This window comes from Burkholderia sp. AU18528 (genome assembly GCF_002223215.2).
GTDB classification, from domain to species: domain Bacteria; phylum Pseudomonadota; class Gammaproteobacteria; order Burkholderiales; family Burkholderiaceae; genus Burkholderia; species Burkholderia semiarida.
In genome coordinates this window covers 505,034-561,106 of sequence record NZ_NKFC02000005.1, presented here as the reverse complement: position 1 = coordinate 561,106, position 56,073 = coordinate 505,034, and the positions used below count along the sequence as shown (strand labels likewise).

Sequence of the window (56,073 nt, the reverse complement as noted above, 5' to 3'; positions counted from 1 at the left end):
AGCTGGCGGCGCTGCCGGCGGCATCGCTGCGTGTGACGAAGGCGCTGCTCAAGGAGACGGGCGGCGTGGCGACGCCCGCGCGGATGGCCGAGGAAGCGCGTCACTTCTCGGCGATGCTGCGCGCGCCGGAAGCGCGCGAGGCGATGACGGCGTTCTTCGAAAAGCGCAAGCCGGATTTCCGTCAGTTCGACTGACGGCGCAGGCCGCGCCGGCGGGGGATCGCCGGTGCGCGGCCGCGATCGCGATCAGGCCGTGCCGTAGTCGACGTGGCCCGTTTCGCGGCAGAAGCTGACGAGCCGCAAGCCGGCCGCCTTCGCGATCTCGATCGCGAGCGACGACGGCGCGGAGATGGTCGCGACCAGCGGGATGCCGACCCGCGCGGCCTTGCGTACCAGCTCGTAGCTCGCGCGGCTCGACAGGAACACGAAGCCGTCGGTGGTATCGGCGCGCGACAGCACGAGCGAGCCGATCAGCTTGTCGAGCGCATTGTGGCGGCCGACATCCTCGAATGCCGCACGGATCGCGCCTGTTGCGTCGCACCACGCGGCCGCGTGCAGGCCGCCGGTCAGTTTCGTGAGCGCCTGATGCGCCGGCAGCGCATGCGCGGCGCGCGCCAGCGCATCGGGCGCGAGGCGCGCGAGAAAGCCGGTATCGGGCACGCGTTCGGGCGCCAGATCGAGCAGGTCGATGCTTTCGATGCCGCACACGCCGCAGCCCGTGCGCCCGGCGAGCGCGCGGCGCCGGTCCTTCAGCGCGGCGAACGCCTGCTGGACGACTTCCAGGTGGACTTCCGCGTGCGGCAACGGCGCATCGGCATGCAGGATTACCTCGATGTCCTTGATGTCGCTGCCGCGCGCGACGATCCCCTCCGAGATCGCGAAGCCGACCGCGAACGCTTCGAGGTCGCATGGGGTACACATCATCACCGCGTGCGAGATGCCGTTGAAGACGAGTGCGACCGGCCATTCCTGGCCGACGAAGTCGTGCGCGGTTTCGACCGCGCCGCCGCGCGTGCGGCTCACGGGCAGCTCGATCGCGCCGCGCGCTTCATCGCGCAACGCGTCGCGCGGATCGTCTGATTGGGTCGGATTCACGAGCACTCCCGTTGATTCGACGCACGGCCGGCGACGATCGTGCCGCCGCCCGCGCGCAGAGGTTCTAAAATACCCCAGGCAAGCCGGCCGCGCCGGCATCCGCCACGTCAGGTAACGACCATGGGACTCAGCGACGCTCCGTTGCTCTTCAACTTCGAACACGATTCGTCGGAAAACTTCACGTACATCCCGATGATCGTGCGTTTCAATCTCGACCGCTTCGGGCTGCGGATTTCGCTCGAACAGTGGCAACTGCTGCCGCTCGAGGATCGCAAGCTGCTCGCGCGCTTCCCGGCCGACGACGACACCGCGATCGAGCCCAACTTCGATCATGCGCTGTTCGAAATGCTGCGCACGCACGCCGATCTGGAGCCGTCATGGTTTCAGCCGGACGAGCAGCCGGCCTGGCGCGACGTCGACACGGTGCCGGAGTCGCTCGTGCAGCAGAGCGCGCTGGCCGGGCTGCCGGCGCCCGCGCTCGCGCAGTGGCAGCGGCTCGCGCCGTTCCAGCGCTACGTGCTGGTGAAGCTGTCGCGCAAGCCGAAGCTGAATCACGATTTCCTGCCCGCGATGCGGGAGTTCGGGCTGACGGCCACGCATTGACGGCCGCCTGCCGCGCCGCTGCGCGTGCCCGCGTCAGAGCGGCGGCAGTTGCCGCGGCTTGCGGTCCGGGCCGGTCGCGACGTAGGTGAGCGTCGCTTCGGTGACCTTCACGACTTCGCCCATCAGGCGCATGCGCTGCGCGTACACCTCGACGTCGACCGTGATCGACGTGTTGCCGGTGCGCATGATCGTGGCGTAGAAGCTCAGCAGATCGCCGACGAATACCGGCTGCTTGAACACGAACGAGTTGACCGCGACCGTCGCGACGCGGCCGTTCGCGCGCTGGCTCGCGGGAATCGAGCCGGCGATGTCGACCTGCGACATGATCCAGCCGCCGAACACGTCGCCGTGAACGTTCGCGTCGTGCGGTTGCGGGACGACGCGCAGCGCGGGCTGCTTCTGCGGGAGTTCGAGGGTCGAATCGGTCATGGCGGGGGCTTTCATCCTGTAATAAATGGGCCGCCGCGCGCAGGCCGGCCGGCAAGGCCGCCGGCAGCGGCGCGAAGCGGCTTCTGCGACAATACAACGTTCGCAAATTGTACGAGAAAGCGCGCGAGCCGGCCGTCGATACGCGCGTCCGGCATCGCCGCAGGACCTTTTCCCCATGCGCCGATTTCCCGCTTCCGGCGAGCCCGCGCCGGCTTCGACCGGGCCTCGCAACGACTGGCAGACGATCCGGTCGCTGCTGCCGTACCTGACCACCTACAAATGGCGGGTCGCGCTCGCGCTCGGCTGCCTGATCGGCGCGAAGGTCGCGAACCTCGGCGTGCCGGTCGTGATGAAGCGTATCGTCGATCACCTGTCCGCCGTGCAGCAGCTCACCGCGCTCGGCCGTGCCGAGCAGTCGGCCGGGATCGTGCTCGCGGGCGGTGTCGGGCTGCTGGTCGTCGCGTATGCGCTCGTGCGGCTGTCGACGTCGCTCTTTACCGAGCTGCGCGAGATCCTGTTCTCGAAGGTCACGGAGAGCGCGGTGCGCCAGCTTGCGCTGCAGGTGTTCCGACACCTGCACGGGCTGTCGCTGCGGTTTCATCTCGAACGCCAGACGGGCGGCATGTCGCGCGACATCGAGCGCGGCACGCGCGGCATCCAGCAACTGATTTCGTACTCGCTGTACAGCATTCTGCCGACGCTCGTCGAGGTCGGGCTCGTGCTCGGCTTCTTCGTGGTCAAGTACGAGGCCTACTACGCGTACGTGACGTTCGCGGCGCTGGTCACGTACATCGTGTTCACCGTGAAGGTCACCAACTGGCGCACGCACTTCCGCCGCACGATGAACGAACTCGATTCGCGCGCGAACTCGCGGGCGATCGACTCGCTGATCAACTACGAGACGGTGAAGTACTTCGGCAACGAGGAGTGGGAGGCGCAGCGCTACGACGAGAACCTGAAGCGCTACCGGAAGGCCGCGATCCGCTCGCAGAACTCGCTGTCGGTGCTGAACTTCGGCCAGCAGGCGATCATCGGCACGGGGCTCGTGTTCATCCTGTGGCGCGCGACGCAGGGCGTGCTCGCGGGCAAGCTGACGCTCGGCGATCTCGTGCTGATCAACACGTTCATGCTGCAGCTGTACATCCCGCTGAATTTCCTGGGCGTCGTCTATCGCGAGCTGAAGCAGAGCCTCACCGACATGGATCGGATGTTCGGGCTGCTGTCGGCGCCGAAGGAAGTGGCCGACCGGCCGGATGCGCCGCCGCTCGCGGTGGCCGGCGCGCAGGTGCGCTTCGAGCACGTGAACTTCGCGTACGAGCCGTCGCGGCCGATCCTGCACGACGTGACCTTTACGATCGAGGCCGGCACGACGACCGCGGTGGTCGGCCACAGCGGTTCAGGGAAATCGACGCTGTCGCGGCTGCTGTTCCGCTTCTACGATCTCGACCGGCAGACGGGCGGCGCGATCCGGATCGACGGCCAGGACATTCGCGACGTCACGCAGGAATCGCTGCGCGCGTCGATCGGGATCGTGCCGCAGGACACCGTGCTGTTCAACGACTCGATCTACTACAACATCGCGTACGGCCGGCCGACGGCGAGCCGCGACGAGGTGGTCGCGGCCGCGCGCGCCGCGCACATCCACGATTTCATCGAGAGCTTGCCGAAGGGCTATGACACGCCGGTCGGCGAGCGCGGGCTGAAGCTGTCCGGCGGCGAGAAGCAGCGCGTCGCGATCGCGCGCACGCTGCTGAAGGATCCGCCGGTGCTGCTGTTCGACGAAGCGACGTCGGCGCTCGATTCGCGCTCGGAACGCGCGATCCAGCACGAACTCGACCAGATCGCGCGGCATCGCACGACGCTCGTGATCGCGCACCGGCTGTCGACGGTCGTGCACGCGCAGCAGATTCTCGTGATGGATCACGGGCGGATCGTCGAGCGCGGCACGCACGACGAACTCGTGCGCGCCGACGGGCTGTATGCGCAGATGTGGGCGCTGCAGCAGCAGCGCGCGGCAGCCGGCGGGGAAGAGGCCGAGGCCGCGTAACGGCTTGCGGGTGTGCTGCGTGCCGTGGCGCGCAGCGGGCGGCCGGCACGACGGTGCGCGGCCGTCCGTCGGCTCCGCTCAGCCCGCGGCGCGCAGCCGCGCGTCCAGCTCGCCGAGCTGCGCGGGCGTGCCGACGTTTTCCCAGATGCCTTCGTACAGTTCGCCGGTCGCGCGGCCGGCCTCGATCGCCGCGCGGTAGTACGGCGTCAGCGCGCGCCGCGTGCCGGGCGCGAGATCGCGGAACATCCGTGTGTCGTACAGGCCGATGTTGCCGAACGTGAAGCGCGCGGCGCCGTCGAGCGCGAGACGGCCGTCGTCGCCGAGCGCGAAGTCGCCGGCCGGGTGGAACGGCGGGTTCGGCACCATCACGAGGTGCATCGCCGGCGTGTCGAGTGCGGCCATCCGGGCGGCGCGCGGCGCGAGCGTCCGGTAGTCGAAGGCGCAGTACACGTCGCCGCTGACGGCCGCGAACACGGTCGGTTGGCCGTCGCGCTCGATGAGCGGCAGCGCCTGTGCGATGCCGCCGGCGGTTTCCAGCGCTTCGCCTTCGGCCGAATACGCGATCCGCACGCCCCAGCGCGAACCGTCGCCGAGCGCGGCCTCGATTCGTTCGCCGAGCCACGCATGGTTGATCACGATCGTGTCGATGCCCGCACGCGCGAGCGCCTCGATCTGCCACACGATCAGCGGCTTGCCGCCGGCTTCGAGCAGCGGCTTCGGGCAGGTGTCGGTCAGCGGACGCATCCGTTCGCCGCGTCCGGCGGCGAAGATCATCGCCGTGGTCAGGGTAGGGCTCATGTTCGACTGGGTGTAAGGGCGCTCAGAACGTATAGCCGACGTCGGCCGGCGCGTTGCCCTCGAGCTCGTCGAGCAGCTTCGCGAACGGCACAAGCGGGCGATAGCGCAGCGCGACCTTGCGCGCATACGCGAGGAAGCGCGGCAGGTCGTTCAGGTAGTGCGGCTTGCCGTCGCGGTAGTTGATGCGCGCGAACAGGCCGAGGATCTTGATGTGGCGCTGCAGGCCCATCCATTCGAGCTGGCGGTAGAACTCGCCGAAGTCGGGATCGACCGGCAGGCCGGCCTTTTTCGCCTTTTCCCAGTAGTACGCGAAGCAGTCGAGCTCGAATTCCTCGTCCCAGCTGATGAACGCGTCGCGCAGCAGCGACACGACGTCGTACGTCAGCGGCCCGTACACGGCGTCCTGGAAGTCGAGCACGCCCGGGTTCGGCTCGCAGACCATCAGGTTGCGCGGCATGAAGTCGCGCAGCATGAAGCCTTGCGGCTGCGCGTGCGCGCTCGCGACCAGCAGCGCGAACGTGCGGTCGAGCGTGCCGCGCATCGCGTCGGTGACGGGCTTGCCGAGGTGGCGGCCGACGAACCATTCGGGCATCAGCTCCATTTCGCGGCGCAGGAACGCTTCGTCGAACGGCGGCAGCACGTCGGGCTTCGACGTGAGCTGGAAGCGGATCAGCGCGTCGAGCGCCGCGCGCATCAGCGGTTTTGCGGCGGCCGGGTCGGCCGGATCGAGCACCGAGATGTACGACGTGCGGCCGAGATCCGTCACGAGCATGAAGCCCGCGTCGAAATCGTGGGCGAGCACGTCCGGCACGTGGTCGCCGGCCGCGGCGAGCAACTGCGCGACCTGGACAAATTCGCGGCACTTCTCGGGCGGCGGCGCGTCGACGGCGATCAGCGTGCCGCCGGGGCTCGCGGCGGACGCGACGCGGAAATAGCGGCGGAAACTGGCGTCCGACGACGCGGGCGCGAGGGTCGACAGATCGAGGGCGTAGCGCCCGGCGAGCGGGCGCAGCCACGCGGTGAGCGCGTCGAGGCGGGCGTCGGGCTGGGATGCGGCGGATGGGGGCGTCATGAAACTCGGCGGAGGGGGGAACGTCTTGCCATATAATACCCCACGACTTTTTTGACGCGCCCCGCGTCAGCTTCCGCCGTGCAGGCCCGCGCCTGTCGCGACGTCCGCCCGATCGCCTCCCCGGTTTGCGAAGAGCCGCAGTCGCGGCTCGACGGCGCGGTCCGCCGCGCGCGAAGGTGCCGTGCAGGCGCGGTTGACAAGGGGCGATTCGCCAAACGATAGATGCCGCCCAAACCGCTATTCCCGAATGTTTTCCCCGGTGACGGGGCGCCGCGCAAACGGCGGCTCGCGCTCGCGCTCCTGGCCGTGCCCGGCCTCGTGCCGGCCGTGTCGTACGCGCAGCTGTCGGGCGCCGCTGCGCAGCCGCAGCCGCTCGACTCGCCGTGGGATCTGCGTCTCGCACCCCAGCTCGAGGATCATCCGCTGAAGGACGGCGCGAAGCCGGCCGCGTTCGTGATCGCCGACCACACGAGCGGCACCGCCGAGCAGGATCTCGCCGCGAAGGGCGCCGCCGAGCTGCGGCGCGGCGATGCCGTCGTGAAGGCCGACGCGATCCACTACGATCAGGATACCGACATGGCCGATGCGTACGGCCAGGTCAAGGTGATCAACGGCGGCACGTCGTTCGCGGGCCCCGAGGCGCACCTGAAGGTCGAGGCGAACCAGGGCTTCATGACCGCGCCGAAGTATCACTTCAACGTGACGGGCGGGTCGGGCAGCGCGGAGCGCGTCGACATGGTCGACAACGAGCGCTCGGTGTTCGTCAACGGCACGTACACCGCATGCCAGTGCGCGACGAACCCCGCGTGGTACATCAAGGGCAGCCGCTTCGACTTCGATACGGGCGCCGACGAGGGCACCGCGCGCAACGGCGTGTTGTTCTTCCAGGGCGTGCCGATCTTCGCGAGCCCGTGGATGACGTTCCCGCTGTCGGGCGAGCGGCGCAGCGGCCTGCTGCCGCCGACGTTCTCGGTGAACTCGAGCAACGGCTTCGAGCTGTCGCTGCCGTACTACTTCAACATCGCGCCGAACCGCGACCTGACGCTCACGCCGCGCATCATCTCGCGGCGCGGCGTGATGGCCGAGGCGACGTTCCGCTATCTGTCGCCGTCGTATTCGGGCACGTTCACGGCCAATTACCTGCCGGACGACCGGCTCGCGCACCGCAACCGCTACGCGATCTACTGGCAGCACCAGCAGAACTTCGGCGGCGGCTTCGGCGGCTACGTCTATTACAACAAGGTCTCGGACAACACGTATCCGGAAGACCTCGGGTCGGCGAACCAGTTCATCAACGGGACGCAGACGCTGTACCAGCAGGAAGCCGGCCTTACGTACAACAACGGCCCGTGGTCGGTGCTCGCGCGCTACCAGCACTGGCAGACGCTGCCGCCGTCGATCGCGCCGTACAGCCGCGAGCCGCAGTTGAACGTGAAGTACACGAAGTACAACGTCGGCGGCTTCGACTTCGGCGCGGAAGCCGATTATTCGCGGTTCCGCATCACGACCGCCGACGCGACCGAAGGCGACCGCATCGTCTTCAATCCGTACATCTCGTACGGCGTGTACGGGCCCGGCTACTTCGTCGTGCCGAAGGTCCAGTACCACTTCGCGTCGTACGACCTGAACTACCTGTCGTCGACCACGCCGAACAGCCCGAAGCGCTTCACCGAGTCGATCCCGACCGTGAGCTTCGATTCGGGCCTGATCTTCGACCGTTCGGTGCGCCTGTTCGGCCAGGACTTCATCCAGACCCTCGAGCCGCGCCTGTACTACGTGTACACGCCGTATCGCGACCAGTCGAACGCGCCGCTGTTCGACACCGCGGAATCTGACTTCGGCCTCGCGGAGATCTACCAGCCGAACACGTTCGTCGGTAACGACCGGATCGCCGACGCGAACCGGATCACGGCCGGCCTCACGTCGCGCTTCATCGATCCGCGCACCGGCGACGAGCGCGCGCGCTTCGTGATCGCGCAGCAGTACTACTTCGCGGATCAGCGCGTCACGCTGACGCCCGGGCAGAGCGCCGTGCTGGCGCGCCACTCGGACCTGATCGTCGGCGCCGCGCTGAAGCTCGGCTCGGGCTTCATGTCGGAAACGGCGTTCCAGTACAACCAGAACAACAACCAGCTCGTGAAGTCGAGTATCGGTTTCGGCTACAGCCCGGGCGAGCGCCGCGTGATCAACGTCGGCTACCGCTATACGCGCACGAACACCACGCTCGACAACCAGCCGATCAACCAGTTCCTGGTGTCCGCGCAGTGGCCGCTCACGCGCCGCCTGTATGCGATCGGCCGCTTCAACTACGACTTCGCCGGAGATCGCGTGGTCGACGGTCTGGTCGGCTTACAATACGACGCGGATTGCTGGGCGCTCGGCGTCGGGGTGCAGCGGGCCGCGAACGGCATCAATTCGTCGGGACAGCAGAACTCGTCGACGCGATTCATGATGCAACTGACGCTCAAGGGCTTGTCGACGGTCGACAACGGCCTCGTGTCCGCATTCCGCGCCGGGGTGCCGGGCTACACGCCGTTGCCGCCGCCGCCGCCGCCGATGTCCCGCTTCAGCAACTACGAGTAACGCCGGCAATGTCTGCACCGGTCAGCACGATTTCAATGGAGTTTCAGTGGCAATGAAGAAAACCCTTCGTTTCGCGGCAGTCGTGTCCAGCCTCGCCGCGTCCGCCGCGCTGCTCGCCGCCGCGCCCGCTGCGGCGCAGGCGCTCGGTTCGCAAGGTGCGCAGCTCGCCGACGAAGTCGTCGCGGTCGTCAACAACGACGTGATCACCGGCCGCGAACTCGACCAGCGCGTCGGCCTGATCGCGCGCCGGCTGCAGCAGCAGAACGCGCCGGTGCCGCCGGCCGACCAGTTGCGCGCGCAGGTGCTGAACCAGATGGTGCTCGAGCGTATCCAGGTGCAAAAGGCCAAGGACGACGGGATCCGCATCGACGACGCGACCGTGCAGGCCACGCTGCAGCGTCTCGCGCAGGCGAACGGGATGACGCTCGACCAGTACCGCGCGCGTCTCGAGGCGCAAGGCGTGCCGTGGAGCATCTTCACGAACGATGCGCGTACCGAGCTGATGCTGTCGAAGCTGCGCGAGCGCGAAGTCGACGGCAAGATCACGGTATCGGACGCCGAGGTCGCGAACTACATCGCGAGCCAGCGCGGGCCGAACGCGGCGCAGCAGCAGGACCTGCGCTTCCAGCACATCTTCATCAAGGCGCCCACCAACGCGCCGCAGGCCGACATCGAAGCCGCGCAGAAGAAGGCCGAAGCGCTGCTGCAGCAGGCGAAGTCGGGCGCCGATTTCGAGCGCCTCGCGAAGAACAACTCCGAAGCGAACGACGCGAAGAAGGGCGGCGATCTCGGCTTCAAGGCGCCGAGCGCGCTGCCGGCCGACGTCGTCGACGCCGCGTCGAAGCTGCGCCCGGGCCAGGTCAACCCGACGCTGATCCGCGTGCCGGACGGCTTCGAGATCGTGCGTCTCGTCGACCGCCGCCAGAGCCAGGGCGCGAGCGCCGCGGCGCCGAAGATCGTGCAGACGCACGTGCGCCACATCCTGCTGCGCGTCGGCGAAGGCAAGTCGGAAGGCCAGGCGCGCCAGCAATTGAGCGACATCCGCAACCAGGTCGAGGCCGGCGGCGATTTCGCGAAGTTCGCGCGCACCTACTCGCAGGACGGCTCGGCGTCGCAGGGCGGCGATCTGGGCTGGATCAGCCCGGGCGAGACCGTGCCGGAATTCGAGCGCGCGATGAACAGCCTGCAGGACGGCCAGATCAGCCAGCCGATTCGCACCGAGTACGGCTACCACCTGATCCAGGTGCTGAGCCGCCGTGAAGCGGAAGGGTCGGTGCAGCAGCAGATGGACATCGCCCGTCAGGCGATCGGCCAGCGCAAGGCCGAACAGGCCTATGCCGACTGGCTGCGCGAGCTGCGCGATTCGTCGTACGTGCAGTACAAGATCGGCGGCGTCGGCCCGGCGAACTGAGCGAGCATCGGATGACCATGCCCGCGCTGCAGATCGCGATCACGACCGGCGAACCCGCGGGGGTCGGCCCGGAGCTGACCGTGCAGGCGCTGCGTGACGCCGCGCAGCGCTGGCCCGACGCGCATTTCACCGTGCTCGGCGATGCGGCGCTGCTCGATGCGCGGGCGGCGGCGGTCGGGGCCGACCCGGCCACGCTGGCCGGCGGCACGCAGGTGTCGGTCGCGCATCACGCGCTGGCCGCGCCCGCGCAGGCGGGCAAGCTGGACGCGGCGAACGGCCGGTACGTGCTCGGGTTGCTTGACGCGGCGACCGACGGCGCGCTGGCGGGCCGGTACGACGCGATCGTCACCGCGCCGCTGCAGAAAAGCACGATCAACGACGCGGGCGTGCCGTTCACCGGCCATACCGAATACCTGGCCGAACGCACGCATACGCCGCGCGTCGTGATGATGCTGGCCGGCACCGGCCACCGGCCGCTGCGCGTCGCGCTCGCGACCACGCACCTGCCGCTGAAGGACGTATCGGCCGCGCTGACGATCGATGGGCTCGTCGAGACGCTCGCGATCATCGATCGCGACCTGCGGCGCGATTTCGGTCTCGCCGCGCCACGCATCCTCGTGACGGGCCTGAACCCGCACGCGGGCGAGAACGGTTATCTCGGCCGCGAGGAGATCGACGTGATCGAACCGGCGCTGGCCCGCGCGAACGCGCAACGCATCGACGCGCGCGGCCCGTATCCGGCCGACACGCTGTTCCAGCCGCGCCATCTGGCCGATGCCGATTGCGTGCTCGCGATGTTCCATGACCAGGGCCTGCCCGTGCTGAAGTACGCGACGTTCGGCGAGGGCATCAACGTGACGCTCGGGCTGCCGATCATCCGCACGTCGGTCGATCACGGCACCGCGCTCGATCTGGCCGGCACGGGCCGCGCGGATCCGGGCAGCATGATCGCCGCGCTCGATACGGCCGTCACGATGGCGCGCCATCGCCGCGCAGCCTGACGCCGCCGGCTTACTCCTTTCGTCGTATTTTTCGTTTTACTGAGTCGATGTCGAACAGCAGACAGCACCAAGGCCATTTCGCGCGCAAGCGCTTCGGGCAGAACTTTCTCGTCGATCACGGCGTGATCGACTCGATCGTCGCGACGATCGGCCCTGCCCGCGGCCAGCGGATGGTCGAGATCGGCCCCGGGCTCGGCGCGCTGACCGAGCCGCTGATCGAGCGCCTCGCGACGCCCGAGTCGCCGCTGCACGCGGTCGAGCTCGACCGCGATCTGATCGGGCGCCTGCAGCAACGCTTCGGCGCGCTGCTGGAACTGCACGCGGGCGACGCGCTCGCGTTCGACTTCCGCTCACTCGCGGCGCCCGGCGACAAGCCGTCGCTGCGGATCGTCGGCAACCTGCCGTACAACATTTCCAGCCCGCTGCTGTTCCACCTGATGACGTTCGCCGATGCGGTCATCGACCAGCATTTCATGCTGCAGAACGAAGTCGTCGAGCGGATGGTCGCGGAGCCGGGCACGAAGGCGTTTTCCCGGCTGTCGGTGATGCTGCAGTACCGTTACGTGATGGAGAAGATGCTCGACGTGCCGCCGGAATCGTTCCAGCCGCCGCCGAAGGTCGATTCGGCGATCGTCCGGATGATTCCGTACGAGCCGCACGAACTGCCGGACGTCGATCCCGGGCTGCTCGGCGAAATCGTCACCGCCGCGTTCTCGCAGCGCCGCAAGATGCTGCGCAATACGCTCGGCGACTACCGCGAGACGATCGATTTCGATGCGCTCGGCTTCGATCTCGCGCGCCGCGCGGAGGACGTGAGCGTGGCCGAATACGTTGGCGTCGCGCAGGCGCTGGCGGCGGCGCGCAAGGCCGGATGATGCGTGGCGCGAGCCGCTCATCGGCTGTATCGACGAGGCTGCCCGACGGGCAGCTTTTTTATTGCCCGCGCGTCTTCTTGCGCCGGTCCGGTCGTCACGCCCGCCAGCGCGGCGGCGCGTTGACGAGCGCGATGCCGGTCAGCACGAGCGCGGCTGCGGACATGAAGCGCCAGCCGACGGATTCACCGAGCAGCAGCACGCCGAACGCGACGCCGAACAGCGGCGACAGGAACGTGAAGACGGACAGCCGGGACGCGCTGTAGCGCGTCAGCAGCCAGAACCACGACAGATAGCTGACGAACGCGACGATCACCGACTGGTAGGCGAGGCTCGCCACCGCAATCGGCGTCACGTGCGCGAACGACATCTGGCCGAACAGCGCGGCGAGCGCGACCAGCACGACCGCCGATACCGCGAGCTGATAGAACAGCGTCTTGCTCGCGCTGGCCCGCGCGAGCGCCGTCGAGCGTACGACGACCGTCGTCGCGGCCCACATCGCGCCGCCGAGGATCCCGAGCGCGTCGCCGGCGAGCCCGGCCAGCACGGACGCGCCGGGCGCGCGCGGCTTCAGGAAGCCGTCCGCGAACGCGAGCGCGATGCCGGCGAATGCGATGCCCACGCCGGCCCATTGCGTGCGCTGCAGCCGCTCGCCCGGTGCGAACAGGTGCAGGCCGAGCGCGGTGAAGCACGGCGCCGTGTACAGGAAGATCGCCATGTGTGACGCGCTCGTCAGCGTCAGCCCGAAGAACACGCAGACGAATTCGCCGGCGAACAGCGCACCGGCCGCGAGGCCCGCGCCGAACGTGCCGTCCGCCTGGAACAGCGGCGTGCCGCGCGTGCGGGCCCAGCCCCACAGCAGCAGCGTGGCGATCGCCGAGCGCAGCCCGGCCTGGAACATCGGCGCGATCGCGGCGTTCGTGCTCTTGATCGCGACCTGCTGGAAGCCCCATATCGCGCACAGCAGCAGCATCAGGCCGACGGCGTGCGTATCGAGTGCGCGGCGCACGGGGGCGGCGGCAAGCGGGCTCATCGACGTGCCTCGCGGGTCCGGTGCGGTGGCGGCGAGGTGAGGCGGGCGGCGCGTCCGGTGCGCTCGGATGGGCGGTTTCGCACGGCAGGGTGGCGGTACGGAAGAGTGGGTGGTCGCGGTCGGGCGGTGGCATGCGTGCCCGATTTTGGTGCGAAGTGGAAGGATGTTACCCGATCGACGCGGTGGCCGGGTGAGTCGGATCGTGCTGTTTCCCGCCGCGGCGCTCGCTCGTGCTCGTGCGGCTCAGCCGCTGCACCGCCCGGGCGCGCGCCGGCCAGCCGTCCCCGGCGCGATTCACCCGACTCCGGTAGAATTTCCGGTTCTGGAAAGTCCCCACAGGAGTACAACACATGCGTTTGCTGCATACGATGCTGCGAGTCGGCGATCTCGACCGCTCGATCAAGTTCTACACCGAATTGCTCGGCATGAAGCTGCTGCGTCGCGAGGACTATCCGGAAGGCAAGTTCACGCTCGCGTTCGTCGGCTACGAAGACGAGCGCACGGGCACCGTGATCGAGCTGACCCACAACTGGGACACGCCGTCCTACGATCTCGGCAATGGCTTCGGCCATCTGGCGGTGGCGGTCGACGATGCGTACGCGGCCTGCGAGAAGATCAAGGCGCAAGGCGGCAAGGTCACGCGCGAGGCGGGCCCGATGAAGCACGGCACGACCGTGATCGCGTTCGTCGAGGATCCGGACGGCTACAAGATCGAGTTCATCCAGAAGAAGTAAGCGCGGGATGAACCGGGCCGCGGGCGTGCGATGTGCGCCGCGCCAACGAAAAAGGGCGATGCGGGGTAATCCGCATCGCCCTTTTTCGTTGGCGGCGAAGCCGTGCGCGTCAGAGCGACGGCAGCAGCTCGGGCGGGTGATGCTTGAGCGTGTGCCGCGCTTCGCGGAACTCGGGGAAGATCGATTCGACGGTCTGCCAGAAGGCCGGGCTGTGGTTCATCTCGCGCAGGTGCGACAGCTCGTGCGCGACGACGTAGTCGATGATCGACATCGGGAAATGAATCAGCCGCCAGTTCAGGCGGATCTTGCCGTCGCTCGAGCAACTGCCCCAACGCGTCGCGGCCGACGACAGCGCATACATCGAATACGTGACGCCGAGCTTTTCCGCATAGACCGCGAGGCGTTCGCCGAAGATGCGTTTCGCTTCGCCCTGCAGCCAGCCCTGCACGCGATCCTTGATCTGCTGCATGTCGGCCTGCACGGGCAGCGGCAGCGACAGCCGCTGCGCATCGGCATCGAACGCGACGGCGCCCGCGCCGAGCGCGATCGTCACCGTCTTGCCCAGATACGGCAGTTGCGCGCCGTCACGCCAGTCGATCTGCGGCAGCGCGCGCTGCTCGGTGCGCGTCTTCCATTCCGCGAGCTTCGCGAAGATCCAGCGCTGCTTCTCGGCGATCGCCGCCTCGATGTCGGCGAGCGTGACCCAGCGCGGCGCGGTGATCGACAGCCCGCTGCCGTCGATCGTGAAGCCGATCGTGCGGCGCGCCGAGCGCTTGAGCCGGTATTCGAGCACGCGGCTGTCGAGCGCGAACGTGCGCACGCGCGAGCGATCGGGCGCCGGACCGGGATCGAGCGGCGCGGCAGGGGCGGAGATGTCGGGCGGCGCCGGCGGGGCGGCGGGCGCCGACGGCGGCGCGGCCGGCCCGTCGAAGAGCGGCAGGTCCATCTGGCGATGATCGAGGGCCACGACGGCAGGCCGTGGCCGCGGACGCTGTTTCATCAGTTCGCTTCTTTTTGTCGTACGCAACGGCTGCAATCCGGGGCGTCAGGCGCGCGCGGCATCGCGTGTGCCGGCGTTGCCCGCCTGACGATACGCATCGGGATCGATGCGGCGCATTTCCGCTTCGATCCAGGCTTCGACCTGCGAGTTCAATACGTCGGGCGTCTTGCCTTCGACCGGAATCGGCTTGCCGATCGACACGGTGACGACGCCCGGGAATTTCGTGAACGAGTTGCGCGGCCACACACGACCTGCATTGTGCGCGATCGGCACGACCGGCGTGCCGGTTTCGATCGCGAAGCGCGCGCCGCCCGTCTTGTACTTGCCCTGCTTGCCGACCGGCGTGCGCGTGCCTTCGGGGAACATGATCATCCATGCGCCTTCCGACAGGCGCTTCTTGCCCTGGCGGATCACCGAATTGAACGCGTTCTTGCCTTCCTTGCGGTTGATGTTGACCATGTGCAGCAGCCCGAGCGCCCAGCCGAAGAACGGCACGTACAGCAGCTCGCGCTTGAACACGTAGCAGAGCGGCTTGGGCATCAGCGCCGGAAACGCGAGCGTCTCCCACGCGGATTGGTGCTTCGACAGCAGCACGGCCGGGCCGTCGGGCAGGTTCTCCATCCCTTCGATCCGGTAGCGGATGCCGTTCAGCCAGCGCACGACCCACAGCGTCGACTTGCACCAGCCGGCCGCCATCCAGTAGCGTGCGTCGGGGCGCATGAACGGGAACGCGATGAAGCACGCGGTGGCGTACGGCACCGTGTACAGGATGAAGTAGATCAGCAGCAGCAGGGAGCGAACGAAGCGCATCGGCGTGAGTCTGGCGTTGGGGAGGATGCGCGCGGCAGCCGCATCACTCGTGTTCGTGTGAAAGAAAATCGAGCGCGAACGCGCGCAGGTCGTCGTGGACCTTCGTGCCGGGCGGCAGGTTGCCCGCGGCGAGCGTCTTCTTGCCCTTGCCGGTCAGCACGAGGTGCGGCTGGAAGCCGACCGCGACGCCGGCGAGCAGGTCGCGCAGCGAATCGCCGACGACCGGCGTGTGATCGGGATCGATCTCGAAGCGCTCGGCGATCATCTGCATCATGCCGGGCTTCGGCTTGCGGCAGTCGCAGTGATCCTCGGCCGTGTGCGGGCAGAAGAACACCGCGTCGATGCGTGCGCCGACGGCAGCCGCCGCGCGATGCATCTTCAGATGCATCTCGTTGAGCGCGGCCATGTCGAACAGCCCACGACCGATGCCGGACTGGTTGGTCGCGACGACCACGCGGTAGCCCGCGTGGTTGAGCCGGGCGATCGCCTCGAAGCTGCCGGGCAGCGCAATCCATTCGTCGGGCGTCTTGATGAACGCATCCGAATCGACATTGATCACGCCGTCCCGGTCGAGGACGACGAGCTTTCGGTTGGGGCTGATCGGCATCGTGCGGCCCTTATGCGGCGAGCTTCGAGATGTCGGCGACGCAGTTCATCTGCTGGTGCAGCGCGGACAGCAGCGCGAGACGGTTCGCGCGCAGCGCCGGATCGTCCGCGTTGACCATCACGTCGTTGAAGAACGTGTCGACCGGCGCGCGCAGCGCGGCGAGCGCCGACAGCGCGCCCGTGTACGCGCGCGCCTCGAGCTGCGACTGCACGTGCGGCGTGACGGCCGCGAGCTGTTCGTGCAGCGCCTTTTCCGCGGCCTCGACGAGCAGCGTCGGCTGCACCGCGCCGTTCGCGCCGCCTTCCGATTTCTTCAGGATGTTCGAGATCCGCTTGTTCGCGGCCGCGAGCGCTTCGGCTTCCGCGAGGCGCGTGAATTCGCGCACCGCGTCGAGGCGCGCGACGAGATCGTCGATGCGCGTCGGGTTCAGGCTCAGCACCGCGTCGATTTCGCCGGCCGAATAGCCGCGCTCGCGCAGCAGGCCGCGCAGGCGATCCATGAAGAACGCGAAGATCGCGTCCGTCGATTCGGCGACGCCCGGCACGCCGTCGAAGCGTGCATGGGCCGTGCGCAGCAGCGACACGAGATCGAGCGGCAACTGCTTCTCGAGCAGCAGGCGCAGCACGCCGAGCGCGTGGCGGCGCAGCGCGAACGGATCCTTCTCGCCGGTCGGCGCGAGGCCGATGCCCCAGATGCCGACGATCGTTTCGAGCTTGTCGGCGAGCGCGACGGCGGTCGATACCGGCGTGGTCGGCAGCGCGTCGCCGGAAAAGCGCGGCTGGTAGTGCTCGGCGCACGCGAGCGCGACGTCGTCGGCCTCGCCGTCGTGGCGCGCGTAGTACGTGCCCATCGTGCCCTGCAGTTCCGGGAACTCGCCGACCATGTCGGTCAGCAGGTCGGCCTTCGCGAGGCGCGCGGCGCGCTTCGCGTGCGCGGGATCGGCGCCGATCGCCGGGGCGATCTCGCCCGCCAGCGCCTCGAGGCGCTCGACGCGTGCGAGCGCCGAACCGAGCTTGTTGTGATAGACGACGTTCGCGAGCTGCGGCACGCGATCGGCGAGCGGCTTCTTCTTGTCCTGCTCGAAGAAGAACTTCGCGTCGGCCAGGCGCGGGCGCACGACGCGCTCGTTGCCTTCGACGATCTCGCCCGGCGTCTTCGTCTCGATGTTCGACACGATCAGGAAGCGCGAGCGCAGCTTGCCGGCGACGTCGGTCAGCGCGAAATACTTCTGGTTCGTCTGCATCGTGAGGATCAGGCATTCCTGCGGCACCTGCAGGAATTCGTCCTCGAAGCGGCACGGGTAGACGACCGGCCACTCGACCAGCGACGTCACTTCGTCGAGCAGCGATTCGGGCATCACGACCGTGTCGCCGTTCGCATGTTCGTTCAGTTGCGTGCGGATCGTTTCGCGACGATCGGCGAAGTGCGCGATCACGCGGCCCTTGTCGCGCAGCGTGTCGGCGTACGCGCGCGCATGCTGGATCGCGACGAGGCCGTCGGACAGGAAGCGGTGGCCGAGCGTGGTGTCGCCGGCATCGACGCCGAACGCGGTGACGGGCACCACGCGGTCGTCGTGCAGCACCGTCAGGCGATGCACCGGGCGCACGAACTTCACGTCCGTGCCGTCCGGGCGCTGGTACGTCATGAATTTCGGGATCGGCAGCTTCGCGAGCGCTTCGTCGAGCGCGGCCTGCAGGCCGTCGGCGAGCGTGGCGCCGGCCGCCGAGTAGTTGATGAAGAACGCTTCGGCCTTGCCGTCCTGCGCGCGCTCGAGATCGGCGATCGACAGATTCGGGTGGCCGAGCGCCGCGAGCTTCTTCGCGAGCGGAGCCGTCGGCTTGCCTTGCGCGTCGAGCGCGACCGACACGGGCAGGACCTTTTCGCGGACCTGTCTGTCGGGCGCGACGGCGCGTACGTTCTGCACGACGACGGCGAGCCGGCGCGGCGTCGCGTAGCGTTCGAACACGAGTTCGCCTTCGACGAGGTCGCGCGCGGCGAGGCGTTGTGCAATACCTTCGGCGAATGCGTCGCCGAGGCGCGCGAGGGCCTTCGGCGGCAGCTCTTCGGTCAGCAGTTCGACGAGCAGGGGGGCGGGATGATTGTGCGTCATGTCTGGAATAAATCTCGTCTCGTCAGTCCTGATCGATCTTGCGTTCGACCTTGAGCGGCGGCGCCCATGCCGGCTGCGCGGCATCCTGGGCGTCGGTGGTGAGGCCCGGCACGCCCGGCGGGTTGCCGAGCATCGGGAAGCCGAGCTTCTCGCGCGAGTCGTAGTAAGCCTGCGCGACGAGACGCGACAGCGCGCGGATGCGGCCGATGTACGCTGCCCGCTCGGTGACCGAGATCGCGCCGCGCGCGTCGAGCAGGTTGAACGTGTGGCCGGCTTTCAGCACGAGCTCGTACGCGGGCAACGCGAGCTGCGCGTCGATCATCTTCTTCGCTTCCGCTTCGTAGCTGTTGAAGAACGTGAACAGCAGGTCGACGTTCGCATGCTCGAAGTTGTAGGTCGACTGCTCGACCTCGTTCTGGTGGTACACGTCGCCATACGACAGGCGGCGCAGCTCGGGGCCGTTCGGGCCTTGCTCTTCCCACTCGGTCCACACGAGGTCGTACACGTTCTCGACCTTCTGCAGGTACATCGCCAGGCGCTCGAGGCCGTACGTGATCTCGCCGAGCACCGGCTTGCATTCGAGGCCGCCGACTTCCTGGAAATACGTGAACTGCGTGACTTCCATCCCGTTCAGCCACACTTCCCAGCCGAGGCCCCACGCGCCGAGCGTCGGGTTTTCCCAGTCGTCCTCGACGAAGCGCACGTCGTTCTGCTTCAGGTCGAAGCCGAGCGCTTCCAGCGAGCCGAGGTACAGGTCGAGGATGTTTTCCGGCGCTGGCTTGAGCACGACCTGGTACTGGTAGTAGTGCTGCAGGCGGTTCGGGTTTTCGCCGTAGCGGCCGTCCTTCGGGCGGCGCGACGGCTGCACGTACGCGGCGCGCCACGGCTCGGGGCCGACCGCGCGCAGGAACGTGTGGACGTGCGACGTACCCGCGCCGACTTCCATGTCGATGGGCTGGAGCAGGGCGCAACCCTGCTTGTCCCAGTAGGACTGCAGCGTCAGGATGATTTGCTGAAACGTAAGCATGAAGAGCCTTCGTGGCGCTGGCGCTCCGTTGCGGACGGCGCTCCGGGCGGGCCCGGAGGGTCGGCTCGCGCGGCGGCGCGGCTTGTTAGTGTGCAGAAACGCGTAATTTTACCGGATCGGCGAGCGGATGCGGCCGGAAGCCGGATGCGGGCATCGCCGCACCGTTCCGGCGGCCCGCGCACCGGTGCGCACGCGCGCGGGCCGCGGCGCCTCGCGCGAGCGTTAAGATGCGCGTATTGCGGCGCGTGCGATGCGCGCCGCGTCACCCGCTCGCCGATGCCGATTGCATGAACGAACCGACCGACATTCTGATTCCGCTGCTTCCGCCGTTCCTCGCGCTGCTCGGGCAGGCCGCCGACGCGCAGGCGCGCGGCGAGCGCCCCGCGCACGATCTTTGGCTGGCCGCCGCCGCCCATCTGCATGCGGTCGATGCCGACTCGCTGGTGCGGCTCACGACCGCGCTCGTTGCCCGGCAGCGCCCGGCCGACGCGCTCGCGCTCGCCGAATGCGCGGCGCGCGTGCAGCCGGGCGCGGCCACGCACTTCAACCACGGCTACGTGCTGCAGATGGCCGGCCATCACGCGCAGGCGGTCGCGCCGTACCGCGCGGCGCTCGCCATCGACGCCGGCTGGCCGTCGCTGCGCAACAACCTCGCGATCGCGCTGCGGCTGTCGGGCGGCGACCGCGCGGAAGAGATCGCGCTGCTCGACGCGGCCGTGAAGCACGATCCGCACGACGTGCAGGCATGGATCAACCTCGTCGTCGCGCGGATCGCGATGCACGACCTGGATGGTGCGCTCGCGAGCGCCGCGCGGCTCGCCGATCTCGCACCCGACAACGCGCTCGCGATGAACAACGTCGCGATGGCGATGAAGGAGGCGCAGCGCTGGGACGACGCCGAGCGCTACGCGGCGCGCGCGTGCGAGCTCGCGCCCGACGACGCGTCGTTCCGCTTCAATCTCGCGATCATCCAGCTCGTGCGCGGCAACTACGCGGCCGGCTGGCGCGGCCACGAGGCGCGCTGGGACGGCGCGGGCGAGCTGCGCGGCCGCCGGCCGGCGCTGCCGGGCCCGCGCTGGCAGGGCGAGCCGCTTGCCGGCAAGACGCTGCTGGTGTGGGGCGAGCAGGGGCTCGGCGACGTGCTGCAGTTCTGCCGCTTCGTCGTGCCGCTCGCCGAACGCGTGCATCGCGAGGGCGGCCGGCTCGCGTGGAATACGTTTCCGGCGCTCGGCGCGCTGATGCAGCGCAGCCTCGGCGCGCATGCGGACGTGTTCGGCGCGGGCGGCGGCGTCGACGCGCTGCCGGCGTTCGATTACGAAGTGCCGCTGATCGGCGTGCCGCTGATGCTCGGCATGGAGGCGTCGACGCTTGCGGCGTCGGTGCCGTACCTGCGGGCCGAGCCGGGCGCCCGCGACGCATGGCGCGCGCGGCTCGCGGGCGACGGCCGGCTCAAGGTCGGGCTCGTGTGGACGGGCAGCGCGGGCCACCAGCGCAATCCGTTCCGGCGCGTCGGGCTCGAACGCTACGCCGACGCGTTTCGCGGCATCGACGGCGTCACGTTTTATTCGCTACAGCCGGGGGCGGACGCGGACGTCGCCGCCGCGCGCGCGGCCGGTTTCGCGATCGAAGACTACACCGACGAATTGAAGAGCTTCGACGATACGGCCGCATTCATCGGCGCGCTGGATCTCGTGATCACTGTGTGCACGTCGGTCGCGCACCTGGCCGGCGCGCTCGGCGCGCGCACCTGGGTGCTGCTCGACGTGAATCCGCACTGGCCGTGGCTGCTCGATCGCCGGGACAGCCCGTGGTATCCGACCGCGACGTTGTACCGGCAGCCGACGTTCGGCGCGTGGGCGCCGGTGATGGAGGACGTGAGTCGCGACCTGCGGGGCCTCGCCGCGCAGCCGGCGCAATCGGATCGATCGTCCCGGCAGGCCTGAACGGCCGGCCGGTTCGCGGTCACGGGCCGCCGCCGTGCACGGCAGCGGCCCGTTGCATCATGCCGCTCCGTCGCCGCCGTGCTGCTGCCGGCCGTTGCGGCGGCGCAGCCCGGGCCCGAACGTGAAGCCGAACGCGAGCAGCACGAACGACACCGCGAGCACGATGTTGTTGCCGCTCGTCACGTACGGCGTGAAGCCGCTCGTGCCTTCGATCCGCACGTCGAGCGAGCCGATCGTGAACGGCTTCAACTGACCGAGCACGCGGCCGTGCGCGTCGATCGCGGCCGTCATCCCGGTGTTGGTCGAGCGCAGCATCGGCCGGCCCGTTTCGAGCGAACGCATCCGCGCGATCTGCAGATGCTGGTCGAGCGCGATCGTGTCGCCGAACCACGCGAGGTTCGTCACGTTGACGAGCACGCCGGGCGGCTGCGGATTGTCGCGGATCGTCGCGGCGATTTCCTCGCCGAACAAGTCCTCGTAGCAGATGTCGGCCATCACCGGCTGGTTGTGCACGAGGAACGGCTTCTGCACCGGCGCGCCGCGCGCGAAGTCGCCGAGCGGCATCTTCATCAGGTTGACGAACCACCGGAAGCCCCACGGAATGAACTCGCCGAAGGGCACGAGGTGATGCTTGTCGTAGTGATAGATGTCGCGCGAATTCGGCGTCACGCCGTACAGGCTGTTCGTGTAGTCGACGTAGTGGCCATCCTCGGTCACCGACGCGCCGACCGCGCCGAACAGCACGGCCGAACCGGTCGTGTCGCTGAACTTGCGGATCGCGGCGGCGAACGGCTCGGGCAGTTCCTGGATCATCACCGCGATCGCGGTCTCGGGCGTGACGATCAGGTCGGCCGGCTTCTCGACGATCATCTGCTGGTACATCTTGATCGCCGCGTCGATGCCTTCCTGCTCGAACTTGATGTCCTGCTTCACGTTGCCCTGCAGCAGCCGCACGGTGAGCGGCGCGTTCGCGGGCACGGTCCACGTGACCTGCGACAGCCCGAGCCCGGCCGCGACGAGCGCGAGCGCGATGCCGGCCGGCGCCGCGATGCGCACGCGGGCGTTGCCGCCCGATGCGCCGGCTGCGCCGTCACGCACCGGCGACGGGCGCGCGGCGGCGAGCGCCTGCACGACCAGCGCGGCGAACAGCGCGAGCACCCACGCGATCCCGTACACGCCGACCACCGGCGCGAAGCCCGCGAACGGGCCGTCGACCTGCGGATAGCCGCTGCCGAGCCACGGAAAGCCGGTGAACACGGTGCCGCGCAGCCATTCGCCGAGCGCCCACGCGCTGGCGAACGCAAACGCGCCGTGCCAGGTCGGCGAGAATGGTCGCGGGTCGGGCTCCCGGCGGTGCCACGCATGGCCCGCACAGAACGACCACAGCCCGGCCGAGAACGCCGGATACAGCGCCAGGTACAGCGAGAACAGCACGAGCGCGCCGCCGGCGAGCGGCGCGGCCATCTCGCCGTACACGTGCATGCTGATGTAGAGCCACCAGACGCCGGTGATGAAGTTGCCGAAGCCGAACGCGCCGCCGGTGAGCGCGGCGCCGCGCCAGCTCGACGTGCGGGTCAGTTGCGCGAAAAACCAGACGAATACGACGAGCTGCAGCCAGCCGCCATGCGGCGTGGGCGCGAAGCTGAGCGTATTGGCCGCGCCGGCGAGCAGCGCGGCCGGATAGTGCCAGCGCGGCAGCGCGCGGCCGGGGGCCGGCGCGAGAAGGCCGCCAGCCGGGCGGGACGGGATCGGATCGTCCATGTGAAGCGGAAGTGGGCGAGCGGTTGAAGGAAGCGCGGCTGGCGCGGAGCGGTCAGTCTTCGTGCGAGGTTTCGGCGCGACGGCTGGCGAGCGGGTTGCGGCGCACCAGCAGCACATGAACCTGGCGCGCATCGCCGCGCTGGATTTCGAACACGAGGTTGCCGAGCTGCAGCTTCTCGCCGCGGTGCGGCACGCGGCCGAAATGATGGGTGATCAGCCCGCCGATCGTGTCGACCTCGTCGTCGGGAAAATCGGTGCCGAACGTCTCGTTGAACTGTTCGATCTCGGTGAGCGCGCGCACGCGGTAGCGGCCGTCCGGCCCCGCGATGATGTTGCCGGCTTCCTCGTCGAAGTCGTATTCGTCCTCGATGTCGCCGACGATCTGTTCGAGCACGTCCTCGATCGTGATCAGGCCCGCGACGCCGCCGTATTCGTCGACGACGATCGCCAGGTGGTTGCGGTTCACGCGGAAGTCGTGCAGCAGCACGTTCAGGCGCTTCGATTCCGGAATGAACACGGCCGGGCGCAGCATCCCGCGCACGTCGAACTCCTCCTCGGCGTAGAAGCGCAGCAGATCCTTCGCGAGCAGCACGCCGATCACGTTGTCGCGGTTCTCCTCGTACACCGGGTAGCGCGAGTGCGCCTTTTCCAGGACGAACGGGATGAAATCCTCGGGCTTGTCGGCGATGTTGATCGCGTCCATCTGCGCGCGCGGCACCATGATGTCGCGCGCGCACAGATCGGACACCTGGAACACGCCTTCGATCATCGACAGCGAATCGGCGTCGATCAGGTTGCGTTCGTGGGCGTCCTGGAGGATTTCCAGCAGCTCGCCGCGGGATTCGGGCTCGGGCGAGATGAAGTCGGTCAGGCGCTCGAGCAGCGAGCGCTTTTCTTGCGGTTTGTCGGTTGGCTTACGACTGGGATACGAATCGTTCATGGTGGTGCGCCCGGGTCATGCCGGGGCGCGCGGTCACGGAGTAGGCAAGGATACACCAAGGGCACGACGCGACCGTGTCACCCCGGCCGCACGGCCAGGGCGGGCGGCTCGCCCGGGCCCCGCTCGCGGACGGCCGCGCCGGGCGCGACGTCGTCGTCGGGTCCATCCTATCGCAGAAAGGAGCGGCGGGGCGCGGCGGCCAAAAATCGGTGGCGGGACGGGCGGCGCGGCCGGACGGCGGCATTCTGCCGCAGGCGGGCGCCGCCGGCGCGCCGCTCAGAACCGCATGCCGGCCGAGCAGCCGCCGGCGGCCGCGCCGTTGGTCGCGGCGCCGCCGCAGCCGAGTATCCCGCAGCCGGACAGCGCGACGCTCGCGGCGACGAGCAGCACGGCGATCCTGCAACGCGACCAGTGTGACGGTTTCATTGGCGGTGTCCTCGTGCGGGTGCGCGGGCGGCGCGGTGTCGGATCACCGGCATCGCGCCAGCAACCCTTCCAGCGCGCGGTCGGGGATGCCGCTCGCGCGCAGCGCATCGACCGTGCGGCTCACGTAGTCGAGCGTCGTGCCGTAGCGGCCGGCCGCGCAGCCGAACACTTCCTTCACGACGGCGTCGGTCAGCTTGCCCGTATAGGTCGGTGCGTCGCGGCGCATCACGAACGCGAGCGCGTTCACGCGTTCGCCGGTCTCGAGCGAGCACGGCAGCCACGCGGGCCGGTACGAGCCCATCGGCATCTCGCGTTTCCACAATGTCTCGAGGTGCGGCTGCGCGGTCGGGCCGGAAAGCCGGAACGCGATGCCCGAGCACGAGCCGCCGCGATCGAGCGCAAGCACGAGGCCCGGCCGTTCGGGCGTGCCGCGGTTCACGCGCGACCACAGGTAGAGCCCGCGATGGTAGCCGTGCACCTTGCCGCGCACGGCGGCGACGGTCGGCAGCCCGGGGTTCCAGATCAGCGAGCCATAGCCGAACAGCCAGAGATCCTGCCGGCCGTCCCAGTCGCGCATCGTGTGTGCGAGCGATGCCGCGAGCTCGTCTTCGGTCAGCAGACGGCCTTCGCCGATCGACGGCGGGTAGGCGGGCGGCAGCATCGCGGCGTGACGCATCGTGCGGACGGCTTACCGGTACGGGTTCGGGAAACCCAGTTTCGCGAGGATGTCGACTTCGAGCGCTTCCATTTCGGCTGCGTCCTCGTCGCTCGTCTCGTGGTCGTAGCCCTGCGCATGCAGCGCGCCGTGCACCAGCAGGTGCGCGTAATGGGCCATGAGCGGCTTGCCTTGCTCGTGCGCTTCCTTCTCGACGACCGGGCAGCACAGCACGAGGTCGCCGATCACGGTGCCGTCGGGCGCCGGGTCGTACGCGAAGGTCAGCACGTTGGTCGGATAGTCCTTGTGGCGGTAGCCGGCGTTCAGCGTACGGCCTTCGTTTTCGCCGACGAAGCGCACGGTGAGCTGCGCGCTCGCGAACAGCGCCGGCTCGAGCCATTCGGCGATCAGCTTGCGCTTGGGCAGCGCCTTGCGCACGTCGCTCGTGATCTCGTCGCCGTACTGGACGGACAAGTCGAGTTCCAGCGCGCGCGGCTCGTCTTCGGGGTCGTCCTCGCGCGGCGCGAATTCGGCGCCGACGTGCAGCGTCACGCTGTCGTAGTGCTCGGGCTGCAGCGCGAGCTTCGCGCGCATCGCCGGGTCGTTGTGCTGCGCGACGATCGCGACAGCCGCGTCGCCCGAGCTGCCCGACAGGTCGAACATCAGGCTGCGGCCGTCCGGGAAGTCGATCCGCAGCCCTTGCGCGTTGACGGTCCGGGCCTTGCCCTTCGCGTCGAACAGCGAAAGGCGGGGGGATTCGGACGCGACGGACTGGGCGCGGCCGGACTTGCGGGAACGGGAGGATTTCATGACGCGTGAGGCGATTGGGACGCGTCGAGGATACACCAAATGGGCGATCGCGCCCGAATTCGGCCGGGCCGCGCACGGGCAAAAAAAGCCCGGCGCGCCGTCGGGCGGGCCGGGCCGGGAGGCCGGGGGGGCGGCACGCGGCCGCCGCCGCTCAGCCGTCCTGATGCTGCGCGTGGAATTCGTCGTACGCCTCGACGATGCGCGCGACGAGCGGGTGGCGCACCACGTCGGCGCTCGTGAAGCGCGTGAGCGCGATGCCGCGCACGCCGCCGAGCACCTGCTGCGCCTCGACGAGGCCGCTCTTGTGGCCGCGCGGCAGGTCGACCTGGCTCGTGTCGCCGGTCACGACCGCCTTGGAGCCGAAGCCGATCCGCGTGAGGAACATCTTCATCTGCTCGGGCGTCGTGTTCTGCGCCTCGTCGAGGATGATGAACGCGTGGTTCAGCGTGCGGCCGCGCATGTACGCGAGCGGCGCGATCTCGATCATCTGGCGCTCGAACATCTTGGCCGTCTTGTCGAAGCCGAGCAGGTCGTACAGCGCGTCGTACAGCGGCCGCAGGTACGGGTCGACCTTCTGCGCGAGATCGCCGGGCAGGAAGCCGAGCCGCTCGCCGGCCTCGACGGCCGGGCGCGTCAGCACGATCCGCTTGACCTGGTCGCGCTCGAGCGCGTCGACCGCGCATGCGACCGCGAGGTAGGTCTTGCCGGTGCCGGCCGGCCCGATGCCGAACGTCACGTCGTGCTGCAGGATCTGCTTCAGGTATTCGCGCTGGGCCGGCGTGCGGCCGCGCAGGTCGGCGCGCCGCGTGTAGAGCTTCGGCCCCGGCTCTTCGTCCGGCTCGCTGGCGTCGAGCTGCACGACCGGTTCGTCGAACGGATGGTCGGGATCGCCGCGAAAGCGCACGTCGAGCGTGTCCTGCCGGCCGTTGCCGGCCGTGTGCCGCACTTCGACCAGCGCGAGCTGGATGTCGTCGACCGACAGCGGATCGCGCGCGCGGTTGTAGAAGTTTTCGAGCGCGGCGAGCGCGAGCTTGGCGCCGCGCCCGCGAATCGTGATCCGGTGGCCGCGCCGCGCGAGCGTCACGTCGAGCGCCTGTTCGATCTGCCGCAGGTTTTCGTCGAGCGGGCCGCAGAGGTTGGCGAGGCGCGCGTTGTCGTCGCGCGGGGCGGTGAATTCCAGTGCTTGGACGGTCTTCAAAGTAGCGTCGGGCTCCTGTCGGGCGTCGGTCGGTCAGTGGGTGGCCGTGCTCGCGTCGTCGCTGACGAGCACGAGCTCGCCGCGCAGCGAGTGCGGGTACGCATGGTTGATCTTCACGTCGATCATCTGGCCGATCAGGCGCGGGTGCGACGCGAGCGGCGCCGGGAAATTCACGACCCGGTTGTTCTCGGTGCGGCCCGCGAGCTCGTTCGGGTCCTTGCGCGACGGGCCCTCGACGAGGATCCGCTCGACCTTCCCGACCATCGACTGGCTGATGCGCGCGACGTTTTCCTCGATCGTCGCCTGCAGATGTTGCAGGCGTTTGAGCTTGACCTCGCGCGGCGTGTCGTCGGCGAGGTTCGCGGCCGGCGTGCCGGGGCGCGGGCTGTAGATGAACGAGAAGCTCGTGTCGTAGCGCATGTCGTGCACGAGCGCCATCATCTTGTCGAAATCCTCCTCGGTCTCGCCGGGGAAGCCGACGATCATGTCGGTCGACAGCGACAGGTCGGGGCGGATCGCGCGCAGCTTGCGGATCACCGACTTGTATTCGAGCACCGTGTAGCCGCGCTTCATCGCCATCAGGATGCGGTCGGAACCGTGCTGGACCGGCAGGTGCAGGTGGCTCACGAGCTTCGGCACCTTCGCGTACGTGTCGATCAGGCGCTGCGTGAATTCCTTCGGATGCGACGTCGTGTAGCGGATCCGCTCGATGCCGGGGATGTCGGCGACGTATTCGATCAGCGTCGCGAAATCGGCGATTTCCGACGAACCGGCCGTCAGTGCGCCGCGGTAGGCGTTCACGTTCTGGCCGAGCAGCGTGACTTCGCGCACGCCCTGGTCGGCGAGGCCGGCCACTTCGGTCAGCACGTCGTCGAGCGGGCGCGACACTTCATCGCCGCGCGTGTACGGCACCACGCAGTAGCTGCAGTACTTCGAGCAGCCTTCCATGATCGACACGAACGCGCTCGGCCCCTCGACGCGCGCGGGCGGCAGGTGGTCGAACTTCTCGATTTCGGGGAACGTGATGTCGACCTGCGCGCGGCCGCTCTCGCGGCGCGCGTCGATCATCTGCGGCAGGCGGTGCAGGGTTTGCGGGCCGAAGACGAGGTCGACGTACGGCGCGCGCGACACGATCGACGCGCCTTCCTGGCTCGCGACGCAGCCGCCGACGCCGATCAGCAGGCCCGGCTTCGCTTCCTTCAGCTCGCGCACGCGGCCGAGATCGGAGAACACTTTTTCCTGCGCCTTCTCGCGCACCGAGCACGTGTTGAACAGGATGATGTCCGCGTCTTCCGGCGTGTCGGTCTTTTCGAGGCCTTCGGCCGCGTTGAGCACGTCCACCATCTTGTCCGAGTCGTACTCGTTCATCTGGCAGCCGAAGGTCTTTACGTAAACTTTCTTGGTCATGGGGATTCGCCGTTCGCAGTGGTTGACCTGGGGGCGTCGTCAAGGGTGAATCGGGACGGCGGTGCGCGGCGCGCGAATCGCGCGTAGCCGGGAGGAAAGGCCGTCGGGAAAGCCTTCCATTATAGCTTTTCACGCCGCGGCGGACGGCGGCCGGTTGCGGGCACGCGACGCCGGCTTCCGGGTTCCGACCCCTCGATAGCGGCGACGACGGCGGGCCGGCCGTCAACGGCACGCGTTCAGCAGGTCGTCGAGCGCGGCTTCCTCGCGCGCGAAGCGTTCGGCGAGAAAGTCGAGCAGCACGCGCACGCGCGGCGCCATGTAGCGCTTGCTGTGGTAGATCGCGTGCAGCGGCGCGTCCTGGTGCCGCCAGTCGGGCAGCAGCACGCGCAGCCGGCCCGCGCGGACGTCGTCGGCGATGTCCCACAGCGATTTCAGCGCGATGCCGTGGCCGCGCAGCGTCCATTCGCGCGTGAGCCCGCCGTCGTTGGTCTCGAACGCGGTCGACACGGGCACCGTGTGAACCTGCACTTCGTCGCCGCGCGTGAAGTGCCAGGTGTTCATCGGGCCGGACGCGATCGTGATCACGTTGCACGGAAAGCGGGCCAGATCGTGCGGATCGGCCGGGACGCCGTGGCGTTCGATGAACGACGGCGCCGCGCACAGCACCCGCCGGTTGGTCGCGAGCCGGCGGGCGATCAGCGCGCCGTCGGGCGGCGCGGCGAAGCGGATCGCGAGATCGATCTCGTCCTGCCACAGGTTCGACGACGAATCGGACGCCGTCAGCGAGAACGTGACGTCGGGATGTTGCGTCGTGAATTCGTCGAGCCAGTCGAGCAACTGATTGCGGCCGAAATCGGACGTCGACGACAGCCGCACCTTGCCGCTCACGACGTTGCGGCCTTCCTGCAGCATCGCGTCCGCGTCGTCGAGCGCCTGCAGCGCCTGACGGCAGCAGTTCAGGTACAGCTTGCCTTCGTCGGTGAGCCGCAATTGCCGCGTCGAGCGTTCGAACAGCCGCGTCGCGATCTTCGCCTCGAGCTTCGCGAGGCGCGCGCTCGCGGCGGCCGGCGTGAGGTTCAGCTTGCGCCCGGCGGCGGACAGGCTGCCCAGCTCCGCCGCCTCGACGAACAGCCGGATGTCGCCCAGTCGGTCCATGCGATTTTCCAGAAATATTTGAAAATGGTTCAAATGCCACGCCAATTATCAAATATAGGCGTCTTCGGGACAATGCGCGCACATCCCGCTTTCTTGTGCGGTGCGGCACCGAACCGGCGCCGCGGCCGCCGCCTTCCGGAGAACGTCATGCCCATTCCGCTCCTGGCGCTCGCGATCAGCGCCTTCGCCATCGGCACCACCGAATTCATCATCATGGGCCTGCTGCCCGAAGTCGCGCACGACCTCGCCGTGTCGCTGCCGTCGGCCGGCCTGCTCGTCACCGGCTACGCGCTCGGCGTCGCGGTCGGCGCGCCGCTGCTCGCGGTGCTGACGAGCCGCATGCCGCGCAAGGCCGCGCTGCAACTGCTGATGGCGATCTTCATCGTCGGCAACGTGCTGTGCGCGACGGCGTCCGGCTACGCGATGCTGATGGTCGCGCGCGTCGTCACGTCGTTCGCGCACGGGTCGTTCTTCGGCATCGGCGCGGTGGTCGCCGCGTCGCTCGTGCCGGCCGACAAGCGCGCGAGCGCGATCGCGCTGATGTTCACGGGGCTCACGCTGTCGAACGTGCTCGGCGTGCCGTTCGGCACGTTCGTCGGCCAGGTGCTCGGCTGGCGCGCGTCGTTCTGGATCGTCGCCGCGCTCGGCGTGCTCGCGCTCGGCGGCGTGGCCGCGCTGGTGCCGAACCGTCACGACAGCGGGCCGGTCGGCCTCGGCCATGAAGTGCGCGTGCTGAAGGAGCCGCAGGTGTGGCTCGCGCTGCTGATGACCGTGCTCGGCTTCGGCGGCGTGTTCGTCGTGTTCACGTACATCGCGCCGATCCTCGAGGCCGTGTCGGGCTACTCGCCGCGCGCGGTCGCGCTGATCCTCGTGCTGTTCGGCGCGGGGCTGACGATCGGCAACACGATCGGCGGCAAGCTCGCCGACCGCGCGCTGATGCCGTCGCTGATCGCGATCCTCGTCGCGCTGATGGCCGTGATGGCCGTGTTCGCGAAGACGAGCCACCTGCCGGTCGCGGCCGCCGTCACCGTGTTCGTCTGGGGGATCGCCGCGTTCGCGACGGTGCCGCCGCTGCAGGCGCGCGTGGTCGAAAAGGCCGCGAGCGCGCCGCATCTCGCGTCGACGCTGAACATCGGCGCGTTCAACGTCGGCAATGCGGGCGGCGCGTGGCTCGGCGGCCTCGCGCTGGAGCACGGCTTCGCGCTCGATGCGCTGCCGTGGGTCGCGGTCGCGGTGACGTTCGCGGCGCTGGTCGTCACGTGGCTCGCGATGCGGCTCGACGCGCGCGGCCCGGCGCGCGGCGCGGCGCCGGCGGCGCAGTGAACGCCGCCACGGCGCGCCGAGCGCGACGCCATAGCGGCAGGAAAAGGTTCGCGAGAAACGCATTCCTCCGCGATGCTGATAACGGTGTGAAGATAACTTCGTTTGCCCGTGCAAGGCCGGGTGATAGCGTTTCGATACGCGCCACGACCGGCGCAACCCGATTCCGATTCCGGCTTACCCCCTACGCAGGGCCGCGCGGCGGCCCGGAGGCAATGCTATGTCTTCATCCCTGGCGCTCGTGCGCGACGTGTCTTCCTTCGAGTCCGGCAATGGCGCCGACCTGCGCGCGTCCGCATCGCTCGACGCGCTCGAGCAGGTCGTCGGCGTGAACCTCGCGCGCTTGCGCGCCGAGCGGCAACTGTCGCTCGATGCGCTCGCGCGGCTGTCCGGCGTGTCGCGGGCGATGCTCGCGCAGATCGAATCGGCGCGCAGCGTGCCGTCGATCAAGGTGCTCTGCAAGATCGCCGCGGCGCTGAAGGTGTCGGTCGCCGCGTTCCTGCGGCGCCATGCGGTGAACGGGTTCGAGCACCTGGCGGCCGAGCGCGCGTCGCGCGTCGTCAGCTCGAACGGCCGCTTCTCGGCGCGTGCGCTGTATCCGGAAGGCGAGCCGGCCGCGGCCGAATTCCACGAGCTGCGGATCGCGCCGCTGCATACGGAACCCGGCGCGCGCCGCGCACCGGGCACGACGGTCAATCTCGTCGTCAGCGAAGGCACGCTCGAAGTCAGCGTGCATGATCGCCGCCAGTTGCTGGCGACCGGCGACGCGATCGTGTTCGACGCCGATCAGCCGTACAGCCTGCGCAACCCGGGCGACAGCGAAGCGCGTGCGTTCCGCGTGACGGTGAGCCCGGAGGTGCCGCCGCGCTGGCTCGTGCCCGACGCGGCGCACGCGGCCGCCAACTGATCGCGCGGGTCGCGCGGCGCGAGCGTTGCGGTTCCCGGCTTTCTCGGGAGGCGCCGCGTGCGCGCGTCGGCCGTTCGGACGATGCCGTTAGACGGGGTCGTCAGTAAGGTTTTACCGGTCATTCGCTGCGCGTCGTGTGCGGCTGTTGTATGCTTGGCCCGCCGGTCACGGGGCGTTCCCGTCCGGCAATCAGTGCGTCTTCAGGGCGGGGCGAAATTCCCCACCGGCGGTAGGCTGGCGTAAGCCGGCGAGCCCGCGAGCGCCCGCGCATTTCGCGCGGGGTCAGCAGATCTGGTCGAATGCCAGAGCCGACGGTCACAGTCCGGATGAGAGAAGATGTGCAGATAGTCATGTCCGTCAGGGCCGCTTCGCCGCGCGCGAAGCGGGTTGTCGTTCTGTCTGTTTGCAATGCCCTGAAACGTTTTTCGCCCAAATCGTCTTTGCGAGGAGCGTTTCACATGTCCTTGATGTCCGTTTCGTCGGCGCCTGCCGACGCCTTTGCCGATCTCCCGGTGCTGGATTCCGAACCGGTGCCGCCGCGCATCGCCGCCGCGCTCGACGCGATGCGCGCGGGCCGCGCTGTCGTGCTGCAGGACGACCACGACCGCGAGAACGAGGCCGACCTGATCGTCGCCGCCGAGCGCATCACGCCCGAGACGATGGCGCTGCTGATTCGCGAGTGCAGCGGCATCGTGTGCCTGTGCCTGACCGACGACACGGTGCGTGCGCTGGAGCTGCCGCCGATGGTGCAGACCAACGAAAGCCGCAACGGCACAGCGTTCACCGTGTCGATCGAGGCGCGCGAAGGCGTGCACACCGGCGTGTCGGCGGCCGACCGCGTGACGACGATCCGCGCGGCGATCGCCGACGGCGCGAAGCCGCACGACATCGTGCGCCCCGGTCACGTGTTTCCGTTGCGTGCGCAACCGGGCGGCGTGCTCGCGCGCCGCGGTCACACCGAAGGCACGGTCGACCTGTCGATCCTCGCGGGCCTGAAGCCGGCCGGCGTGCTGTGCGAGCTGATGAATCCGGACGGCACGATGACGCGCGGCGACGATGTCGAGCGCTTCGCGCAACGGCACGGGCTGCCGATGCTGACGATCGCGGAACTCGTCGCGTTCCGCGAAGCATTGGCCGCCGCGCGTGAACGCTGCTGCGAGCCGGCCTGAGCGGAAGGAAACGCGGGCGCGTTCGCGCGCCCGTGGCGCGGCCGGATCGACGCGAGCCGGCGCGAATGACGATCAGGACTGCACGTCGCCGAATTCACCGCGCATGCCGGCTTCGACGAGCGCCGGCAGTTCGTCCATCCTGCGCATGATTCGCGTGATGCCCATCGCGCGCAGCGCGTCCGCGTAATTGTCGGGGATGTGGCTCGCGCCGACGAATGCGATCGTCCTCATCCCGGCCGCCCGCGCGGCATTCAGCCCCGAGATGCTGTCCTCGACGACGACGCAGCGCGCCGGCGCGACGCCGAGCGTGTGCGCTGCGTGCAGGTACACGTCGGGGTAGGGCTTCGGCCGCGCGACCTGTTCGGCGCTGAACACGCGTTCGCCGAAGATCTCGGTGAGCGCGGCGCGCTTCAGCGAGCTGCGCACGCGCACGAGCCGGCTGTTCGACACGACGGCGGCCGGCAGCGTGATCTTCAGCAGCGCGTCGCGCACGCCGCTGATCGGCGCGAGCGATTGCGCGAGCGCGACTTCGATGTTGTGCTCGACGGTCTCGATGAAGTTGGCGGGCATCTCGACCCCGAAGCGGGCTTCGATGCCGGTGAGGAAGCGGGACGTCTGCTGGCCGAATGCCGACTTCGCGGCGGCTTCGAAATCGAGGTTCGGGAACGTGGCGGACAGCGTGTCGAGCAGCACGCGGTCGGCGATGACTTCGCTGTCGACGAGCACGCCGTCGCAGTCGCAGATGAGGTGATCGAGCATGGTGATGAAAACGCGGGAAATCGGCGACGCCGATCGATTCGCCATCATACGTGCTTTCCCGTGCATGCCGAGCGACGTGGCGGTAAATGTGCCCGATCCGGCCGGGCCGCTACGGCAGGTCGTGGCGGGGCGCCGCCCGTCGCACGGCAGCGGCGGCCCGCTTGCCCGGATCGCTGCCGCCGTTTGCGGCGTCACAGCTCGATCACCCGCCCCGTTTTCCACGACGTCATCGCGGCTTCGGCCAGCTCGAGCGCGGCGAGTCCGTCGTCGATCGTCGTCCTGACCGGCGTGCCGTCGCGCAACGCGTCGACGAAGTGCGCGATCTCGGCCGCGTACGCATGCCGGTAGCGTTCCAGGAAGAACGGCTCAGGCACGTCCGTCGCGATGCCGCCGGCAAGCCACGCGCTCACCTCGGTCGGCCGCACGTTGCCGGCCTGCAGCATCCCGCGGCTGCCGAGCAGTTCGAAGCGCTGGTCGTAGCCGTACGCTGCGCGGCGCGACGTGTTGATCTGGCACAGCAATCCGCGCCGCGTGCGGATCGTCACGGCGGTCGAATCGATGTCGCCGGCGTCGTGCACGGCCGGATCGGTCAGGCAACTGCCCGTCGCATGCAGCGTGTGCGCTTCGTCGCCGAGGATCCAGCGGAACACGTCGAAGTCGTGGATCAGCATGTCCTTGAAAATGCCGCCCGAGCTGCGGAGGTAGTCGGCCCGCGGCGCGCCCGGGTCGCGGCTCGTGACGACCAGCATTTCAGGCGCGCCGATCTCGCCGCGCTCGACGCGCGCCTTCAGCGCCGCGAAGGTCGGGTCGAAGCGGCGCTGGAAGCCGATCATGCAGGTCACGCCGGTGCGCCGCACGACGTCCGCGCATGCACGCGAGCGTTCGACGGCGAGGTCGACCGGCTTTTCGCAAAACACGGCCTTGCCCGCGTTCGCGGCCGCGACGATCAGGTCCGCGTGCGTATCGGTGCTCGATGCGATCACGACGGCCCGCACCGACGCGTCGCCCAGCGCGCGTTCGACGTCGGTTGCCTGCGCGCCGTGCGCGCGGGCGAGTGCGTCCGCCGACGGTGCGTGCCGGTCGATCACGTACTTCAGTGTCGCGCCCGGATGGCGCGCGAGATTCGCCGCGTGGATCTTGCCGATCCTGCCCGCGCCGAACAAAGCGAATTCGATCATTTCGTTCTCCCGTGGATTCACTTATCTTGCCGATGCGCGGCCGGCGTGGGCCGCACGCCGTCGCGACGGTCCGCTCAGCGATCCGCCAGCTCGCCGCGCACGTAATCGATGCTTGCCCGCAGCCGGTCCTCGATGTCGTCGGCTTCGGCGATCTCGTTCGCGAACGGCTCGAACGACAACGCACCGCGGTAGCCGCGCGCGAGCAGCTCGCGCAGTTGCCGGACGTTGCCGAGCCGGTCGGCGCCGCCGACCAGCACGCGGTGGCCGTCGCGCATCCGCTCGACCGGCAGGTCGGCTTCCTCGACGCCCGAGAGGTGCACGAGGCCCGTGAGGTTCGGGAAGAAGATGTCCTCGCCGGCGAGGTGATGGTGGAACGTGTCGTGCACCAGCCGGAACACCGGCTCGCCCGCTGCCGCGTAGATGCCCTTCACCGCGTCCGACTTGCGGCGCAGCGCGCATTCCTCGAAACCGAGCGGCTCGATGAAGCCGAGCAGGCCGTGGGCTTCGAGGATCGGCTTCAATGCCTTCAGCGCCGTGACGAGATCCGCGTGGCGGGCGTGCTCGTCGCGCGTGTCGGTGCGGCTGTTGGTCGGGCACAGCACCAGCGCCCGCGCGCCGCATTGCGCCGCGTAGTCGGCCAGCACGGTCGCCTCGTCGGCGCGCTCGGCATTCCACTGCTCGAAGCGCTGCAGTGCGTTGATCGTCAGGATCGTCACGCCGCCGGCTTCGACCGTCGCGCGGACGGCGGCGGCCGGCGTGCCGTCGGCGAGTTCGACGCCGTCGAGATCGTTGCGGATCTCGATCGTGTCGACGCCGAGGCGCCGGCACAGCGCGACGTAGCGGTCGAGCGGCAAGCGCGGCGCGCTCATCCGGTTCAGCGAAAAGTGCAAGGCTTGCGTCATCGTTCTGTCCTTGGGGCTTGAGTGGGGCGGGTTCGGATCAGGCGCCGGCGCGCGCGGCGAGTGCGTGCCACGTGTCGCGCAGCCAGTGCGCGCACGCGACGTTGTTGTCGAAGATCGAATAGCGTGCGCCGCCGCCGTAGTCGGGAAACGGGATGAATTCGCAACTGATCTGCTCGAGCGGTGTCGCTTGCGCATGGGCCTGCCCCCGCGCCTGCAGCAACTGACGCAGCGCGGCTTTCCATGGATCGAGCGACTCGGCACGCCATTCGCCGTGGTACGCGCCCGGCGGCGGCGCGACGAACGGGTACTGGATGCCGCGTCCGGGCCGGCCGTCCGCGCGGCGCATCCAGCGATTGTCCGGGTTGTTCGGCACGACGCTGCGCGCATGCGCATGCCGGACCCAGCCGCGCGCGATCCAGTCGGCGTAGATCGCGGCGGGCGATGCGGGGTCGAGCATCGCGCGGCCGCCGTCGGCCGATTCGTGCAGGCCCGATGCGTCGAGTTCGGCGCGATTGCCGATCTTGAACAGCAGGTGCGAATGATCGAGCGTGATACGGAACGGCGCGCCGGCCTGCTCGACATGCCGCGCGACGCGTGCAACCCGCGCGAAATCCTCGCTCCACATGTCGACGTGCACTTCGAGGCTCGGCAGGCAGCCGGACGGTTCGCCCCATGCATAGGCGCGCAGGTAGAAATCGGCGACTTCGCGATCCGACAGCGGATGGCCGTCCGCGTGATGCGCGAACAGCTGACAGTTGAGCACCGTGCTGCCGAACCGCGCGCCCGCCGCGACGATCTCGGCGACATGCGCTTCGTCGCGGCCCGCGCACCAGATGCCGCCGATCACGCGAATCGGCAGCGCGTGGCGCTCGACCAGCGCGAAATATGGCGACAGGTCCTCGCCGCGCACCGGGTTCTTTTCGACGTAGTCGAACACGCCGGCGGCGGCGACCATCCGGAAGCGCTCGGCGGGCGTGGGCGGCGGCAGCCCGTCGTGTTCGAGCACGCCGTCGAGATTCACGCCGATGAGGATCGGTTCAGCCATCGTCTCCTGTCCGTCGTTGTTCGTGGATGGCTGCCAATGTACGGACGCGCGGCGCGGGCTGCATGACAAACGTTGACGAAAAATCGCCAATGCGGCGATCGATTTTTTCGACGCATGCACGCGCCGGGCCGCACGCCGCATGCCGCATGCCGTGCGGCGGGTTCACGGCTGCAGGTACGCGCTCGTCCTCACGTTCGCCGGACAGAACACGCGGAATTCGACCGGATCGTGCGGCGGCGGCGCCTCGACGATGCCGCATGCATGCAGCACGTGCTGCAGCGCGGAAATCGCCTGCCCGTCCGGATCCTGGTCGATCGCGAGATCCATCGCGCCGGCTTCGATGAAGGTGCGGTGCAGATCGATCATTTCGTGGCCGATCCATACGACGCGCCCGACCGCGCCGGCCCGGCGCAGCGCCGCCTCGATCCCGGCCGACCCGGCGCCGCTGTTGTAGATCGCGACCACGTCGTCGTGCGCCTGCAGCGCCTTCGACACCGCGCGGTAGCAGCGGTCGTCCTGGTCGAGCGTCTCGACCGGCGCGTCGTCGCAGCGCACGGCGGCGAACGCGTCGGCAAGCTGGTCGCGGCAGCCGGCCATCCGGTCGGCGTGCGCACGGTAGCCCATGCGGCCGCCGAGCAGCAGCACGCGGCCCGGGCGCGCCGCGAGACGGCCGATGTAGTAGCCGGCCGTGCGCCCGGCGCGATAGTTGTCGATGCCGGCGAAGTGCGCGCGGTCGATGCCGCCGATGTCGGTGACCATCGTGACGACGGTCTCGCCCCGCGCGATCGCGGCGGCCAGCGCGCCGCGCATGCGGGCCGTGTCGTGCGCGGTGACGATCAGCGCCGCGCGCCGGTACGCGGGCCGTTCGATCAGCGCGGCGGCGCGCGCGTCGTCCGCGGCGGGCAGGATCGTCCGGTGCACGACCACGTGCCGGTCGAGCATCTGCAGCGAGCGCTGCAGCGCTTGCTGCAACCGCCGGAAGAACGGCGCGTCGGTGTCCGGCAGCAGTACGTCGACGTGGATCAGCCCGTGCCGCGTGTCGGGCAGCTGCCGCGGCACGCCGAGCTGCCGCGCGGCCGCCACCACGCGTTCGCGCGCCTGCGCGGAGACGCTGCCGCGCTCGTTCAGCACGCGGTCGACGGTCGTCGTGCTGACGCCGGCGAGCGCCGCGATCTCGTCGAAGCGCGCGGTGCGCTTGCGCCAGCGCGGCCCGGATTCTCCTGCCATGGTCGTCTCCATCGTGATAGGCGCCATCGATCGCGTGGCGTTGCCGGGAACGCTAAAGCGATGGCGAAATTTCGTCAACGTTTCGATTGAGCAGCGGAAGCCGGGCGGCTAATTTTGACTCCATGGCAGCGCGTGTCGCGCTTGCATCGCACAAGAACCCCAGGAGACAGACGTGGCCCCTATCGACGACCCGGCACGCAAGCGCAACGCGGCGCGCCGTCAGGAATACCGAATGATCGGCGGCGCGGGCGAGCGCGCGCACGCGGCCGGGCTCGTCAACGCCGCGTGGTACCGGTGCGCGGTGCCGCGGCCGCTGATGAAGCAGTTGATGCAGCGTGGCGACGCCCGTGCGATTCGCGACACGCTGATCTGGTACGCGGCGATTGCGATCAGCGGCGCGCTCGCGTGGCTGGCGTGGCACGCGCATTCGGCATGGGCGATCCCGGCGTTCTTCGTGTACGGCACCCTTTACTGCAGCCCGGCCGATTCGCGCTGGCACGAATGCGGGCACGGCACCGCGTTCCGCACGCGCTGGATGAACGACGCGCTGTACCAGGTCGCGTCGTTCCAGGTGTTCCGCCGCGCAACCGCGTGGCGCTGGAGTCATGCGCGCCATCACACCGATACGCTGGTCGTCGGGCGCGATCCGGAAATCGCCGCGCCGAAGCCGACCGACTGGCTCGCGCTCGTGCTGAACGTCGTCGCGCTGAAGCACGTGGCCGGCGAGTTGCGCAAGATGATCGCGGCGTCGGCCACCGGCCGGCTCGACGACGAGGAGCGCACCTACGTGCCTGAATCGGAATGGCCGAAGGTCGTGCGCGAGTCGCGCATCCATCTCGCGATCTACGCGCTCGTGACGGGCGCCGCGATGTACTGGCACACGATCCTGCCGCTGCTCTACATCGGGCTGCCGAGCCTCTACGGCGCATGGCTGTACCTGTATTTCGGCCTCACGCAGCACGCGGGCATGCCGGAGAACGTGCTCGATCACCGGCGCAACTGCCGCACCGTGATGATGAACCCGGTGTTCCGCTTCCTGTACTGGAACATGAACTATCACGTCGAGCACCACATGTTCCCGATGGTGCCGTTCCATGCGCTGCCGAAGCTGCACGAAGCCGTGAAGGCCGACATGCCGCCGCCGTACCGCAGCACGCTCGCCGCGTATGCGGAGATCGTGCCGGCGCTGGTCCGGCAGACGCGCGATCCGTCCGATTACGTCGTGCGGCCGGTGCCCGATGCCGCGCGTGCATGACAGCTACCGACCATCCCGACGAAGGAGACACACCCCATGACGCAATGGATCGACACCGGCGCGCTCGACGACATCGACGACGAAGACGTCGCGCGCTTCGATCACGCAGGCCGCACGTACGCGATCTACCGGATCGACGGCCAGGTGTACGCGAGCGACGGCCTGTGCACGCACGAGCACGTACATCTCGCGGACGGGTTCGTGATGGATCACGTGATCGAATGCCCGAAGCACAACGGTCGCTTCGACGTCCGCGACGGCCGGCCGCTGTCCGCGCCCGCGTGCGAGAAGCTGCGCACGTACCGCGCGAAGATCGAAGACGGCCGCATCCTGATCGAGGTGTGACGCGATGAGCCACGACCGGGTAATGGCGATCGTCGGCGCGGGTCATGCGGGCGGCCGCGCGGCGCAGGTGCTGCGCGCGTCCGGCTGGCGCGGGCGCATCGTGCTGATCGGCGCGGAGCCGCATCCGCCGTACGAGCGGCCGCCGTTGTCGAAGGGCGTGCTGACGGGCGACCGTAGCGCGGCGCAATGCCGGTTGCGCGATGCCGAGGCGTGGGCGGCCGACCGCATCGAGCGGGTCGTCGCGACCGTCGAGCGCATCGACCCGCATGCACGCGAAGTGCACGTGTCGGGCGGGCATAGGTTCAGCTACGATGCGCTGCTGCTGGCCACCGGCGGCCGTGCGCGCCGTCTTGCCGTTCCCGGTGCGGCGCTCGACGGCGTAGTCGCGTTGCGCACGCTCGACGATGCGGCCGCGCTCGGCGCGCGGCTAGTGCCCGACGCGCGGATCGTGCTGATCGGCGGCGGTTTCATCGGCCTCGAAGTCGCGGCGTCGGCGCGACGGCGCGGCTGCCGCGTGACGGTGCTCGATGCGGCGCCGCGGCTGCTCGGCCGCGTGGTGCCGGAAGCCATCGCGACGCGCGTGCATGCGCTGCACGACGAACAGGGCGTGGCGATCCGCCTGAACCGCAAGCCGGTGGCGATCGAGCGGACCTCGGGTGGTGCGCTGGCCGTCGTGCTCGACGACGGCGACACGCTGCTTGCCGACACGGTCGTGACCGGCATCGGCATCGAGCCGGCCGACGCGCTGGCGCGCGATGCGGGCCTTGCGGTCGAGCGCGGGATCGTCGTGAACGCGCAGCTCGAGACGTCGGCGCGCGGCATCTACGCTGCCGGCGACGTCGCGGTGTTTCCGAGCGCGTTATCGGGGCGGCTGGTTCGCCAGGAGACGTGGCATGGCGCCGAGACGCAGGCGCACGTGGCCGCCCGCAACATGCTCGGCGCGGGCGCACCGTATCGCGACACGCCGTGGTTCTGGTCCGATCAATACGATGCGCAGTTGCAGGTGGCCGGGGAGCCGGCGCTCGGCGTGCAGTCGGTCGCGCGCGTGCTCGGCGACGATGCGGAAATCCATTTCCATTTCGATGCGCTCGCGCGGCTCGTCGCGGCGAGCGGCTTCGGCCGTGCAGCGGGATTCGTGAAGGAAATGCGCGTGGCGAGAATGCTGGTCGAGCGCGGGATCGACGTGACGCCGGCGGCGGTCGCGAACGTCGGCGTGAAGCTGAAGTCGCTGGTGACGGCCATGAATGACCGGTAGAAGAAAGGAGGGGCGTGAAGCGCGCGGCAGTGAACGCCGCGCGCTTCGTTCAAACGGCGATCAGGCCATCGCGTGCAGGCGCAGATACAGCCCGGCTGCCGCGGCGCCGCCGAGCAGCGGGCCGACGACGGGCACCCAGGCATAGCGCCAGTCGCTGTCGCGCTTGCCGGGAATCGGCAGCAGCGCATGCATGATGCGCGGCGACAGGTCGCGCGCGGGGCTCATCGCATAGCCGGTCGGGCCGCCGAGCGAGATGCCGATGCCGAGCACCAGCAGGCCGACGGGCAGCGCGTCGAGTGCGCCGAGGCCGACCTGCGGTGACGCGAGATACAGCACGCCGAGGATCAGCACGAACGTGCAGATCGCTTCGGTCAGCACGTTGTGCGTGGTGCTGCGGATCGCGGGCGCCGTGCAGAACACCGCGAGCTTCAGGTCCGCATCGGCTTCCTTCGCGAAGTGCTGGCGATACGCGAGCCACACGAGCAGCGCGCCGGCCATCCCGCCGAGCATCTGCGCGAGCACGTAGCCGCCCACTTTCGACCACGCGAACTTGCCCGCGAGCGCGAGGCTGATCGTGACGATCGGGTTCAGGTGCGCGCCGCTGAACGACGCGGTCACGTAGACCGCGACGAATACCGCCATCGCCCAGCCCATCACGATCACGATCAGGTCCGCGCCTTTGCCCTTGGTCTTGGCAAGCAGCACGTTCGCGACCGCGCCGTTGCCGAGCAGCACGAGGATCGCCGTGCCGATGAATTCCGCAATATAAGGTGACATGGTTGTCTCTCGTATGTCACGGCGGACTCGCGCATCGCGCGGTCCGCCGGTGTTGTTGTATTTCGTCTGGATTGATTCGGGTTACTGGGCGTCGTCGGCCCATGCCTTCGCGGCGCGTACCGCACGCTGCCAGCCGGCCATGCGCTGCTCGACCTGCTCCTTGGGCATCGACGGGGCGAAGCGGCGATCGAGCTGCCACTGGTCGCGTACTTCGTCGAGGTTCTTCCAGTAGCCGATCGCGAGGCCCGCGAGGTAGGCCGCGCCGAGCGCGGTCGTCTCGGTGATCTGCGGACGCACCGCGTCGACGCCGAGCAGGTCGGCCTGGAACTGCATCAGCAGATCGTTCGCGCTCGCGCCGCCGTCCACGCGCAGCTCGCCGATGCTGATGCCGGAATCGGCTTCCATTGCGGCCAGCACGTCGAGCGACTGGTACGCGATCGCATCGAGCGCCGCGCGGGCGAGATGGGCGGCGCTCGTGCCGCGCGTGACGCCGAACACGGAGCCGCGCGCCCGCGCGTTCCAGTGCGGCGCGCCGAGGCCGGCGAACGCGGGCACGAGATACACGCCGTCGGTATGCGGCACGCTGGCGGCGAGCGCTTCGATTTCCGCGGCCGTCTTGATGAGGCCGACCCCGTCGCGCAGCCACTGCACGACCGCGCCCGCGATGAAGATGCTGCCTTCGAGCGCGTACTGCACGTCGTCGCCGATCTGCCACGCGATCGTCGTGACGAGGTTGTTCTTCGACTCGATCGGCTTGTCGCCGGTGTTCATCATCAGGAAGCAGCCGGTGCCGTAGGTGTTCTTCACCATGCCCGACGTCGTGCACATCTGGCCGAACAGCGCCGCGTGCTGGTCGCCGGCGATGCCCGCGAGCGGGATCTTCGATGCGAACACGGTGGTCTTCGTGTGGCCGTAGATCTCCGACGACGCCTTCACTTCCGGCAGCATGCTGCGCGGGATGTCGAGCAGTTCGAGCAGCTCGTTGTCCCACTCGCGCGTATGGATGTTGAACAGCATCGTGCGCGACGCGTTGGTCACGTCGGTCACGTGCAGCTCGTGCTTCGTGAAGTTCCACACGAGCCAGCTGTCGACGGTGCCGAATGCGAGCTTGCCCTGGCGCGCCTTGTCGCGCGCGCCCGGCACGTTGTCGAGGATCCAGCGGATCTTCGTCGCCGAGAAGTACGAGTCGATCGGCAGGCCGGTCTTCGCGCGCACCTTCGCTTCGAGGCCCTGCTTCTTCAGCGAGTCGCAGAAGTCGGCGGTACGGCGATCCTGCCACACGATCGCGTTGTAGACGGGCTGGCCCGTCTCGCGATCCCAGACGATCGTCGTTTCGCGCTGGTTGGTGATGCCGATCGCCGCGATCGACGTGCCGTTCAGGCCCGTGCGCGTGACGGCTTCCGCGGCGACGCCGGCTTGCGTCGACCAGATTTCCTGCGGGTCGTGCTCGACCCAGCCGGGTTGCGGGTAGATCTGTTCGAATTCCTTCTGGGCGATCGATACGATATTGCCCTGGCGATCGAACAGCATCGCGCGGGAACTCGTGGTGCCCTGGTCAAGCGCGAGGATGTACTGGTCCTGCATGTCTCTCATCTCCATCCGTGGATCGGCTTAGTTGTGATGCGCGCCGCATGGGGCGGCGCGTCGGTGAATCAACGTCGGTCAGGCAACTGCAACTGCAATTTGCGTTCGAGTCACGCGTGCGGCGCATGCGCGGCGGCGAACCACGCGTCGACCGCGGCGGTCACGGCATCGAGCGTGCCGGGCGCGACGTGCAGGCCGAGCTTCGAGCGGCGCCACAGCACGTCCTGCGCGCAGGTCGCCCATTCGGCGTCGCGCAGGTAGCGCAGCTCGGCGTCGTGGATGCCCGGCGCGATTTCGGCGCCGAGATCGGCGAGCGACTTCGCGCCTTCCACCACGCGTTCCGCACGCGTGCCGTACGCACGCGCATAGCGGCGCGCGAGCGCGGCGGGCAGCCACGGGTGACGTTTCGCGAACGCGCCGGCGAACACGTCGAACTTCGCGTCCGCGATGTCGCCGCCCGGCAGCGCGACGCCGGCCGTCCAGCGCTTCGCGTCGCGGCCGAGCGCACGGCACAGCATGTCGCCGGCTTCTTCCGCGAGCTTGCGGAACGTCGTGATCTTGCCGCCGAACACCGACAGCAGCGGGGCGCCCGCGCCGTCGTCGAGTTCGAGGCGATAGTCGCGCGTGACGGCCGACGCGTTCGCCGCGTTCTCGTCTTCCAGCAGCGGGCGCACGCCCGAATAGGTCCAGTGCACGTCGGCCGGCGAGATCTTGCGCTTGAAGTAGCGGTTGATCGAATCGCACAGATACTGCGTCTCGTCGCGATCGATCGCGACCTTCGCGGGATCGTTCGTGTATTCGACGTCGGTCGTGCCGATCAGCGTGAAATCGTGCTCGTACGGAATCGCGAAGATGATCCGCTTGTCCGGGTTCTGGAAGATGTACGCGTGATCGTGATCGAACAGGCGGCGCGTGATGATGTGGCTGCCCTTCACGAGCCGCACGCTGTGATGCGCGCCGCGGCCGAGCGCGCCGTGCAGCACGTCGCCGACCCACGGGCCGGCCGCGTTCGCGATCGCGCGCGCATGCACGACGCGGATCGAGCCGTCGGCGTGCTGCAGCCGCGCTTCCCACTCGTCGCCGCGGCGCTCGGCGGAAACGAGCTTCGTGCGCGTCAGGATCTCGGCGCCGCGCTCCTTCGCATCCATCGCGTTCAGCACGACGAGGCGCGCGTCGTCGACCCAGCCGTCGGAATACACGAAGCCGCGCTTGATCGAGTCGATCAACGGCGCGCCGGCCGCATGGCGGCGCATGTCGATGCCGCGCGAGCCGGGCAGCAGTTCGCGTTTCGCGAGGTGATCGTAGAGGAACAGGCCGATGCGGATCAGCCAGGCCGGACGCAGGTTCGGCATGTGCGGCATCACGAAGCGCAGCGGCCACATGATGTGCGGCGCCGCGCGCAGCAGCGTCTCGCGCTCCTGCAGCGCCTTGCGCACCAGCCCGAACTCGTTGTACTCGAGGTAACGCAGGCCGCCGTGAATCAGCTTGGTGCTGGACGACGACGTGTGCGACGCGAGGTCGTCCTGTTCGCAGAGCATGACCGACAGGCCGCGGCCGGCCGCATCGCGCGCGATCCCCGCGCCGTTGATGCCGCCGCCGACGACGAGCAGATCGTAGCGATTCGGTTGGGTCACCTGCTGTCCTTATCGTCTGTTGAAATGGGGTGAACACGAAATGTTCGAATTCGAAATTTAACGAACGAAATCGAAAAAGTAAAGTTCGAAAAAGCGGGGCCAGTAGCGTGCGACGCGATCCCGGACGATACTGACGGAATCGACCGTTTCGCGAGGTAAATCATGCGTATTGGGATGTGGGCCGGCGTGTGCGCCGTCCTTCTGGCGGGATGCGGCGCGGGGACGCCGCCGCTCGCGGGCAACTGGCGGGCGCCGTCGTTCGTCGACCTGCAGACGTCGTGCGGCGGCGCGGCGCGCGACTGGGGCGCGGACGCGCAGCCGGTGTACTCGACGCTGTACGACGCGTACGTCGCGAAACGGTATCGTGGGCTGACCGAAGCGAACTATTGTGCGTTCGTAAACGAACTTTCGACCCACTATGCGGCGCCCGACGCGGCGGCACGCGCCGGCTGGATCGCGTATTTCAACGGCGCACGCGCGCAGGCCATCAGCTGGCGGGCGGCGGTCGATCCGACGCTGCGCGGCGGCTGAAGCCGGCGGCGGCGACGGGCAGGCGGGAGGCAGAATGACCGCGCGGCCGGAATCCGGCCGCGCGATCAGGTCAGGTCGGGAACAGCGGGCTTACGAATAGCGGTACTTGATGGATCGCAGCGCGGCGTCGCCGGTCTCGGTCACGCAGTATTTGCGCCCCGAGCCGAGCCCTTCCAGGCGGACGAGTTGTTGTTCGAGCAGGATGTCCAGTTCATCCCGATCCATGTCGCGCTGATCAGGCGCGTCCTTTACAAGCAAGAGCGTGGCGAATTCATGCGGACTCAGCATCGTTCTCTCCATGGCAATCGGACTGCCCGCGCGGCCGGCGTACACGCCGCCGCGCGATACCCCGCGAGGGTATGGCTTGGGGGGAAAAGCTGCATTCGCCGGCCTGCGATTCGCACCGCCCTGGCACAGGCGGATCGGCGAACGGGCCGGGGAACTGGAGTCTAGTCGAGCGCGCAGGCAACGACAAATCGTGCCCCGTTAATTTTCCGTTTGACAGAAACGCATGCCACAAGCGGTTCGCGCGCGGCGCCAACTTCTTGATTTCACTTGAAGTTTCAGGTGCGGTGCAGCATCGCGATCGTCATTCCGCGACGTACACCTGGGTGCCGGCGGCGGCGACCGTGTCGGCCATGTCGGGCGGCAGCGGCTTGTCGGTGAAGAGCGCGTGCACCTGGCTCAGATGGCCCTGGCGCACCAGCGCCGGGCGGCCGACCTTCGAATGGTCGGTCACGAGGTAGACCGTGCGCGCATGCTGCATGATCGCCTCGGCGACGCGCACCTCGCGCGTGTCGAAATCGCGCAGCGTGCCGTCGGCCTCGATCGCCGACGTGCCGATGATCGCGTAGTCGACCTTGAACTGGCGGATGAAGTCGATCGCGAGCTCGCCGACGATGCCCTTGTCCCACGGCCGCACGATGCCGCCCGTGATCAGCACTTCGCAGTCGGGGTAGCCGCTCATCATCGACGCGACGTTCAGGTTGTTGGTGATCACGTGCAGCCCGTGATGGCGGTTCAGCGCGCGCGCGACTTCCTCGGTCGTCGTGCCGAGATTGATGAACAGCGACGCCTGGTCGGGGATGTGCGACGCCGCGAGCGCCGCGATGCGCCGCTTCTCGTCGTGAAACATCCGCTGGCGCGCCGTGTACGACACGTTCTCCGAGCTGGTCGGCAGGCTCGCGCCGCCGTGGTAGCGGCGCAGCAGGTTCAGGTCGGCGAGCCAGTTCACGTCGCGGCGGATCGTCTGCGGCGTCACCGCGAAGTGCGCGGCGAGATCGTCGACGGTCACGAAGCCGTCGCGCTGCACCCATTCGAGCAATTCCTGCTGGCGCGCGTTGAGGGTGAGGCGGGGATCTCGGGTCATGGCTCGATGGTCGTGTCGTGAGACGGAGCGGGTATTGTAAGGGCGGCAACGGCGTTCGGCCGGCCTGCCGGGCGTCGGTGCGCCTGATTCATGTGGAAATAGCATGGATTCATGTGACAAATGAATTTGTGCGATCGTGCCGATCGCGCTGCAATGGCGGATGGCCCGCGCGTGCGGGCGCGCGTTCATCCCGTTTTCGACAAGGTGGCATCGATGACTGACTTCAACTGGCACAACCCGTATCCGACAACCCGCATCCCGGTGTTCGCGCGCAACGTCGTGTCGACGTCGCACCCGCTGGCCGCGCAGGCCGGGTTGCGGATGCTGTGGAAGGGCGGCAACGCGGTGGACGCGGCGCTGGCCGCGGCCGCCGCGATCACCGTCGTCGAGCCGGTGTCGTGCGGGCTCGGCGGCGATGCGTTCGCGCTCGTGTGGGACGGCGAGCGACTGTCCGGACTCAATGCATCGGGCGTCGCGCCGGCCGCATGGAACGTCGACCACTTCCGCCAGCGCCACGGCGAGGACGCGCGCGGCATCGCGAACAAGCCGACCCGCGGCTGGGACACCGTCACCGTGCCGGGCGTGATCGCGGGCTGGGAAGCGCTGCACGCGAAGTTCGGTTCGCTGCCGTTCGCGGACCTGCTCGAGCCGGCGATCGAGATCGCGGAGCGCGGCTATTCGGTGCCGCCGATCGTCGCGCACAAGTGGGCGGCGGCCGTCCCCGAACTGCGGGGCCTGCCGGGTTTCGCGGACACCTTCATGCCGCGCGGCCGCGCGCCGCTCGTCGGCGAACGCGTATGCCTGCCCGGTCATGCGCAGACGCTGCGCACGCTCGCGACGGAAGGCGCCCGGGCGTTCTACGAAGGCGCGCTCGCCGAGCGTCTCGCCGCGTTCGCGCGCGAGGGCGGCGGGGCGCTGACCGAAGCCGACCTGCGCGCGTACCGGCCGGAATGGGTCGAGCCGATCGGCAAGCGCTTCGGCCGCCACACGATTCACGAGATTCCGCCGAACGGGCAGGGCATCGCCGCGCTGATCGCGCTCGGCATCGCCGAGCACGCGGGCGTGACCGAATGGCCGGTCGACTCGGTCGATTCGCAGCATCTGCAGATCGAGGCGATGAAGCTCGCGTTCGCCGATGTCTATCGCTACGTCGCCGATCCGCGCGCGATGGACGTCACGCCCGAACAGATGCTCGACGACGCCTATCTCGCCGAACGCGCGAAGCTGATCGATCGCGCGCGCGCGACGCACTTCGCCGCCGGCCGCCCGCATTCGGGCGGCACGATCTACCTGTCGGCGGCCGACGAGCGCGGGATGATGGTGAGCTTCATCCAGTCGAACTACATGGGCTTCGGTTCGGGGCTCGTCGTGCCCGGTACGGGCATTGCGCTGCAGAACCGCGGGCACGGCTTCTCGATGGACCCGGCTTCGCCGAACGTCGTCGCGGGCGGCAAGCGGCCGTTCCACACGATCATCCCGGCGTTCGTCACCGAGCAGGCCAACGGCCGCACCGAGGCCGTGATGAGCTTCGGCGTGATGGGCGGCGACATGCAGCCGCAAGGCCATCTGCAGACCGTCGTGCGGATGCTCGGCTATGGCCAGCAGCCGCAGGCCGCGTGTTGCGCGCCGCGCTGGAAAGTCAACCGCGACTTCACGCTCGACGTCGAGGCGACGATGAACCGCGCGACCGTCGACGGGCTGGCCGCCCGCGGCCATACGATCAAGTCGATCGACGATCCGTACATGGATTTCGGTTCGGGGCAGTTCGTCTGGCGCCTCGATCCCGACGATCCGGAGCGCGGCTACGTGGCCGCGAGCGACAGCCGGCGCGACGGGCTGGCGGCCGGTTTCTGACGGATCGCTTCCAGCTTTCCTTGCAGTTTCCCGGCATCACGGGCGGCCCGGCGGCCGCCCGTTTCATTTGGCGCGGCGCATGTCCATCGAACGCGCGCAAGCGGTTTGAAGGTCTCATCTAACGAACGGCAACGGACGCCGTGGAACTGCGCCTGTCGGGTATGGTCAGTGCTTTGGAGCACGAACATGAAAGTCCGGCTAAGATGCCAGAATGGTTCGGCCGGACCGACTCACTATAAACGCAAGTAAAACGCCGCCGCGGATCGGCTGGCGCCTGTGCCCCAGGCATGGGCCGGCCTCCGCGCGGCGACTGGGAGCGCACCACCATGGACACCAAAACGACGCATGTGATGCCGTGGCGTATCGAGGACATCGACCTGAACCGGATCGATCGTCAGCGTGCCGCCGCGAACGAGGATTTGCTGCTGCTGCTGTGCGCGTCGTCGTTCATCGAAAGCGGCTCGGATCTCTATACGAGCAATCTGAGCGAATTCTTCAATGACGATCCGGAAGTCTCCGCATGGCTCAACAATGCATGGGAGCCCGAAGAATTGCAGCACGGCCGCGCGCTGAAGGCGTATATCGCGCACGTGTGGCCCGAGTTCGACTGGGATACGGCCTTCGCGAATTTCTTCGCCGAGTATTCGAAGACCTGCTCGGTCGAGGCGTTCGAAAAAACCCGCGCGCTCGAAATGGTCGCACGCTGCGTCGTCGAGACGGGCACGGCCACGCTCTATCGCGCGATCAACGAATGCTCGGACGAGCCGGTGCTGAAGGAAATCACCGACAACATCCGCACGGACGAAGTGCGTCACTACAAGCACTTCTTCAAGTTCTTCAAGAAGTACAACCAGGTCGAAGGCAACGGCCGGCTCGCGGTGCTCGGGGCGCTGGCGCGCCGCGTGATGGAAATCAAGAACGAGGATTCCGAGATCGCGCTGCGCCACGTGTTCGCGATCCGCTATCCGGACCGCGTCGGCGACAGCCAATACAACCGCGAGCGCGCCGCACGCATCAATTCGCTCGTCCGGCGCAATCTGTCGGCCGACATGTGCGTGAAGATGCTGCTCAAGCCGCTCGACCTGCCCGCGAAGATCCAGCCGGGCGTCCACTATCCGCTCACGAAGATCACGCGGCACGTTTTCCTGCGCTGATCGCCGCGGCACGGCCCGTCGCGCGTATGCTGGTGCATTCTCATCCGATTCGCGCCCGGGCCACGCCATCATGACCGATACCCATCGCCACGCGCTCGAACAATGGACGTTCGACGCGTGGCCACCCGCCGTCGTGTCGCTGTTCGACGGCACCGCGCTCGAGCGTCATGCCGACCTCGCCGCGTCGCTGATCGTCGCGACCGACGACGGCCAGTTGCGCACGACGCTGCTCGGCGTCGGCGAGATCTACGCACATGATGCACGCACGCTGCTGATCGCGCTCTGGCCGCAGTCGCGGGCGGCGCGCGCGATCGCGCAGCGGCGCACGGCCGCGTTGACGCTCGTCGCGGACGGTGCGTTCTTTCAGGCGCAACTGGAGATGGCGCCGCTCGAAGGAGACTTCGGCGGCCTGGCCGGATTCGCTGCGACGATCGCGCACGGCGATGCGCAGCGGGTCGGCTATGCGCGTCTCGCGACAGGCGTCACGTTCACGCTGGAAGGGGAGCGCGCCGCGGTGCTCGCACGCTGGCGACGCCAGATCGAGCACCTGCGGCGCGCGGCCGCGCGGCTTCAGTGACCGCGCTGGCCGCTGCGCGACGAACGGTTGCGGTTCGGATGCGCGGCGTTGCCGCTTGCCGGGCGGGCGCCGTTGCCGCCGCCTGCCGGACGTCCGCCGCCATTGCCGCCGGCCCCGCCTTGCGTGCGCGGCTTCGCGGCCTTCTGCTGCGCGGCCTTCGGTTGCGCGTTGCCGTCGCGCTTCGCGGCCGGCTGGCCTGAGCCGCCGGCACGTGGCTGACGATTGCCGCCGCCACCGCCACGCGGCTGCTGCTGGCCACGGCGCTGCTGGATCGGCTCCGGTTTCGCGTTCGGATCGGGTTCGAAGCCCGCGATCACTTCCTGCGGAATCTCGCGCTTGATCAGCCGCTCGATGTCGCGCAGCAACTGCTTCTCGTCGACGCACACGAGCGACACGGCTTCGCCGGTCGCGCCGGCGCGGCCCGTGCGGCCGATCCGGTGCACGTAGTCTTCCGGCACGTTCGGCAGATCGAAGTTGACGACGTGCGGCAACTGGTCGATGTCGATCCCGCGCGCGGCGATATCGGTCGCGACGAGCACCTGCAGCGTGCTGTTCTTGAACTCGGCCAGCGCGCGCGTACGCGCCGACTGGCTCTTGTTGCCGTGGATCGCCATCGCGCTGATGCCGTCCTTCGTCAACTGCTCGGCGAGCCGGTTCGCGCCGTGCTTGGTGCGCGTGAACACGAGCACCTGGAACCAGTTGTGTTCGCGGATCAGGTGCGTGAGCAGCTCGCGCTTGCGATCGCGGTCGACCGGATGGATCTTCTGCGCGACGCTCTCGGCGGTCGTGTTGCGGCGCGCGACCTCGATCAGTGCGGGCGAGTCGAGCAGGCTGTCGGCGAGCGCCTTGATTTCATCGGAGAAGGTGGCCGAGAACAGCAGGTTCTGGCGCTGCGGCGGCAGCTTCGCGAGCACGCGCTTGATGTCGTGGATGAAGCCCATGTCGAGCATCCGGTCGGCTTCGTCGAGCACGAGGATGTCGAGATCCGACAGGTCGATGGTCTTCTGCTGCATGTGGTCGAGCAGGCGCCCCGGCGTCGCGACGACGATGTCGACGCCACGCTTGAGCGCATCGATCTGCGGATTGATGCTGACGCCGCCGAACATCACGGTCGAGCGCAGCTTCAGGTACTTGCTGTACGCGCGCACGCTTTCCTCGACCTGGGCGGCGAGTTCGCGCGTCGGCGTGAGGATCAGCGCGCGCACCGCGCGCTTCGCGCCGCGGTGCTCGGCGTAGAACGTGTGCAGGCGTTGCAGGATCGGCAGCGTGAAGCCGGCGGTCTTGCCGGTGCCGGTTTGCGCGCCGGCGAGCAGGTCGCCGCCGCCGAGGACGGCCGGAATGGCCTGCTGCTGGATCGGAGTCGGCGACGTGTAGCCGAGCTCGTTGACCGCCTTGACCAGCGGTTCGGCCAGGCCGAGAGATTCGAAAGACATAGATACCACTCTTGAGTTTTATGATCGGCGATGCATCGCGCGGCCCGCGCGGCAAACCTGCATCGCAAAACAGCCAAAAAGCAAAAGGGCGCGGCCGCGGTTTCCCGCAGCCGCGCCCCGTTTGTGTGCGCCGCTTCTTAGTCGAGCGGCGCGGAACGCAGATCGCTCACCTGTTGCGGCGAGATCGGCGTACCGTTGTTACCCCATGACATCCGGATATACGTGACAACCGCCGCGACTTCCTGGTTCGACAGCGACTGCGCGAACGGCGGCATCCCGTACGGACGCGGATTCTTGAACGTGCTCGGCGGGTAGCCGCCATTCAGCACCATGCGGATCGGGTTGACGGCCGATTCCATCATGATCGAGTGGTTGCCCGCGAGCGGCGGATAGGCCGGCGGCTTGCCCGCGCCGTTTTCGGCGTGGCAGGTCGCGCAGTTGTCCGCGTAGATCTTCTTGCCCTGTTCGAACAGCGCGTTGCCGAACTGCTTCGACGGCTCGTACTGCATGTTCTTCGGCGCTTCAGCCTTCTGCGGGATCGACTTCAGGTACGTCGACATCGCGCGCGTATCTTCGTCGGTCATGTACTGCAGGCTGTTGTGGACCACGTCCGCCATCGGGCCGAATACCGCGCCCTTCTGCGACACGCCGGCCTGCAGCAGGTCGGACAGCTCCTGCACGTGCCAGTCGCCGAGGCCGAGTTCCTTGTCGTTCGTCAGCGACGGCGCATACCAGTTCTGCAGCGGGATCAGGCCGCCGGCGAACGCCGACGAGTTCACCGGGCCGCCCATCATGTTGATCGACGTGTGGCACATCGAGCAGTGGCCGAGGCCTTCGACGAGATACGCGCCGCGGTTCCATTCGACCGACTTCGTCGGATCCGGCTTGTACTCGCCTTCCTTGAAGAACAGCGTGCGCCAGCCGATCAGCAGGTTGCGGTTGTTGAACGGGAACTTCAGTTCGTGCGGACGGCTCGGCACCGACACCGGCGGGACCGAACGCAGGTACGCGTAGATCGCGTCCGAATCGGCGCGCGTGACCTTCGTGTAGCTCGCGAACGGGAAGCCCGGGTACAGCAGGCTGCCGTCCTTCGAGCGACCCGTGTGCATCGCGCGGTAGAAGTCGTCCGACGTCCACTTGCCGATACCGTTCTGGTCGTCCGGCGTGATGTTCGGGGTGTACATCGTGCCGAACGGCGTCGCCATCGGCAGGCCGCCCGCGAACGACTTGCCGCCGCGCACCGTGTGGCACGCGATACAGTCGCCGACGCGCGCGAGGTATTCGCCCTTCTTGATCAGCGCGGCCTGGTCGGCCGGCGTGGCCGCGACGGCGGCAGCGCCGTGCAGCGTGTCGTTGCCCGGCCACAGGACCGGCACGAGGGCGGCAGCCGCGACGATCGCGACGGCCGAGAGTGCAAACAGGGACTTGCGTTTCATTGTGTCTGTCTCCCTTGCCTTATTGCGGTTCGCTGCCGCAGGCGAGCGGAGTCTTCATCGAACGCGCCGGGGCCGGCACGGGGTTGGCGGGCGCCGGTTGCGCGGCGAGCCATGCGGTCACGGCCGTCACGTCTTCGTCGGAAAGCTTCGCGGCGATGTCGTGCATGCAATCGGGCGCCTTCGCGTGGCGGTTGCCCGAGCGCCATGCGCCGAGCTGGGCGCTCAGGTAATCGGCGTGCAGGCCGACGAGGCCCGGGATCGCCGGCTGCATGCCGGTCAGCCCCGCGCCGTGGCAGGCCACGCAGGCCGGCAGCTTGCGGGCCGGGTCGCCCTGCGTGACGAGCTGCTTGCCGCGTGCGAGCGTCGCGGCCGGCAGCGTCGGCTTCGCCGGCGTCGGGTACGGCGGACGCTCGGCCGAGAAGTGCTCGGCGATTTCGCGCAGGTAGTCGTCGTTCAGGTACGTGAGCAGATAGTTCATCGGCGGGTACTTGCGCCGGCCGTCGCGGAAGTTGACGAGCTGGTTGTACAGGTACTCGGCCGGCTTGCCGGCAAGACGCGGGAAATAGTCGTTGTCCGTGCCCTGGCCGTGGACGCCGTGGCATGCGGTACAGCCGCGCACGCGCTCGGCCATGGTATCGGGTGCCTTGAGCGGCGCCTGCTGGGCGTGCGCTTGCTCCGTGGGCTTGGTCTGCGCTTGGGCAGCGCTCATAAGGCCCGCGCCGCCGATCATCAGAACGGCGAGCAGCGGACGGAAGAGGCGTCTTGAAGACACACGAGACTCCATGTTTATTCGTCGGGGACCTTGTCCGGGCTACGATCGGCTCGGCGCATGGACGGCAGGACAGCCGGGCTGCTGCGACGCGGCATTCTATCATCGATGGGTAATGACGGCTATTTGACGAAAGGACATCGGTTCCTGTCCGTTTGCGACTTGCGACAATTTGACGCGCATTGCGCGACGGTCGAGTGAACCGGCGTGCGCTTTCACCCTCGAAGACCGTACACTCGCGGGTCGCGCGGCGCCGCCTCCGCCGCTGACCCAGTCATTTCTCCCGTTTCCGGATTCATCGATGACGTTTTCTACCGTGCCGTTGCCTGCCTCACGCTGTCCGTCCCGTTGCCGCCGCGCTGCCGGCCTGCCGCTTGCGGGAGGGTGCGCGCGATGAAGTTCGACAGCTTGTGGATCGGCCAGGTCGCGCTCGCGGCGCTGATGGATGCGGCGTTCGCGATGGCGGTCGGCTCGGCGCTGCTCAAGGCGTGGCTCGGCAAGGACGGCGCGCGGCCGGTCATTGCGCCGTCGCACCCGGCATGGCTGCGCGCGCAACATTCGCTGGTGGCGGCCGCGCTGGCGCTGGTGCTCGCCGATCTCGGCTGGCTCGTGTACGAGGCCGCGGCGATGAGCGGCGCGGGGCTCGGCGGCGCGTTCGCCGCGATTCCCGTCATGCTGATGCAGACGCACACGGGCTTCGCATGGAGCGTCGCGTTCGCCGGCGCGGTGCTGCTCGCGATCGTCGCGCTCGCGAAGCCGGACGGCCCGCTCGCGCATGCGGTGCTGTGGTTCGCGGTGATCGTGGTGGCGGCCGGCAAGGCGTCGCTCGGCCATGCGGCCGACAGCGGCGTGCTGTCCGCGGCGGTCGGCGTGCAGACGCTGCACCTGCTGGCCACCGCCGTATGGGGCGGCCTCGTGCTCGCGGGCGGGCTCGCGGTGTTGCCGGCGCTCGGGACGTCGGTCGCGCGCGGCGCGCTGATCCGCATCGGCCAGCACCTGTCGCGCACGTCGATCGTCGCGGTCGTCTTCGTGCTCGGCACCGGCGCGCTCAATGCGATCCGCGGGCTCGGCGGCTCGCTCGCGCCGCTCGACGGCAGCACGTGGGGCCGCGTGTTGCTGCTGAAGCTGCTGCTCGTCGCGCTCGCGCTCGTGCTCGGCGGGCTCAACCGCTTCTCGGCGCTGCCGCGCCTGCGCCGCACCGCGTCGACCGAGGACGCGCACACGTTCCGCAACATCCTGCATCTGGAAGGGATGACGATGATCGGCGTGTTCGTCGCGGCGGCCGTGCTGTCGTTCAGCGTGCCGGGCTTCGCGGCGCTCGGCTGACGGCGTGTCTCGCACGGCGCGACGTCACGGCGCCGCGCATGCAGAACGGCCGCCCGTCGGGCGGCCGTCCGAGTCGATGCGTACCGCGCCGGCCTCGGCCGCGCGCGATGCGCGTCGTACTCACCACTCGGCGACGCTGCCGTCCGCGTGGCGCCACACCGGGTTGCGCCAGCGATGGCCCGTCTTCGCCATCTCGCGCACCTTCTCCTCGTTCACGTCGATGCCGAGCCCCGGGCCCTGCGGGATCGCGACGAAGCCGTCCTCGTAGCGGAACACTTCGGGGTTGCGCAGGTAGTCGAGCAGGTCGTTGCCCTGGTTGTAGTGGATGCCGAGGCTCTGTTCCTGGATGAACGCGTTGTAGCTGACCGCGTCGAGCTGCAGGCACGCGGCGAGCGCGATCGGCCCGAGCGGGCAGTGCAGCGCCAGCGCCACGTCGTAGCTTTCCGCGAGCGTCGCGATCTTGCGGCACTCGGTGATGCCGCCCGCGTGCGACGCGTCCGGCTGGATGATGTCGACGTAGCCGCCCGCGAGGATGTGCTTGAAGTCCCAGCGCGAGTACAGCCGCTCGCCGAGCGCGATCGGCGTGTTGGTCTGGTTGACGATGTCGCGCAGCGCCTCGGCGTTCTCCGACAGCACCGGCTCCTCGATGAACATCAGCTTGTACGGATCGAGTTCCTTCGCGAGCACCTTCGCCATCGGCTTGTGCACGCGGCCGTGGAAGTCGACGCCGATCCCGACGTG

The 56,073-nt window shown here is 68.7% G+C and carries 52 protein-coding genes and 1 riboswitch (2 of these 53 only partly in view); of the genes, 20 read left to right on the top strand and 32 right to left on the bottom strand.

What is annotated here, in order from left to right; all coding sequences use genetic code 11:
• Positions 1–194: the 3' portion of an enoyl-CoA hydratase gene (locus CFB52_RS14210; protein ID WP_099316804.1), read on the top strand. Its footprint begins 574 nt before the window's first position; only the last 194 of its 768 coding nucleotides appear in the window; its start codon lies off the left edge, out of view; it ends in the stop codon at positions 192–194.
• Between the two features lie 51 nt (positions 195–245).
• Here the strand turns inward: CFB52_RS14210 and fdhD are convergent, their stop codons facing one another.
• A complete protein-coding gene (gene fdhD / locus CFB52_RS14205; protein WP_099316803.1) occupies positions 246–1,100 on the bottom strand; it encodes a formate dehydrogenase accessory sulfurtransferase FdhD in 855 nt (284 codons plus the stop codon).
• Positions 1,101–1,214: 114 nt separating this feature from the next.
• Here fdhD and CFB52_RS14200 point away from each other — a divergent pair, with 114 nt between their 5' ends.
• Positions 1,215–1,697: a nitrate reductase associated protein gene (locus tag CFB52_RS14200; RefSeq protein ID WP_059642940.1), complete on the top strand. Its 483-nt coding sequence runs from the start codon at positions 1,215–1,217 to the stop codon at positions 1,695–1,697.
• A gap of 33 nt (positions 1,698–1,730) precedes the next feature.
• Here the strand turns inward: CFB52_RS14200 and CFB52_RS14195 are convergent, their stop codons facing one another.
• Positions 1,731–2,126 carry an acyl-CoA thioesterase gene (locus CFB52_RS14195; RefSeq protein WP_006485741.1) on the bottom strand — a complete coding sequence of 132 codons (396 nt, stop codon included), beginning with the start codon at positions 2,124–2,126 and terminating at the stop codon, positions 1,731–1,733.
• A gap of 175 nt (positions 2,127–2,301) precedes the next feature.
• Between CFB52_RS14195 and CFB52_RS14185 the strand changes: the two genes are divergently transcribed.
• On the top strand, positions 2,302–4,173 hold the full coding sequence (locus CFB52_RS14185; RefSeq protein ID WP_060314964.1) for an ABC transporter ATP-binding protein/permease: 1,872 nt from the start codon (positions 2,302–2,304) through the stop codon (positions 4,171–4,173).
• 78 nt (positions 4,174–4,251) lie between these two features.
• On the opposite strand, the gene murU is transcribed toward CFB52_RS14185, so the two are convergent.
• Together murU and CFB52_RS14175 are read right to left on the bottom strand one after the other, a co-directional pair.
• Positions 4,252–4,971 (bottom strand): N-acetylmuramate alpha-1-phosphate uridylyltransferase MurU, encoded by a 720-nt coding sequence (murU, locus tag CFB52_RS14180; RefSeq protein ID WP_099316802.1) that lies wholly within the window; start codon positions 4,969–4,971, stop codon positions 4,252–4,254.
• A gap of 22 nt (positions 4,972–4,993) precedes the next feature.
• On the bottom strand, positions 4,994–6,043 hold the full coding sequence (locus tag CFB52_RS14175; protein WP_059642949.1) for an aminoglycoside phosphotransferase family protein: 1,050 nt from the start codon (positions 6,041–6,043) through the stop codon (positions 4,994–4,996).
• A 222-nt stretch (positions 6,044–6,265) separates the two neighbouring features.
• Between CFB52_RS14175 and CFB52_RS14170 the strand changes: the two genes are divergently transcribed.
• The 4 genes from CFB52_RS14170 to rsmA are packed head-to-tail and all read left to right on the top strand — an operon-like array spanning position 6,266 to position 11,913.
• Positions 6,266–8,626: an LPS-assembly protein LptD gene (locus CFB52_RS14170; RefSeq protein WP_099316801.1), complete on the top strand. Its 2,361-nt coding sequence runs from the start codon at positions 6,266–6,268 to the stop codon at positions 8,624–8,626.
• A 52-nt stretch (positions 8,627–8,678) separates the two neighbouring features.
• Positions 8,679–10,037 (top strand): peptidylprolyl isomerase, encoded by a 1,359-nt coding sequence (locus tag CFB52_RS14165; protein WP_059578719.1) that lies wholly within the window; start codon positions 8,679–8,681, stop codon positions 10,035–10,037.
• A gap of 11 nt (positions 10,038–10,048) precedes the next feature.
• Positions 10,049–11,038, top strand: coding sequence for a 4-hydroxythreonine-4-phosphate dehydrogenase PdxA (gene pdxA, locus CFB52_RS14160; RefSeq protein WP_059578717.1), 990 nt, complete (start codon positions 10,049–10,051; stop codon positions 11,036–11,038).
• A gap of 47 nt (positions 11,039–11,085) precedes the next feature.
• Positions 11,086–11,913, top strand: a complete 828-nt coding sequence (rsmA, locus tag CFB52_RS14155) for a 16S rRNA (adenine(1518)-N(6)/adenine(1519)-N(6))-dimethyltransferase RsmA (protein WP_089465124.1) — start codon at positions 11,086–11,088, stop codon at positions 11,911–11,913.
• A 94-nt stretch (positions 11,914–12,007) separates the two neighbouring features.
• Here rsmA and CFB52_RS14150 read toward each other — a convergent pair whose 3' ends face one another.
• Positions 12,008–12,943, bottom strand: a complete 936-nt coding sequence (locus CFB52_RS14150) for a DMT family transporter (protein ID WP_099316800.1) — start codon at positions 12,941–12,943, stop codon at positions 12,008–12,010.
• A gap of 350 nt (positions 12,944–13,293) precedes the next feature.
• Here CFB52_RS14150 and gloA point away from each other — a divergent pair, with 350 nt between their 5' ends.
• Positions 13,294–13,677 carry a lactoylglutathione lyase gene (gloA, locus tag CFB52_RS14145; RefSeq protein ID WP_059578709.1) on the top strand — a complete coding sequence of 128 codons (384 nt, stop codon included), beginning with the start codon at positions 13,294–13,296 and terminating at the stop codon, positions 13,675–13,677.
• A gap of 109 nt (positions 13,678–13,786) precedes the next feature.
• On the opposite strand, the gene CFB52_RS14140 is transcribed toward gloA, so the two are convergent.
• The 5 genes from CFB52_RS14140 to glyQ are packed head-to-tail and all read right to left on the bottom strand — an operon-like array spanning position 13,787 to position 19,231.
• Positions 13,787–14,677: a M48 family metallopeptidase gene (locus CFB52_RS14140; protein ID WP_099316799.1), complete on the bottom strand. Its 891-nt coding sequence runs from the start codon at positions 14,675–14,677 to the stop codon at positions 13,787–13,789.
• Positions 14,678–14,722: 45 nt separating this feature from the next.
• Positions 14,723–15,487: a 1-acyl-sn-glycerol-3-phosphate acyltransferase gene (locus CFB52_RS14135; RefSeq protein ID WP_059578704.1), complete on the bottom strand. Its 765-nt coding sequence runs from the start codon at positions 15,485–15,487 to the stop codon at positions 14,723–14,725.
• A 43-nt stretch (positions 15,488–15,530) separates the two neighbouring features.
• On the bottom strand, positions 15,531–16,094 hold the full coding sequence (gene gmhB, locus CFB52_RS14130; protein ID WP_060314991.1) for a D-glycero-beta-D-manno-heptose 1,7-bisphosphate 7-phosphatase: 564 nt from the start codon (positions 16,092–16,094) through the stop codon (positions 15,531–15,533).
• 10 nt (positions 16,095–16,104) lie between these two features.
• Positions 16,105–18,204, bottom strand: a complete 2,100-nt coding sequence (glyS, locus tag CFB52_RS14125) for a glycine--tRNA ligase subunit beta (RefSeq protein WP_059642974.1) — start codon at positions 18,202–18,204, stop codon at positions 16,105–16,107.
• Between the two features lie 22 nt (positions 18,205–18,226).
• A complete protein-coding gene (gene glyQ, locus CFB52_RS14120; RefSeq protein WP_006477868.1) occupies positions 18,227–19,231 on the bottom strand; it encodes a glycine--tRNA ligase subunit alpha in 1,005 nt (334 codons plus the stop codon).
• A 287-nt stretch (positions 19,232–19,518) separates the two neighbouring features.
• On the opposite strand from glyQ, the gene CFB52_RS14115 reads away from it, so the two are divergent.
• Positions 19,519–21,174, top strand: coding sequence for a hypothetical protein (locus tag CFB52_RS14115; protein WP_099316967.1), 1,656 nt, complete (start codon positions 19,519–19,521; stop codon positions 21,172–21,174).
• A gap of 57 nt (positions 21,175–21,231) precedes the next feature.
• Here CFB52_RS14115 and lnt read toward each other — a convergent pair whose 3' ends face one another.
• The 8 genes from lnt to CFB52_RS14080 all read right to left on the bottom strand — a co-directional run bounded on the left by lnt (position 21,232) and on the right by CFB52_RS14080 (position 29,526).
• Entirely contained in the window at positions 21,232–22,935 is a 1,704-nt protein-coding gene (lnt, locus tag CFB52_RS14110; protein ID WP_089465122.1) for an apolipoprotein N-acyltransferase, read from the bottom strand.
• A 52-nt stretch (positions 22,936–22,987) separates the two neighbouring features.
• Positions 22,988–23,875: an HlyC/CorC family transporter gene (locus tag CFB52_RS14105; protein WP_059578694.1), complete on the bottom strand. Its 888-nt coding sequence runs from the start codon at positions 23,873–23,875 to the stop codon at positions 22,988–22,990.
• 276 nt (positions 23,876–24,151) lie between these two features.
• Positions 24,152–24,301, bottom strand: a complete 150-nt coding sequence (locus CFB52_RS34620) for a hypothetical protein (RefSeq protein WP_167351617.1) — start codon at positions 24,299–24,301, stop codon at positions 24,152–24,154.
• 43 nt (positions 24,302–24,344) lie between these two features.
• The gene (locus tag CFB52_RS14100; protein WP_059578691.1) at positions 24,345–24,977 is read right to left on the bottom strand and encodes a gamma-glutamylcyclotransferase; all 633 of its coding nucleotides are present in this window, start codon (positions 24,975–24,977) and stop codon (positions 24,345–24,347) included.
• Between the two features lie 12 nt (positions 24,978–24,989).
• A complete protein-coding gene (ybeY, locus tag CFB52_RS14095) occupies positions 24,990–25,766 on the bottom strand; it encodes an rRNA maturation RNase YbeY (protein ID WP_099316798.1) in 777 nt (258 codons plus the stop codon).
• Positions 25,767–25,917: 151 nt separating this feature from the next.
• A complete protein-coding gene (locus CFB52_RS14090; RefSeq protein ID WP_059578685.1) occupies positions 25,918–26,964 on the bottom strand; it encodes a PhoH family protein in 1,047 nt (348 codons plus the stop codon).
• A gap of 33 nt (positions 26,965–26,997) precedes the next feature.
• Positions 26,998–28,371 (bottom strand): tRNA (N6-isopentenyl adenosine(37)-C2)-methylthiotransferase MiaB, encoded by a 1,374-nt coding sequence (gene miaB / locus CFB52_RS14085; protein ID WP_059578683.1) that lies wholly within the window; start codon positions 28,369–28,371, stop codon positions 26,998–27,000.
• 222 nt (positions 28,372–28,593) lie between these two features.
• Entirely contained in the window at positions 28,594–29,526 is a 933-nt protein-coding gene (locus tag CFB52_RS14080; protein ID WP_059578680.1) for a LysR family transcriptional regulator, read from the bottom strand.
• Positions 29,527–29,673: 147 nt separating this feature from the next.
• Here CFB52_RS14080 and CFB52_RS14075 point away from each other — a divergent pair, with 147 nt between their 5' ends.
• The 3 genes from CFB52_RS14075 (at position 29,674) to ribB (ending at position 32,922) form a co-directional block, all read left to right on the top strand.
• Positions 29,674–30,849 (top strand): MFS transporter, encoded by a 1,176-nt coding sequence (locus tag CFB52_RS14075; RefSeq protein ID WP_059578810.1) that lies wholly within the window; start codon positions 29,674–29,676, stop codon positions 30,847–30,849.
• A gap of 217 nt (positions 30,850–31,066) precedes the next feature.
• Positions 31,067–31,753: a helix-turn-helix domain-containing protein gene (locus tag CFB52_RS14070; protein ID WP_059578678.1), complete on the top strand. Its 687-nt coding sequence runs from the start codon at positions 31,067–31,069 to the stop codon at positions 31,751–31,753.
• 192 nt (positions 31,754–31,945) lie between these two features.
• Positions 31,946–32,095, top strand: a riboswitch (FMN riboswitch).
• 116 nt (positions 32,096–32,211) lie between these two features.
• Complete coding sequence (gene ribB / locus CFB52_RS14065; RefSeq protein WP_099316797.1) at positions 32,212–32,922, top strand: 3,4-dihydroxy-2-butanone-4-phosphate synthase; 711 nt, start codon at positions 32,212–32,214, stop codon at positions 32,920–32,922.
• A 72-nt stretch (positions 32,923–32,994) separates the two neighbouring features.
• Here ribB and CFB52_RS14060 read toward each other — a convergent pair whose 3' ends face one another.
• The 5 genes from CFB52_RS14060 to CFB52_RS14040 all read right to left on the bottom strand — a co-directional run bounded on the left by CFB52_RS14060 (position 32,995) and on the right by CFB52_RS14040 (position 38,033).
• The gene (locus CFB52_RS14060; protein ID WP_099316966.1) at positions 32,995–33,681 is read right to left on the bottom strand and encodes an HAD family hydrolase; all 687 of its coding nucleotides are present in this window, start codon (positions 33,679–33,681) and stop codon (positions 32,995–32,997) included.
• Between the two features lie 191 nt (positions 33,682–33,872).
• Positions 33,873–34,859 carry an inositol 2-dehydrogenase gene (iolG, locus tag CFB52_RS14055; RefSeq protein ID WP_099316796.1) on the bottom strand — a complete coding sequence of 329 codons (987 nt, stop codon included), beginning with the start codon at positions 34,857–34,859 and terminating at the stop codon, positions 33,873–33,875.
• 74 nt (positions 34,860–34,933) lie between these two features.
• Positions 34,934–35,761: a TIM barrel protein gene (locus tag CFB52_RS14050; RefSeq protein WP_099316795.1), complete on the bottom strand. Its 828-nt coding sequence runs from the start codon at positions 35,759–35,761 to the stop codon at positions 34,934–34,936.
• A gap of 37 nt (positions 35,762–35,798) precedes the next feature.
• Positions 35,799–36,806 (bottom strand): hypothetical protein, encoded by a 1,008-nt coding sequence (locus tag CFB52_RS14045; protein WP_059578667.1) that lies wholly within the window; start codon positions 36,804–36,806, stop codon positions 35,799–35,801.
• Between the two features lie 162 nt (positions 36,807–36,968).
• Positions 36,969–38,033, bottom strand: coding sequence for a LacI family DNA-binding transcriptional regulator (locus CFB52_RS14040; protein ID WP_099316794.1), 1,065 nt, complete (start codon positions 38,031–38,033; stop codon positions 36,969–36,971).
• A gap of 172 nt (positions 38,034–38,205) precedes the next feature.
• Here CFB52_RS14040 and CFB52_RS14035 point away from each other — a divergent pair, with 172 nt between their 5' ends.
• The 3 genes from CFB52_RS14035 to CFB52_RS14025 are packed head-to-tail and all read left to right on the top strand — an operon-like array spanning position 38,206 to position 40,888.
• Positions 38,206–39,288 carry a fatty acid desaturase family protein gene (locus tag CFB52_RS14035; protein ID WP_099316793.1) on the top strand — a complete coding sequence of 361 codons (1,083 nt, stop codon included), beginning with the start codon at positions 38,206–38,208 and terminating at the stop codon, positions 39,286–39,288.
• A 36-nt stretch (positions 39,289–39,324) separates the two neighbouring features.
• Positions 39,325–39,633 (top strand): non-heme iron oxygenase ferredoxin subunit, encoded by a 309-nt coding sequence (locus CFB52_RS14030; RefSeq protein WP_059578663.1) that lies wholly within the window; start codon positions 39,325–39,327, stop codon positions 39,631–39,633.
• A 4-nt stretch (positions 39,634–39,637) separates the two neighbouring features.
• Complete coding sequence (locus tag CFB52_RS14025; protein ID WP_099316792.1) at positions 39,638–40,888, top strand: NAD(P)/FAD-dependent oxidoreductase; 1,251 nt, start codon at positions 39,638–39,640, stop codon at positions 40,886–40,888.
• 60 nt (positions 40,889–40,948) lie between these two features.
• On the opposite strand, the gene CFB52_RS14020 is transcribed toward CFB52_RS14025, so the two are convergent.
• The 3 genes from CFB52_RS14020 to glpD all read right to left on the bottom strand — a co-directional run bounded on the left by CFB52_RS14020 (position 40,949) and on the right by glpD (position 44,883).
• Positions 40,949–41,665, bottom strand: coding sequence for an MIP/aquaporin family protein (locus CFB52_RS14020; RefSeq protein WP_011546148.1), 717 nt, complete (start codon positions 41,663–41,665; stop codon positions 40,949–40,951).
• A gap of 81 nt (positions 41,666–41,746) precedes the next feature.
• Entirely contained in the window at positions 41,747–43,249 is a 1,503-nt protein-coding gene (gene glpK / locus CFB52_RS14015; RefSeq protein ID WP_059578659.1) for a glycerol kinase GlpK, read from the bottom strand.
• 110 nt (positions 43,250–43,359) lie between these two features.
• Positions 43,360–44,883 carry a glycerol-3-phosphate dehydrogenase gene (gene glpD, locus CFB52_RS14010; protein WP_059643008.1) on the bottom strand — a complete coding sequence of 508 codons (1,524 nt, stop codon included), beginning with the start codon at positions 44,881–44,883 and terminating at the stop codon, positions 43,360–43,362.
• Positions 44,884–45,045: 162 nt separating this feature from the next.
• Here glpD and CFB52_RS14005 point away from each other — a divergent pair, with 162 nt between their 5' ends.
• Complete coding sequence (locus CFB52_RS14005) at positions 45,046–45,414, top strand: hypothetical protein (RefSeq protein WP_059643011.1); 369 nt, start codon at positions 45,046–45,048, stop codon at positions 45,412–45,414.
• 90 nt (positions 45,415–45,504) lie between these two features.
• On the opposite strand, the gene CFB52_RS14000 is transcribed toward CFB52_RS14005, so the two are convergent.
• A complete protein-coding gene (locus tag CFB52_RS14000; RefSeq protein ID WP_006477892.1) occupies positions 45,505–45,702 on the bottom strand; it encodes a hypothetical protein in 198 nt (65 codons plus the stop codon).
• A 301-nt stretch (positions 45,703–46,003) separates the two neighbouring features.
• Positions 46,004–46,783 (bottom strand): DeoR/GlpR family DNA-binding transcription regulator, encoded by a 780-nt coding sequence (locus tag CFB52_RS13990; RefSeq protein WP_034208319.1) that lies wholly within the window; start codon positions 46,781–46,783, stop codon positions 46,004–46,006.
• Between the two features lie 213 nt (positions 46,784–46,996).
• Between CFB52_RS13990 and CFB52_RS13985 the strand changes: the two genes are divergently transcribed.
• From CFB52_RS13985 to CFB52_RS13975, 3 genes are all read left to right on the top strand, one after another.
• Complete coding sequence (locus tag CFB52_RS13985) at positions 46,997–48,637, top strand: gamma-glutamyltransferase family protein (protein ID WP_099316965.1); 1,641 nt, start codon at positions 46,997–46,999, stop codon at positions 48,635–48,637.
• Positions 48,638–48,963: 326 nt separating this feature from the next.
• Positions 48,964–49,791, top strand: a complete 828-nt coding sequence (locus tag CFB52_RS13980) for a ferritin-like domain-containing protein (protein ID WP_011546143.1) — start codon at positions 48,964–48,966, stop codon at positions 49,789–49,791.
• A 70-nt stretch (positions 49,792–49,861) separates the two neighbouring features.
• Positions 49,862–50,368, top strand: coding sequence for a hypothetical protein (locus CFB52_RS13975; RefSeq protein ID WP_059578652.1), 507 nt, complete (start codon positions 49,862–49,864; stop codon positions 50,366–50,368).
• Here the strand turns inward: CFB52_RS13975 and CFB52_RS13970 are convergent.
• The 3 genes from CFB52_RS13970 to CFB52_RS13960 all read right to left on the bottom strand — a co-directional run bounded on the left by CFB52_RS13970 (position 50,362) and on the right by CFB52_RS13960 (position 54,021).
• Positions 50,362–51,801, bottom strand: a complete 1,440-nt coding sequence (locus tag CFB52_RS13970) for a DEAD/DEAH box helicase (protein ID WP_059578649.1) — start codon at positions 51,799–51,801, stop codon at positions 50,362–50,364. The genes CFB52_RS13975 and CFB52_RS13970 overlap by 7 nt on opposite strands.
• A gap of 137 nt (positions 51,802–51,938) precedes the next feature.
• Positions 51,939–53,237, bottom strand: a complete 1,299-nt coding sequence (locus CFB52_RS13965; protein ID WP_059578646.1) for a cytochrome c — start codon at positions 53,235–53,237, stop codon at positions 51,939–51,941.
• Positions 53,238–53,256: 19 nt separating this feature from the next.
• Positions 53,257–54,021, bottom strand: coding sequence for a c-type cytochrome (locus tag CFB52_RS13960; protein ID WP_006477898.1), 765 nt, complete (start codon positions 54,019–54,021; stop codon positions 53,257–53,259).
• A gap of 378 nt (positions 54,022–54,399) precedes the next feature.
• Here CFB52_RS13960 and CFB52_RS13955 point away from each other — a divergent pair, with 378 nt between their 5' ends.
• The gene (locus CFB52_RS13955; RefSeq protein ID WP_059578801.1) at positions 54,400–55,332 is read left to right on the top strand and encodes a CopD family protein; all 933 of its coding nucleotides are present in this window, start codon (positions 54,400–54,402) and stop codon (positions 55,330–55,332) included.
• A 120-nt stretch (positions 55,333–55,452) separates the two neighbouring features.
• Here CFB52_RS13955 and dgoD read toward each other — a convergent pair whose 3' ends face one another.
• A protein-coding gene (gene dgoD / locus CFB52_RS13950) for a galactonate dehydratase (protein WP_059578798.1) crosses the window boundary here: on the bottom strand, positions 55,453–56,073 show its 3' portion. The gene runs 528 nt beyond the window's last position; the window shows 621 of its 1,149 coding nt (coding positions 529–1,149); the start codon falls outside the window, past its right edge; it ends in the stop codon at positions 55,453–55,455.

Coding starts and splice junctions, on each gene's coding strand:
- ribB (WP_099316797.1), top strand. CDS start 32,212: ATGTCCTTGATGTCCGTTTCGTCGGCGCCTGCCGACGCCTTTGCCGAT.
- CFB52_RS13970 (WP_059578649.1), bottom strand. CDS start 51,801: ATGTCTTTCGAATCTCTCGGCCTGGCCGAACCGCTGGTCAAGGCGGTC.
- gloA (WP_059578709.1), top strand. CDS start 13,294: ATGCGTTTGCTGCATACGATGCTGCGAGTCGGCGATCTCGACCGCTCG.
- CFB52_RS14080 (WP_059578680.1), bottom strand. CDS start 29,526: ATGGACCGACTGGGCGACATCCGGCTGTTCGTCGAGGCGGCGGAGCTG.
- CFB52_RS14040 (WP_099316794.1), bottom strand. CDS start 38,033: ATGGCAGGAGAATCCGGGCCGCGCTGGCGCAAGCGCACCGCGCGCTTC.
- CFB52_RS14100 (WP_059578691.1), bottom strand. CDS start 24,977: ATGCGTCACGCCGCGATGCTGCCGCCCGCCTACCCGCCGTCGATCGGC.
- CFB52_RS14000 (WP_006477892.1), bottom strand. CDS start 45,702: ATGCTGAGTCCGCATGAATTCGCCACGCTCTTGCTTGTAAAGGACGCG.
- glpK (WP_059578659.1), bottom strand. CDS start 43,249: ATGCAGGACCAGTACATCCTCGCGCTTGACCAGGGCACCACGAGTTCC.
- glyS (WP_059642974.1), bottom strand. CDS start 18,204: ATGACGCACAATCATCCCGCCCCCCTGCTCGTCGAACTGCTGACCGAA.
- ybeY (WP_099316798.1), bottom strand. CDS start 25,766: ATGAAATCCTCCCGTTCCCGCAAGTCCGGCCGCGCCCAGTCCGTCGCG.
- CFB52_RS14140 (WP_099316799.1), bottom strand. CDS start 14,677: ATGAAACAGCGTCCGCGGCCACGGCCTGCCGTCGTGGCCCTCGATCAT.
- glyQ (WP_006477868.1), bottom strand. CDS start 19,231: ATGCTTACGTTTCAGCAAATCATCCTGACGCTGCAGTCCTACTGGGAC.
- CFB52_RS13985 (WP_099316965.1), top strand. CDS start 46,997: ATGACTGACTTCAACTGGCACAACCCGTATCCGACAACCCGCATCCCG.
- CFB52_RS34620 (WP_167351617.1), bottom strand. CDS start 24,301: ATGAAACCGTCACACTGGTCGCGTTGCAGGATCGCCGTGCTGCTCGTC.
- CFB52_RS13965 (WP_059578646.1), bottom strand. CDS start 53,237: ATGAAACGCAAGTCCCTGTTTGCACTCTCGGCCGTCGCGATCGTCGCG.
- pdxA (WP_059578717.1), top strand. CDS start 10,049: ATGACCATGCCCGCGCTGCAGATCGCGATCACGACCGGCGAACCCGCG.
- CFB52_RS14185 (WP_060314964.1), top strand. CDS start 2,302: ATGCGCCGATTTCCCGCTTCCGGCGAGCCCGCGCCGGCTTCGACCGGG.
- CFB52_RS14070 (WP_059578678.1), top strand. CDS start 31,067: ATGTCTTCATCCCTGGCGCTCGTGCGCGACGTGTCTTCCTTCGAGTCC.
- CFB52_RS14115 (WP_099316967.1), top strand. CDS start 19,519: ATGAACGAACCGACCGACATTCTGATTCCGCTGCTTCCGCCGTTCCTC.
- gmhB (WP_060314991.1), bottom strand. CDS start 16,094: ATGCCGATCAGCCCCAACCGAAAGCTCGTCGTCCTCGACCGGGACGGC.
- CFB52_RS14020 (WP_011546148.1), bottom strand. CDS start 41,665: ATGTCACCTTATATTGCGGAATTCATCGGCACGGCGATCCTCGTGCTG.
- CFB52_RS14050 (WP_099316795.1), bottom strand. CDS start 35,761: ATGACGCAAGCCTTGCACTTTTCGCTGAACCGGATGAGCGCGCCGCGC.
- CFB52_RS13960 (WP_006477898.1), bottom strand. CDS start 54,021: ATGGAGTCTCGTGTGTCTTCAAGACGCCTCTTCCGTCCGCTGCTCGCC.
- lnt (WP_089465122.1), bottom strand. CDS start 22,935: ATGGACGATCCGATCCCGTCCCGCCCGGCTGGCGGCCTTCTCGCGCCG.
- CFB52_RS14075 (WP_059578810.1), top strand. CDS start 29,674: ATGCCCATTCCGCTCCTGGCGCTCGCGATCAGCGCCTTCGCCATCGGC.
- CFB52_RS14105 (WP_059578694.1), bottom strand. CDS start 23,875: ATGAACGATTCGTATCCCAGTCGTAAGCCAACCGACAAACCGCAAGAA.
- CFB52_RS14150 (WP_099316800.1), bottom strand. CDS start 12,943: ATGAGCCCGCTTGCCGCCGCCCCCGTGCGCCGCGCACTCGATACGCAC.
- CFB52_RS14175 (WP_059642949.1), bottom strand. CDS start 6,043: ATGACGCCCCCATCCGCCGCATCCCAGCCCGACGCCCGCCTCGACGCG.
- rsmA (WP_089465124.1), top strand. CDS start 11,086: ATGTCGAACAGCAGACAGCACCAAGGCCATTTCGCGCGCAAGCGCTTC.
- CFB52_RS14195 (WP_006485741.1), bottom strand. CDS start 2,126: ATGACCGATTCGACCCTCGAACTCCCGCAGAAGCAGCCCGCGCTGCGC.
- CFB52_RS14045 (WP_059578667.1), bottom strand. CDS start 36,806: ATGGCTGAACCGATCCTCATCGGCGTGAATCTCGACGGCGTGCTCGAA.
- CFB52_RS14200 (WP_059642940.1), top strand. CDS start 1,215: ATGGGACTCAGCGACGCTCCGTTGCTCTTCAACTTCGAACACGATTCG.
- CFB52_RS14060 (WP_099316966.1), bottom strand. CDS start 33,681: ATGCTCGATCACCTCATCTGCGACTGCGACGGCGTGCTCGTCGACAGC.
- iolG (WP_099316796.1), bottom strand. CDS start 34,859: ATGATCGAATTCGCTTTGTTCGGCGCGGGCAGGATCGGCAAGATCCAC.
- CFB52_RS13975 (WP_059578652.1), top strand. CDS start 49,862: ATGACCGATACCCATCGCCACGCGCTCGAACAATGGACGTTCGACGCG.
- murU (WP_099316802.1), bottom strand. CDS start 4,971: ATGAGCCCTACCCTGACCACGGCGATGATCTTCGCCGCCGGACGCGGC.
- CFB52_RS13980 (WP_011546143.1), top strand. CDS start 48,964: ATGGACACCAAAACGACGCATGTGATGCCGTGGCGTATCGAGGACATC.
- CFB52_RS14025 (WP_099316792.1), top strand. CDS start 39,638: ATGAGCCACGACCGGGTAATGGCGATCGTCGGCGCGGGTCATGCGGGC.
- CFB52_RS14165 (WP_059578719.1), top strand. CDS start 8,679: ATGAAGAAAACCCTTCGTTTCGCGGCAGTCGTGTCCAGCCTCGCCGCG.
- CFB52_RS14005 (WP_059643011.1), top strand. CDS start 45,046: ATGCGTATTGGGATGTGGGCCGGCGTGTGCGCCGTCCTTCTGGCGGGA.
- miaB (WP_059578683.1), bottom strand. CDS start 28,371: ATGACCAAGAAAGTTTACGTAAAGACCTTCGGCTGCCAGATGAACGAG.
- CFB52_RS13990 (WP_034208319.1), bottom strand. CDS start 46,783: ATGACCCGAGATCCCCGCCTCACCCTCAACGCGCGCCAGCAGGAATTG.
- CFB52_RS14170 (WP_099316801.1), top strand. CDS start 6,266: ATGCCGCCCAAACCGCTATTCCCGAATGTTTTCCCCGGTGACGGGGCG.
- CFB52_RS14135 (WP_059578704.1), bottom strand. CDS start 15,487: ATGCGCTTCGTTCGCTCCCTGCTGCTGCTGATCTACTTCATCCTGTAC.
- CFB52_RS13955 (WP_059578801.1), top strand. CDS start 54,400: ATGAAGTTCGACAGCTTGTGGATCGGCCAGGTCGCGCTCGCGGCGCTG.
- CFB52_RS14030 (WP_059578663.1), top strand. CDS start 39,325: ATGACGCAATGGATCGACACCGGCGCGCTCGACGACATCGACGACGAA.